We start from the raw sequence: 47221 nt of genomic DNA on the forward strand, positions 1-47221 counted from the left end.
TCAATTTTTTGTGAAATATCAAAAGAGATCTGTGCCGCCTTTTCATCCGTCACATTATCAGCATCTACCATCACGCGCAACTCACGACCGGCCTGGATAGCATAGCACTGGTTCACACCTTCAAACGAAACAGCAGTTTCTTCCAACTCCTTCAAACGCTTGATATACGATTCCATGATCTCGCGACGTGCTCCTGGTCTTGAACCAGAAATAGCGTCACAGGCCTGGATAAGCGGAGAAACCATTGCGGTCATCTCTACCTCATCGTGGTGAGCACCAATGGCATTACATACATCCGGATGCTCTTTATACTTCTTGGCAAGCTCCATACCGATAATGGCGTGTGGCAATTCCGGCTCATCCGGCGTTACTTTACCAATATCGTGTAACAGACCCGCACGTTTCGCGTGCTTCACGTTCAGGCCAAGCTCCGCTGCCATAGTGGCGCAAAGGTTAGCCACTTCACGTGAGTGCTGCAGCAGGTTCTGACCATACGATGAACGGAAACGCATGCGCCCCACCATCTTGATCAGTTCAGGATGAAGGCCATGGATACCAAGATCAATTGCAGTACGCTCACCGATCTCCACGATCTCCTCTTCAATGTTTTTACGGGTCTTGGAAACAACCTCCTCAATACGGGCAGGGTGAATACGGCCATCGGCTACCAGGCGGTGCAACGACAGACGCGCAATCTCACGGCGAACCGGGTCGAAACCAGAGATAATGATCGCTTCCGGTGTGTCATCCACGATGATCTCCACTCCTGTGGCTGCCTCTAAAGCACGGATGTTACGTCCTTCACGGCCAATGATCTTACCTTTGATGTCATCACTTTCGATGTTGAACACCGACACGCAATTCTCAATAGCGTGTTCAGCGGCAGTGCGCTGAATGGTTTCGATAACGATCTTCTTGGCTTCTTTGGTAGCGGTAAGCTTCGCCTGGGCAATGATGTCTTTGATGTGCGAAGAAGCCTGTGTGGTAGCTTCGTTCTTCAGCGCCTCCACCATCTGTTCGCGGGCTTCAGATGCGGTAAGGCCGGCGATTTGCTCCAGCTGCCTTACTACTTCATCGTGCTGATGCTCTACCTCTTCCTTGCGCTTCTTCAGGTGCTCCAGTTGTGTATCCAGGTGCTCCTTTTCTTTGTGCAGCTCGTTCTCTTTGCGCTTTACCTCTTCCATCTGCTTGGAGACGTGCTGCTCGCGCTGCTTCACCTTGTTCTCGTTCTGGATGATGATGTTCTTTTTCTTGTTCATCTCCTCCTCGAACTCCGACTTAAGCTTCAGGTATTTTTCCTTAGCCTCCAGGATACGATCCTTCATGATGCTCTCGCCATTGATCTCGGCTTCACGAATGATGTTCTTGGCTCTCTGCCGCGCGTCTTTCTCCTGTTGCTTGTACACCTTTTGCAACAGTGATCGCCCGATGTATACGCCCACTCCAAGCGCAACAACGGCCGTTAATAAGTAATAAAGGATATCGGGCATAACTATAGTTTAAAGGTTAATAAAAACGTATAGCAGCACCTGCAAAGGAACAGTATAAGGCTGAATGCCTGAAACGAAGTATAAGTGGCAGGCCAGAATAACCCTGGCTGCCTGAGCTTATTTATTTGTCGATGAGAGAAGGTCGTCCAGAACGTTGAGTTGTTGACCAACTTTAGAGATATGAGCAGCTTTCTCATCCTCCAGTTTCAACTTCTCTACCATGGTCTCAAAAGCAACCATAGCCAACAGGTCCTGTTTATCCTGAATACTGAACTGGTCCTTATAAAAACGAAGGCGCTCGTTCAGTAACTTTCCGACAACCCGAAGTCTTTCCTCTTCCTCCTCTTTTACCCGCATCGGATACTCGCGTTCCGCGATGCGAATCTTTATTGATAATTCACCCATCCGTTGCGTTAATTATTGTCTTGCTTATCAACCTGACTACAGTTAAAGGTCTTTAACATCCTTTCCATCTGCAGCTTAGTCCTGAAGATAAGCAATACACTTATCGATTTCTCTAATGTATTCGTTTAGCTTGAGCTTTAACTCTGTCGAATTTGCAGCGTTTCCTGCTATCGTATCTACAATTTTAACAATATTCTCCTGATTTTGAAAATTTTTTATTTGCTGCTCCTTTTCTCCCACTAAGCCCTGCAGGTGTTTTATTTCTTCCTGGGCCTGGGCCAGCTTCTGCTGCACCTCTGTGTAGCGGGAAATCAGCTTGCGCAGCTTTTCTTCAATATGCTGGAGTTGTTGTAGTTGCTTTTCCTTTGGCATAACACTATTTGCGGATAAATGCTCCCAACTGCTTCTCAAATTGCTGCATCAGGCGATTCATCACACTATCGATCACCTTATCGGTTAATGTTTGCTGTTTGTCCAGCAACGTAAAGCTAAGGGCATAGGCTTTCTTGCCTGCCTCTATTTTATCTCCTTCGTACACGTCAAATACGTTTACATCCTGCAGCAGCTTTCGCTCTACTCTGAATGCCACTTGTTTTACCTGGTCGAAAGTAACGCTCTTATCCAGCACCAACGACAGGTCGCGGCGCACCTCCGGGAACTTCGGAAGCTCTTCAGCAATCAATCTGTCTTTATACTTCTTGAGCAGGTAATCCCAGTTCAGTTCGGCATACCACACCTGCTCTTTCACCTCCATAAACTTGGTTAAGCCGGCATCCAACACACCTAGCTTTGCTATCTCTGTTCCGTTCTTCACATAAGAGATACCCTGACGCATATAGCTGCTCTGCTCCAGTGGCTGCACTTCAAAATCGCCGGCGTTCAGCTTGCGAAGCACATTCTGTACCACTCCCGCCAGATCATGGAAGCTTGTCTTCATACTTGGCTGCTTCCAGCTCTCGGCGGTCACATTACCAGCCATGTATAGCGAAAGCTTGCGGCTTTCTTTAAGTTCTCCCTCCTGCTGTTCGTATACTTTTCCCAGTTCAAACAACTTCAGGTCGCGCTGACGGCGGTTGATGTTGCGGCGCAGCACCTCCAAACCAGAGAATACCATGCTTTTTCGCATTACATCCAGGTCTTCGGAGTTATAGTTTATGACCTGCACCAGCCCGGCCATCTCTGCCTCGCCTGCCGGCTTATAGTAGTTAGAGTTGGTGATAGAGTTGGTGATGATCTCATGGAAGCCGTTGGCTGCGATGTAGTTCATGATCACATCCGTCACATCTTCGGCGTATGGGTTCGGGAATTTGGCCAGGAAAGTAGTCGCCAGGTTCTCATCCATCTCAATGTTATTGAAGCCATAAATGCGCAGGATCTCCTCCACCACATCGGCCTCTCGGGTAACATCTACTTTAAATGGAGGCACCGACAGCGTCAGGTGCGTATCTGTTTCTCCGGTAACCTCTATTCCTAAATCTGAAAGTATGGACTTGATACGTTGCGTACCTATATGCTTCCCAATCAATATATGCGCACGCTCTATACTCAGCGTAATTTCTTTACTCCCGATCGGGTTGGGATATTCATCCACAATCTCAGAAGACACCTCTCCGCCAGCAACCTCCTGCACCAGTAGCGCAGCACGCTTCAAAGCTGTGATAACCATATTAGGGTCAGTGCCACGCTCAAAGCGGAATGAAGCATCCGTTTTTAAGCCATGTGCCATACCTGTCTTGCGTACCCAATCCGAAGAGAAATAGGCACTCTCAATGAAGATACTTGTGGTTTCATCTGTCACACCAGACGCTTCGCCGCCAAAAACACCACCAATTGCCATGGGGCCTTCTGTGTCGCAGATCATCAGGTCAGTAGCTTTCAGCTTTCGCTCCACACCGTCCAGCGTTTTGAAAGTAGTGCCCTCATCAACTGTCTTTACAATGATCTTGTCGCCTTTGATCTTATCGGCATCAAAAGCATGAAGTGGCTGCCCAAGTTCGTGCAGCACGTAATTAGTAACATCCACTACGTTGTTTATCGGCGATAAACCAACAGCACGCAGACGTTTCTGCATCCATTCCGGTGATGGACCAACCTGCAGACCTGTGATAGTCACCCCGGCATAACGTGGACATGCCTCCGTATTCTCCACCTCTACTGCAATTGGCTTCTTTGTATTATCGACTTTGAAATCATCAACAGCAGGAAGTATAGCTGGTGTATTGATCAGAGCCTGCAGATCGCGGGCTACGCCGTAATGCGAGGCGGCATCGGCACGGTTTGGCGTCAGGCCGATCTCAAAAACTTTATCAGAACCCAGGCCGAAGAACTCAGCGGCAGACGTGCCGTTCGGCAGGTCGGTATCCAGCACCATAATACCGGCATGCGACTGGCCAATACCGATCTCATCCTCGGCACAGATCATGCCTTCTGATACCGCACCACGGATCTTCGACTTCTTGATCTTGAAAGAATCACCGCCAGTTGGGTGCAGCGTACTATTTACGGTAGCCACTACCACACGCTGGCCAGCTGCTACGTTTGGCGCACCACACACGATCTGGCTTGGCTCACCGGCACCGATATCTACTGTGGTTATATTCAGGCGATCCGCATCCGGATGACGTTCACAGGTAAGCACCTCTCCCAGCACAATACCTTCCAGGCCACCCTTCACCATCTCAAAATTGTGAATTGCCTCTACTTCCAGGCCTGCACCTGTTAATAAAGTACCTACTTCGTCTGCGGTTTTATCTGTATGTATAAGTTGTTTCAGCCAGTCGAATGAAATCAGCATAGTGTTATTCTGTCTCTTTTAAAGTATTGCTTCTACTGCAGAAGCCAATATTCACCAAAATTAAACATAATTCCGCTTAGTGGCACAAGTGCCGGGGAAGTTACTTCTCGTAAGTTTTCTCTCCTGCCGGTATGGCTATTCCTAAACGATTGTCCTTTGGAGGCACAGGGCAGGCATAATCAGGGTTATATGCACAGAAAGGGCTGTAAGCACGGTTAAAATCCAGCATTACCGTCTTGTCGCCCTCCTCGAAAGGCACATCCAGGTAACGGCCACCACCATACGTTTCAAAACCATTCGTTTTGTCTGTAAAGGGCACGAAGAGCTGATCTTTCTTCTCACCGCTCAGCTTTTTATAGAGTGTCAGGCGCTGTGGCTGCCCTTCCATTTCGAAAGCAGCAATACCATAACGCAAATAAGGCTCATAACTTCCACTGGTGAGTGGCATCAGCAAAGTATCCTGCTTCTGCAACTCCTCTACCTGCGCCTTTACCCGATACTCCAGATTTGGCTCGTAGTATACCAGATTCTTGAAGCTCCGGCGTTCTTCATCGATAAAAGGCGAATTAGTCCTGCTCCTAAACGACAGGTCCTTATCTTCACGCTCCTTTAGCAGGGGCTGTATATAATTTTCATCATTGAAGAATGCGTCTTTAAAAAAGTAGAATAGCACCAGCACTACGCCAGCAAGTATGATCAGTCTCAGCGGTCTCTGCATAAAACTCAATTTCTGTTGTTTCTGCAAAGGTCGTAATTTTTGAGCACGAAAGTATAATTGCATGCTCCTTCAAATTTTGTTTGATTTAGAGCAGCAGTTTTATACTTTGGATAATACAACTATAGCCTTACTTAATGGACTTTACCCAACTTAGCTCATACATTTCACCATACTGCCCTTGATCTCCAAGCCAGTTGTTGAGGCTATTTTACCTAAAAGGCGCCAATTACTGACAGATAGATTGGCAAACCAAAAGTGATGTTAAATGGAAAGGTGACAGCCAGCGCCATTGGTAAAAAGATACCTGGATTGGCCTGCGGCACAGCAATCTTCATGGCGGCAGGCACAGCAATATAGGAGGCACTCGCAGCTAGCACAGCAAACATAAGCCTGTTTCCTGGTTCAGGTGTTACCAGGCCACTTAGCAACGCTATGGCGCAACCATTCATAAGTGGCACTACCACTGCAAAAATAGAGGTAAACCAGCCACTCTTAAAGAAGTCTCCCAGCTTTCTTCCGCTTACAATGCCCATATCGAGTAGGAAGATAGCGAGAAAGCCTTTAAACAAATCTGTAGTAAAAGGTTCGATTCCCTGTGCTTGCTTCTCACTGGCCATCAGACCTATGGCCAGGCTACCCAAAATGAGCAATACACTGCCATTAGTAAACGAATGATGCACAATGTTCCGGATATTGGGCGAATGCTCCTTCCTCTCGCAGAATAAACTTATTAAAATCACTCCAACAATTATAGCCGGAGCCTCCATAAAAGCCATCACAGCCACCATGTGCCCGCTAAATGACAATTGCTGAAATTCCAGAAAGGAAACCGCGGTAACAAAGGTAACGGCACTCACAGAGCCATAAGCAGCGGCTACAGCGCCAGCATTTTCAACACTTAGTTTTCTTTTTAATAAAAAGAAAGTATAAAAAGGGATGCCGCAGGAGATAAGCATTCCAAAAAGGACAGCCCAGACAATTTCTATACTATAAACGCTATGCGCCAGTTCCTGTCCACCTTTGAATCCAATAGAAAACAGCAGGTAAAGAGATATGAATTTTGAAGAGGTTGGAGGAATCTCCAGATCACTTTTAAGCTGAACCGCTAGAACACCTAGTATAAAGAAAAGAAGGGCAGGGCTAGTCAGGTTGTCAAGTAGTAAGTCTAAATTCATAAAGTCAACTCCCTTACTAGAGTTTCCACTTCCACTACCTCCCCTGCTGCTTTAGAAGTGATTAAACCGCTGATACTAATTTTCTGCAGCACTACCTCCTGCAGAAAATAATTAATGGAAAGTAACTCCTCTATTTGTCGCCGGACATTAACTTCTGCTAACTGCTTTACCTGATCAGTTATAGAAGGTTTTTCCATTACTTTGCTATAGTTTTCTATTAGAAGGTCTATGAGAATCTGCTCAGCATGTGTGTTATAGCCTTTTTGCTTCGCCAGCACATTATACATAAAGCGGCAGGAGGTGTCGTTCACAACAACTATCTCTTCTATCCTCTCTCTTTCAACAACATCTATCAACTCCTCTGTATAAGACTTATCCTGAAACTGGAAAACCCCTGCCAGTGCAGTTAGAAAGTAGCAATTGCCGTGGTACTTCCTTTTCAGGAAATGCTCTACGTTGGATGCAGGACATATTAAAAACAATCTATTTTTCATCTTTATGGATTACACAATTGACAATAGGTAGGATCTTCCTCTGTTTTGTTATGCGGGTACATAGTCTCAACAGTATGAGAGCATTTTGCACAAGTATAGATTTCGCTAAGCACAGAATGACTTGGAAAGCCACACGCACCACACGGGAGCCCTGGTTTAACACTCGTGACTCCAAAACCAGGAGTTTCACACACCGGACAGCAGGATTTTATCTTGCTTAGCAGCTTTTCTGTTAGTTGCTTGATGACGGACATGCGGGTGGGGTTATACATTGCCCGCATGTCCGTTTCTACATACACACTTTTCCGGTGTTGCAGTAGTGAGTTGAAAGCAGCAAGTAACTGCGCTGTTGAAGTAATACCTTTCGTGATGTTGGTAGCAGAGTTTTTCGATGCCTTGAGCACAAGTGCGTGTGAGGGGAAGTTCGCATTTTCAGCGAAGCGTAGCAGTTCTTCCTCTGTTTTTACCACCTCACCTGCAAAATTTGTCTCAAGGCTCATCTCCCGAGCTGTTATTTCCAGGTTGTTTTTTTTATCAACCAACACCAGAAATTCTTCATCAACAGGCATAAAACCTAGTACAGGGTGCGGTCCGAAAGAGCCCTCGCTGGCAACAGCCAGATCGCAACCATGCAACTCCAGAGCCATTTCACACTTTTTGCGGGCTGTCGTTAAGGGGTCTGCTTCTCGTTCCACCTCACCTGTAAAGGTACCCAGCACATCCGTATCAAATTGATCTGCTACAACACAGCTCACACCCAAGGCCTTTTCTAAAACAGGCGCAATAACCTGCTCTTTTTGGTGCTTAGTGGCAATTAGTAGCTTTCTACCTCTAAACATATTTCTTTTGGCAGCCCCTCAGTCTCAAAAGAGATCTTTATCTGCGACTCTATTACCAGGTTTTCTTCATTGATTTTTGCCTCCTCTATAAGGCATAGTAACTGTTCCCTAGCTTCCTTCAGCTCTTTTATTCTTCTACCTGACACGGAGTCTGGCCTGCTGAAGTGGATCTGAGAGCTAAGGTTTTTCAGGTTGTGGAAATTGATCTTTTTGTTGATCATCTCAAGCAGAATCTCTGCTGCTTCGGAAGGGGTAAAAATTCCCTCGATTAGTTTTAAAGTTTTCATGATGGCTTATTTTTGAATGGAAGTATTGTTGTTAGCAATTAAACGGAACATGTTAAGGCAAGCACCTATGGCCAAGGCCTTGTACATTTCACTGAACTGAACCTCTGAAGTTTCAAAAGCCAGCAGCAGGCCACTTATCGCAGCAATACCACTTACTGCGAGCTGCATGTTGAGCATGGAAGGCAATACTTTTTTACCTTTCGCAAGTGCAGTGAGTTTAAAGAGCTTCTCCTTATTGGCCTTGCCCAAGCGAGAAGGCAATTTTACGATCGAAGGCATATAGGTTTTCTGTTTTAATGGTGTCTATATTTAATTGAATGGCTTTAGAAAGAATTTCCACGATGTGCTGTTTTGTGATAGCCTTTCCATCCACGTGCATAAAGCGGCAGCGCCAGTGATCGGTGCAGAAAGTCTCTGCAAATCCCTCAGGCCATACTTTGATGCCTCGGTTTGTGACCATGTTCAGCTTCACTTCTGGTGCGTCTAACTGCTGCAACTGCTTGGCAAGCACCTCAGGGTCTGTTCCGCTCCAGTGCACAAATACATCTACTCCAAGAAGCTCTTTATGAATGGCGGGCTTGCGCGTATACTTTGGCAGGTTAAGCTTTATTCCTTTAGCATAAGCAACGGGCTGTAGCGTTTCCGGCTTTTGCCCCAAGTTCTTTATAAGGGCAAGAGCGAACTCGTGCGTACCTACTTTCTGCTTACTAACTCCCTCCTGGTAGATGTCCGGCGTATGGATTCCCTCTTCTATGGTCTTGAGCCAGGCATTCTGAATTTTCTCTGCTATGCTATTCTGACCTATGTGGTTAAGCATCATGCAAGCGGCCTGCAGTAAACCGGACGGATTGGCAACATTTAAACCGGCAATGCGGGGAGCAGAACCATGGATGGCCTCAAACATGGCACACGTTTCTCCTATGTTAGCAGAACCTGCCAACCCTACTGAACCAGTGATCTGCGCAGCCACATCAGATAATATGTCGCCGTACAGGTTAGGCATCACAATCACATCAAACTTCTCGGGTGTGTCGGCCAGCATGGCCGCACCTATGTCTACAATCCAATGCTCCTTCTCAATTTCCGGGTATTCAAGCGCTATTTCGTCAAATACCCTATGAAAAAGCCCATCGGTCTGCTTCATGATATTATCCTTGGTAAAGCAGCTCACTTTTTTGCGGCCATACTGGCGCGCATACTCAAATGCATAGCGCACAATTTTTTCGCACCCGGGCCTGCTAATCAGTTTCAGGCATTGCACTACCTCGTCCGTCTGCTGGTGTTCGATGCCGGCATACAAGTCTTCCTCATTCTCCCGGATGATCACTACATCCATCACAGGATGCTTTGTATTGACAAAAGGGGACAAACTAACACAGGGACGCACATTTGCATACAGCCCCAGTGCTTTTCGCATGGTTACGTTCAGGCTTTTGTACCCGCCGCCTTGTGGTGTCGTGATAGGTGCTTTTAACAAGATCTTGCTTTGCCGGATTATTTCCCAAGCCTCTTTGGTGATGCCTGAAGGCTGCCCGGCCAGATAAACACTCTCCCCTACTTCAATCTCTTCTATATCTAGCCTTGCACCTGCGGCATGTAGCACACACAAGGTGGCATCCATTATCTCAGGTCCTATACCGTCGCCTTTAGCAACTGCTATCCTGGTGCGCGGAGGTGTATCCACACCCGCCTTATCAAGTTGACTTTCAGTTAATGTTATCATATTGCTCACAGTTTTTTTATTATTCTACTGCAAACATCTATATTTTGATTTATAAATAATACTTTATATTTTTAATGAAAAGCATAAATAAAATTTATGAATTATACATTACATCAGTTACAGGTGTTTTTGAAGATCACCCAGGTAAAGAGTATAACAAAGGCTGCATAGGAACTGCACCTCACACAGCCTGCTATATCTATACAGCTAAAAAACCTGCAGGAACAGTTTGAAGTCCCGCTCACAGAGGTCATTGGCAGGAAAATCTATATCACAGACTTTGGGAAAGAAATTGCTGCAGCAGCAGAAAAAATTCTGAACGAAGTACACGCCATCAACTATAAAACTTTAGCTCATAAGGGGCTGCTAACCGGTAAGCTCAGGCTATCAGTCGTATCGACAGGGAAGTATGTAATGCCTTATTTCCTATCGAGTTTTCTGAAGCAACATGAAGGAGTGGAGTTGGTAATGGACGTAACCAACAAATCTAAAGTGCTGGAGTGCCTGGAAAATAATGAGACCGACTTTGCTTTAGTTTCAATTCTGCCCGAGCACATAAAAGTGAGCAACGTGGAACTGATGCAAAACAAACTATATTTAGTGGGCAGCGAAGTACAGACAGAGAAGGTAAAGAAATATAAGTTAGAGATATTTAAGATGTTGCCCCTGATCTACCGGGAGGCCGGCTCTGGCACGCGCTTAACCATGGAGAGGTTTATTGCCAGCAACAAAATAACTGTAGGAAAGAAGTTAGAGCTAACATCTAACGAAGCAGTTAAACAAGCTCTGTTAGCAGGATTAGGTTACTCCATCATGCCTTTGATCGGAATTAAAAACGAGCTAAACCAGCAAAGCTTAAAAATTATACCTGTAGATGGCTTGCCTCTAAAAACAACATGGAACCTTATCTGGCTACAAAACAAAAATTTCTCACCGGTAGCTAAGGCGTACCTTTCTCACATTGAAAAAGAAAAAGATAACATCATCCAGAAGCACTTCGACTGGATCGATAAGTACACAGACTAGCAGCAATAGGCACTGGTATACAAGTTAAACTTTTCTGGCTTCTGTTACCAGCATGGGTCACCTCATAACTGTATATCCGTAAGGTTAGTAAGGCCAAACCTTAAGCTATGTCACAACCAAATAAGCAATACGAAGACCTGATCGCACAACTGGATCATTTGTATGAAGAGGCAACAGCGCTTGAGAAAAAATTTTCTAATGCTATTACTAAGGTTGCTCCGGAGTTCAGGAAAAGCGCTACCAACTTACTGCATTACCTGGCGCTCCGACATCATGATATCCGGGAACTGCAGGAAGAGCTTTCGCAGTTGGGCCTGTCATCTTTGGGCCGGGCAGAAGGGCATGTTCTAGCTAGCTTACAGGCTGTTCGCAATCAGCTTTGCCAGTTAGCTTCCTGTACAGTAGTACCTAAGCGCTTAGCTGTATCTTTTACTGAAAACAAAAAGTTACTTGCAGAGCATACAGAAGCTTTACTTGGGCCAAGGCCAAAAGATCGTTCTACCCGGATCATGGTCACAATACCCGGAGAGGCCGCAGATAGCTATGAGCTTATACTCCGCCTGCTGAAAGCAGGCATGAACTGTGCACGCATTAACTGTGCACATGATACTAAGCGGGAGTGGTTAAAAATGGTACAGCATGTTAAGGCAGCACGAAAAGAGACTGGCCTTGATTGTAAAATATTAATGGACCTAATGGGTCCTAAGTTAAGAACAGGACCTCTCAAAGAGGGACCAAAACTGGCAGTGCTCCGCCCGGTTCAGAATGATCTGGGGCAGACAACTGAAGCCTCCAGAATATGGCTGGCACCACCTGGCACACAAGCTCCCAAAGGCACTGATGCCTCTTTGCCAGTTAGCCTGGAGTGGCTTGTTCAACTCCAGGAAGGGGACAAAATACATTTTACAGATACACGGGGACGTAAACGTTCTCTTTCAGTTATTCGGAAAGAGAAGAAAGGTGTTTTAGCACATCTTTTTAAAACTTCCTATATCACCACAGGCACAGAGCTACAAGTAAGGAACAGTTCAGTAGCTGATCGAAAAATAAGGGTTGGTAACCTCCCTGCAATATTTTCTCCCATCGTACTAAAAAAAGACAACCTATTGGTGCTTACCAAAGATCAGATACCAGGTGAGCCTGCTCATTATGATGCCATGGGTCATGTAATACAGCCTGCACATATTGCCTGTACCCTGCCAGAAGTGTTCTCACAGGTAAAAGAGGGACAATCCATCCTTTTTAACGATGGCAAAATAGAAGGAAAGATTCAGGAGGTTGATGCTGATCAACTTTTAATTAAAATCACTTCTGCCAGCGATACAGGAAGTAAACTTCGGGCCGACCAGGGAATAAATCTACCTGAAAGCCGCATACATGTGCAGGGCCTGACCGAGAAGGATAAACACGACCTGAAGTTTGTTACCAAGTATGCCGATATCGTAAATCTATCCTTTGTAAACCAGGTAGAGAACGTTGAGGCGCTGTACCAGGAACTACAAAATCTGAAGGCAAAAAAGAAGCTGGGAATTATGTTGAAGATAGAGACGCAGGAAGGCTTCCGCAATCTTCCCCACCTGCTTTTGGCTACCATGAAAAACAATCCTGCCGGCATTATGATAGCACGTGGCGACCTGGCAGTGGAGTGTGGTTGGCAACGCCTGGCAGAGGTGCAGGAAGAAATATTGTGGTTATGTGAGGCAGCACATATGCCAGTAGTCTGGGCAACACAGGTACTGGAGACCCTCGCCAAGAAAGGGCGGCCTTCCAGGGCCGAAATCACGGATGCGGCCATGGCTCAGCGGGCAGACTGTGTCATGCTAAACAAAGGTCCTCATGTGGTGCAGGCAATAGAATTGTTACACGACATCCTGGTGCGCATGCAGGAACACCAGAATAAGAAGACTTCTATGTTGAGAAGCCTTCACGTATCTGACCTGGAAGCGTTAAATGCTTAGCATACTACTTAGCATTTGATACACAATTTGCTGCACTTCCCTTACTTATATCTACCATTCACTTGAATTCCAGAATATAACTTAACATCAGATATATTAATTTCATATATTACCCTTGCAAAATACAAACCCAGGCATTACCCATCTACTCTTTAGTAAAAGGGGCCGGACTTTGTTCAATTAAACAATAGTTTGATGAAACCAAGAACGATAGATAAGCAGCTTTACAAATTAGCTGCCCTTCTGGTAGTAGTAGGAGCTGTAGAATGGACACTAAACTTTTCTGATAGTCACCTAGGTCTGCACCTCATTTTAGCCGGCCATTTAATAGGCATTACAGCCATCTTTATATACATGAAATACGTTAACGACTTGGAGCGGAATAATCAAACAGCAAAAGAGAAATCCACGAAGTTCCATAACCGTTAACTTAATACACTCCATGAAAGCATGCTTCACCCTCCTACTGCTCCTGGTAGCAGGTAGCAACATTATTGCAAATGCACAGGTACTACCCGAACATCCTAATGCCAAACCTGCACCTATACAGAAAGATCTACATGTTGTAAAACCCTACGTAACCATCAATGCACAGGAGACAGCGATGGGAGCATTTATTGTAGAACCTGATCAGATTGCCTCAGTTGAGGTGATAAAGGAGCAGGATGCAGTAAAACAGTTTGGAGACAAAGCCAGAGAAGGTGCTGTTATCATTAGGCTGAGGGAAAGTGTTTCGCTGGTACGGGTGCAGGAAGTATATGATTTCTTTCAGGTATCTCCGGATCACCAACAGCTAAAGCTCACTATCAATGATCAATTAGTATCAGACAAGGAGAAGCTCCTGGCAGACTTACAGCAGATCGAAAAGCTTGAACTCAAAAAGCAGGATGTAACCGCTGTAAAAAGAAACAGTTTTGATGAAGAAGCTCCATACCTTAATATTGTAACAGTTAAACAATAATGATGGACGGCAGAAAGCGATCTGACATAAAACCTGGCCTGCACGTGAACATTGTCCTGAAAGAAGATCAGCGAACCGGTGATCTTACAGAAGGTTATGTACAGGATATACTTACAAAATCCCCAACACATCCGCATGGCATCAAAGTACGCCTTGAAACCGGTGAGGTTGGCAGGGTAAAAGAGATTCTAGAAGAAGATTAACATCCCTTTACAGCAATCCTTCATCAGCAAAGCTGTAATAGTCATTGTCCGTGAAGATAATATGATCCAGCACCGGCAAATCGAGAAATTGTCCGGCTTCTTTCATTTTTTTGGTAAGCGAGATATCCGCGGCACTGGGTTTAATGTTTCCGCTTGGATGGTTGTGCACCAAAATAATGGAGCTGGCTAACTGCTCCAGCGCTTTTTTGAAGATAATCTTAGGATCTGCCACTGTTCCTGCCACCCCTCCCGAACTGATGCTTTCTTTTTTCATGACCACATTGGCTCGGTTTAACAGTATAACCCAGAACTCCTCGTGCGGCAAATCCAGCAGTTGAGGTTTAATATAATTATAAATATCAGTAGAGCAGGTAATCCGTGTCTTTGCCCCTGCGACAGTTTCTTTACGGCGCCGGCCAAGCTCCAGGGCGCTTACAATCGTAATTGCTTTAGCCTCCCCTATTCCTTTATGCTTCATCAGGTCTTTTACCGAAAGCTTTGCCAGCTCATTCAGGTCGTTTCCTACAGCGGCAAGTATCAGCTTAGCCACATCCACAGCAGTTAGCTTTTGTGTTCCAGAGCCAATTAAAATCGCGATTAGTTCAGCATCGCTCAGAGCAGCTTTACCTTTTAACAAGAGTTTCTCTCTTGGGCGATCTTCTTCGGCCCAGGTTTTAATGTTCAGGGGCTGCTGGTATGGCGCAATGGCAGTAGCTTCTACGTCTTTCACTTACGGTATAGATTTTGATAAAGAATAAGATGCTAATGCAATTAATTTCCTTGCCGATTAGTTCAGCAGTAACAGCTAATTATTATAATATTTTAATTTAACTCTTTAAGTATCTGCTTAGGCATTCTTTTAGTGCCAGATAAGTTGTTCAATATATGATGCAGCGCATTCTTTCTTTTGGTATCGTAATCATGATCCTGTTCTTTATAGACCTATATGTATTTCAGGCAATCAGGATGGTTACACAAAATCTTACTCCTCTCTCACAGCGGGTTCTTTACTTTCTGTATTGGGCAATTTTTGCCATAACGGCAGGCACCTTTGTGGTAGCATCTGTCAACAGAGGTACTCCACCAAGTGCTTTCTACACCTACATGATCAGCACCTTGTTTGTTATTTTCGCATCTAAACTGGTAGTGGTTGTTTTCCTGATGCTCGATGATGTGGTTCGTCTGGGGAAGTATGCCTTTAACAGCGTTAGCAAAGAAGTGCCGTTCGATCCTTCCAGAAACCAGTTCTTAAGCCAGATGGGCCTGCTGGTGGCAGCAATACCATTCACCGCATTTATTTATGGCATGGTTAAGGGTGCCTATGATTACCGGGTAAAGCGTGTTACCCTGCGCTTCCCTAACCTACCCAAAGCCTTTGAGGGTTATAAGATGCTGCAGATTTCTGATCTGCATACAGGCAGCTTTAATTCCACTGATCCTTTAAAAGAAGCAGTGGCTCTAATAAATAAGCAGGAAGCTGACCTTGTTTTCTTCACCGGTGACCTGGTTAACAATCTGGCTTCGGAGGTACAACCACACATCCCGACACTAAAGCAGATCAAAGCCAAAACAGCTGTTTACTCCGTGTTGGGTAATCATGACTATGCTGACTATGTACGTGAGTGGCCAACACCAACTGCCAAGCGGGAAAACCTGCAGCGCCTTAAGGATAGCCATGCTGAAATGGGGTGGCAGCTTCTTATGAATGAGAACCGGATCATAGAAAAAGATGGTGAAAAAATTGCCGTGCTTGGCGTGGAGAACTGGGGCAACAGGGCTGGCTTTCCTAAATATGGCCGTTTAGAAGAAGCTTATAAAGGTGCCGAAGGCGCACCGTTTAAGGTGCTTCTCTCACATGATCCTTCCCACTGGGATGGCGAAATCAACCAAAAGTACCAGGACATTGACTTAACCTTATCCGGCCATACGCATGGAATGCAGTTTGGCGTAAATATCCCAGGCTTGAAATGGAGCCCCGTGCAGTATGTGTATAAGCAGTGGTCAGGTTTGTACAAAAAGGGGCAACAGCATCTGTATGTTAATACAGGCCTTGGCTTCTTAGGATATCCAGGACGTGTTGGCTTCTTGCCAGAGATAACAGTTTTTGAGCTAAAACAAGCTTAGAGCTCTTTCTCTTAAATTACAAAAAGCCGGTTTAATACCGGCTTTTCTTTTTCTGTCAGGGCAGTAAAATATATAGGACTTCTATCCACAGAGTCTGGGGCAGGACTAGCTTTATGTCAAACTATAACAACCAAGCAGCCGTAAAAACAAGAGAATTTAGCTTAAAGCCCGGCAAAGATGGGCTAAGCTGTAAACTCAAATTAACCCAAGCTATGAAAAAAATACTATATCCGATATTTGCACTAAGTACTGTATTGTTTTTAACCACATCCTGTGCCGAAGACACAGGAACCTCTACTGAGGTAGAATATGCCAATGAAGATGAAAGCGTAAATCCAAATCACATCAGAGGATACGGCGACCGTGAACCAGGAGGAGCACCTCCATCCAGTCCGGAGGCTGACCAGATGTATGGCTTTGAAGTAGACCGCTATTCAGGGGAATTTGTCTCAGACTTGGGTCTTGATGAGGATCTGGCAACTGAAATGGTAAAGATTTACTATGACCGTAGCAGGCAGTTAAGCGAACTGGAACAGCGTTACCAGTACACCGATACCGCTCGCATGGGCGGCCAGACCGATGAGGCTGCTACCAATACTCAACCACTTACTGAGAGCCAAATGAGAGAAGAACAAGAGCGTATTGACAGAGAAACCGATCAAAGGGTAAAAGAAAAGCTTTCTCCGGAGCAGTATAAGGAGTATGAGAAAAACAGGAGCAAGTACCACCGCATGAACAGAACAAACGAGTAGATAAAACTCACAATGAAGCCAAACGCTTGTAGCACCCTCCACTACAGGCGTTTGGCTTTTTAGCCTTTCATGTTTTCCTTTTGTATCTTGGCAAAATATTAAGTTAAGGGTTGGCATAATTTTTGGCCATCTCAGGCGTAATAATCTAAACTTGCTAAGAAGGCGGGTCATCCATACAGCACATGCTCCGAACACTACTGCTACTCTTACTTCCAATCCTGCTACTTTGTGCCTTGCCGGCCCATGCACAGAAAACAATCAGGATTAGTGGCACTGTTCTGCAGCCAGACAAGACTACCCCCATACCAGGAGCCAGTATCGTTAAAATCAATTCACAGAGAGGTGTTATCTCCGACGAGGAAGGAAAGTTCCTGATTGATGTGGCACAGGAGGATACGCTATTGATCAGAGCCATTGGCTTTAAACCACTTCTTTACCTTCCCAAACAACTTCCTGTTTCTGAGATACGCGTGAATATCGTGTTGCAGGAGGATAGTGTAATGCTTGGAGAAGTAGAAGTTACCAGCCGTCCATCACCGGAAATGATACAGCGCGCATTGCGCAATATGAAACGGGAGCAGACAAGCCAGGTAAAAAAACCAGGCTATATCCCCGGGCTTGAGCCACCTCCTCCTGCTGCACCGGCTCCGGCAACAATAATGAGTCCGGCAACTTTATTGTATGATATGCTTTCCAGAGAGGGTAAGGAAAAAAAGAAGCTACAGGAGCTCTTGCTACTCCAGGAAATAGAACGCATCAGAAAAGAAAAGGAGGAGTATAACAAATTCTTCAAAGACAATACAGGCTATAAATAAAGGCAGCTAAACTATAGCTGCCTGCGTAGGTTATTATAAGATTAAAGCACCTGCGCCTATGAAGATCGGATATCCCTGTGTGAACGAAACGCTTGACTGTAGCTCCTCCCGAACGTTCCGGCTTGCCTCTTATTCTGAAGAACGCCTTATTGAGACCGTGGAACAGAACCTAGCCTGCCTTCGCCAGATACTTAAGTACAATGTAGAAAACGGCTTGCTCTTTTTCCGTCTCACCTCTGATTTGGTGCCTTTTGCCTCCCATGAAGTAAATCAATACAACTGGCAGGAACACTTTAGAATGACCTTCCGCAGGTTGGGTGCTTACATAAAGAACAATAACATGCGTATCTCTATGCACCCCGACCAATTTGTAGTGCTTAATTCGCCCAACCCGCAAACAGTAAAAAACAGTGTTGCAGAATTGGTTTACCAGGGAAGTGTGCTGGACCTGATGGAACTAGACACCACCGCTAAGCTACAGATACATGGCGGCGGTGCCTATGGGGACAAACCCTCTGCCATACAGCGCTTCGCGGAGGTATACCAAACTATGGTGCCCGACGCAGTAAAGGCACGGCTTTGTGTGGAGAATGATGACCGTACATACACATTGCAGGATTGCCTGCACCTGCATGAACTGACGGGTATGCCTGTTATTTTTGATAATCTGCACCACGAGTGCATAAATAACGGGGAGCCGATGCGGGAGGCCGTACAAATGGCTGCCGCTACCTGGCAAACAGAAAAAGATGGTATTCTGATGATGGACTACAGCTCACAGGCTATAGGAGAGCGCAAAGGCAAACACACAAAAAGTATACAGGAGCAACTCTTCCACGACTTTCTAGCCGAAACCGAAGGCTTGAATATGGACATAATGCTGGAAATAAAAGACAAAGAAGAAAGTGCGCTCAAGGCACTAAAACTTGCTCAGACTATGGGTCGCGCTTAAAATATCCCTACAAGTAAATGGTAAGCCCATTCTGCTAATTCCCACAGCGCCCAAAGTAACAATATAAAGATCACGATTATACCTATCAGAACACCAATAGCTATATTTTTACCGCTTCCCTGGTACTTTCCCTCTTCATAGTATGACCGAAGCATGCGTACGTTACGCTCATTGGCTTTAAAGAAGAAGTCGAAGATATTACCTAAGATTGGAATACTACCAATAAGCGTGTCTAATGCGATATTCAGCAGCATCAGCACAACTAATTTACTGCTTGCACCATGTCTTGCCATTGCCATAACAATGGTGGCAGATACTGCAAAGGAAGCCAGGTCGCCTGCAACGGGCAAAAACCCAAGTATGGGGTCTAAGCCAAAACGAAAGTTGGTTCCGGGCACCTTAAACTGATTATCCATCAGACGTGCCATATGATCAACCCATTTAAGCTGTTCGGTTCGGGGAGACCGGGTGTAACGGTTGTAATTTTCTGCCATATGCGCTTATACGCATAGAGGCGACTAAAGGTACCTTATGCTCCTTTAGTCGCCTCTATAAGAAAATGTAAATGTGTTTCTTAGTTCTTTCTCCTTTTCCTGAAGGCTTTATCCCTCTGCTTTCGTTGCTTTCCTAAGCTCTTAGAGCTATTCCATTTTTTGTTCTTGCTTTCCTGGCGCCCGTTGTTAAAGCGCATGCTTCTGCGGTCATCATCCAGCACTATCGCTTTCTTACTTCTGGCAAGGGGTGAACATGAAGCGATCATGATGCCAATAAGCAGGGTAAGTAATCCTTGTTTAAAAATTCGCATAATTGTTAGAAGTTGTTTTCAGTCTTAAGTTAGTATAAGACCTGGGTTTTAGATTTGGTTCCGTAAGATTCGAGTATACTATATAAATATATAATTGTTTAATATAATTTAACTTTACTATCTTCTCTCAACTAAGAAAAGATCAATTCTTGTATAAGTAAATTCATAACCAGAACTTTAAAGTACAAAAAAAGGCGCTGCAACAACTACTGTTACAGCGCCTTTTTTCTCCGGTTTTAGAAGGCTTACCCTTTCTTCTTGCCGTTCCCCTTCTTTTTCTGCTTGGTATGGCCAGGGTTTGTAGTGCGTGGATGGTGCGGGTTATTGGGATTTTTATACCACCCCTTGTGCAAGCCATTGTCCTTTTGGCCACTCGCCACACGCACCTGTTTGCCATCAACTACAATAACCCTTCCGGTACTGCCTGGCTTCGTTTTAGAGGAAGAACAAGAGGCAATTAAAAATACAGAGGCTAACAATACGAGCCCTTTACCTAGGTAATTCATTAATTCTTTTTAGTGTACGTCTCGCTTAACGCCAGCAGAGAACCTATAGTATGGAGCGGTTACTTTTTTACCTAAAATAAATACTCTCTACTTCCACAGCAGAAAATTACCTGCCAAAGTCATCCTGCACCCTTACGATGTCTTCCTCATCAGAAGGCTTAGCCGCATCTGTGTGCTGCCATATCTCAGCCAGAACACTCCACTCATCCAATCCTACCAACCTGTGTCTTTCTCCCTGTTGCAGTGTAATAAGTGTTCCCGGCTCAAGCTCCTGCAGTTCGCCCTCCTCATCTGTAGCACTGGTAACTATACCAACTCTGCCTCTCAGCACCTTCCAGATCTCTGCACGCCGGTGGTGGTACTGCCACGAAAGCCTCTTACCTGGTGCTACTAATAAGAACTTCGGGCTGAGCTTACCGGAAATCTTAAGTTCCTCAACTGGTATGCCTTCAAAATACTTTCCTGCAAACTCTTTTGCCTGACTCTCATCAATCACAAAAAATCCACCCCAGGGCCGGGCGTCATCCTGCTTAATAATTTTGAAATTATTATTTTTAAGCTCCTGCTCTACTTCCTGAAACAGGGCTTGTTTCTCCTTTTCAACAATCATATAAAAAACGAAATAAAAGGCCTAAGTAAGGTTATTGGTGATTTAAAGTAAAGAGATACTACGATTAAAATTTTTAGTTATCGGATCACCAGGAAATTTCAAATTGGTTACCTACACAAGGAGCCCTCGAAACTTTACAAGAAATAAAACTGCTAGACAAAAGAAGTACTAAACAAAAAAGGGCCTCTGCGTAACGCAAAAGCCCTTTTATAATAAAATGTGGAGATGCAGGGATTCGAACCCTGGTCCAGACAAGGAAACCGTCGTGCCTTCTACATGCTTAGACGCTAGTTGAATTGTCGGGAGCTTGCGGGCCTAGGTCAAGCCTATGCGCACTCCTTAGATGCTTAAGTTTCGCCTGTGCATCACATCGCTACACAGACTAGTGAAACGGATCGAAGCCTCGTATGTACAAGCAGTTTCACGAAACCTGCACGAGACTATGGCTTTTTACTTAATACCTAGATTAAGCAGCCATGGCGTAGTTATATTCGCCAGTTATTGTTCGAACGAATTTTTAACAGGTGTACGTTCATCACCCGACATGCTTACACGCAATCTGCACAAGCTGTCAATTCCGGTCATCCCCAATAAATAAAGAACGAATTCTAACTATTTATACTTCAACAAGTATGCCACAAATATAATCATTTTTCTGTCATACTGCTACTAGTTGCTCTATTATAAACAGGGCCTTTCGCCATTAGGTTTCATTTGAAACTGCGAAAATCAGCTATTCCTGCACAACTCCAAAGCGCTTATTTTTAAAGTCGATCTCAACCACATTACTTAAGAAGTAGGCATTACCTGTTAAACCGAGAACACCCTCCTCTTTATAAAAAATTATCGAAATCGCTGTTGTTCAGCAGCGAATAAATTTGGGGTCGAGGAAGCTTAGCACTGCCTAAATATACATCGACTTTTGAAGGCGCACTATACATGTATACCTTCTGCCCCCAAGAGTTAATTTCCATTGAATCTTTTTTAGGAGCGTCAACATACTTGTACCAACTGACGGTGCCAACGGATAAAGGAAACAGACTTGCACCCGTATCGAACATCACGTGATGTGTTTCTCCACTTATAGTCAAGGGCACTTTAATGCGATTATCTGCCCCTACTCTTGCCTCGACAAAAGATACTTTGGCAGCTGTGGGTTCAGGCAAGGAGTCTAACAAAGCAAGACGCTGGTTAGGGTAGTCTATAATCAGGTGTTTGTCTTTTGCCAGTCCGGCTCCCACTGTCCCTATATGCTTTGTTGTTTCCGTAGCAACGGAGTCCATAGGTATTTCCTTTCCATAGTTTTTATATAGGGTCACCTGATGATTCTGAAATATTACCTCATCAAGCTTAAAACTAACTCCCTGCATCACAGGGTTCTTTGTGTTGTTTAGAAACACGGTAACAGAAGTATCCAGCTTCGACAGCACGGCAGGGTAAAGCCTGAAGTAATTTCTAAGGTTTTGCTCATAAAGTATAACTGCCCCTGTGGCACCTAAATCAAACTGTCATCAAACGCATGCGGTATGCCTTCGAGTTGTATTGGCACATTAATTGCCAATTTGTCAAAATGCTTTCCGCTTACCTCGCCACTGGCCCAACTGAAGGATATCCAATCGGCGTTTTCCTTGGCTGATTCGGTTATTTTGCCGCTACCTGCACATGCTGTGGCTATTAAAGCCACCAGATATAGAAACAGTCGATTTAGTGCCATTGCTGTTAAACCTAAGCGTAATATAAGTGAGAAACTTCTACAGCTGATCATCAGCTATTTTAGAGTAGTCGAGGTAGCTTCGGCTAGGGCTAATTATTAAACCAGACTCGGTTCATAGCTAAGCTTAAGACTACCTTAACTATTTTGAATATTGGCTTTATACTATTCGGTTGTAAAGCCGGTTTTTGACAATCTTTAGCTATTGGAACGCAGTTACTGCCTACTTTAAGCTGATTCCGACTTTCTCCGCACCCTTCATCGGAGAGGGTGCTTGATAAAAGTCAATAATGGAGTTGGTATGTTTGTACCTGTCCATTTTATACTTGCGCTGGAATACCTCCGGCACCTTCGCTCCTACCGGCACCAGCATCAGCGAACTCTTGCCGTCTACGGTTTCTCTCTGGAAAGCAACACCCTCCCGGTTATCAAACTTTACATCAAAGTAGTACAGGTACGGGTACACCCAGTTTGTATACATTGCCTTGCTTGTACCAGATAGACTTCTAATCTCAAGTTTATCATAATTATCGGCAATAGCTTTCTGGAGCTCAACTGCATTCAGAGGCACATTGTTCAACACTGGCATCACGTCAAACTGCCCGTCTAGCATCACCCATTTTTTCAGATCTGGTAAATATACTTCTAACAGCACGTGGCCAGCTCCAAATTCGATTGTTTCCACTTCCTTCATCTTCAAGCCCATAGTGCGGGCCGGCAAGCCTATCGCGTTTAAGGCAGCTGTTGTCACGATGCCGTACTCCACACAGCGGAACTGCTGGCCTTCTTTGGCCTCAGCGAGTATGGTCAGTGCGTCCGGCTGGCTTGGCTCGTTCATTCCATTATGCTTCCACTGCTTGTGCACCCAATTTACCATGCTCAGCGCCTTCTCTGTGTCGTTAGCAGCACCTGCCACAACGGCATCTAAATTATACTGAGAGCGCAGCGTTTGCAGGTAAGTGTTATCCTGGTTCTCCTCATACAGCAGTGTGTAAGCAGCTACGGTTTGATTTTCATTAAACTTTAAGGCATCAAAGCCAAATCCCTTCAGTTCAGTCAGTGCATAAGCGGTATCGTTCAGGTTCACATAGAACTGGTAAGATTTCCTTGCCTTTACATTAAAGCTGATAGAATCCCGATCAGTGTAAAAGGTTACTTTTTCCCTTGACTTGTGCACCGGCACTTGCAGCACATCCGGTGAAACCTCGGGCATGATATGCCAGGTTCCTTTTGTGAACTCCTTCCCAATTTTATAATCGGCTACCTTGGCTGTTGCCTTTATAACCGGCAAGCCTTTGTAAGACTTTTGTGAAAAGGCTGGCGCTATGAGCACCAATAATGAGAACAGAAATGACAATGATTTTTTCATGGTTTTGTTTTGTACTAATGGTTCGGGAATATTCTAGTTCAATGTAGCTTATGCTATTCAGTTCGTAGCGAGGTAACCGGAGTAGCCACAGCCGTTTTTACTGCATGGAAACTCAGGGTAACCATAGCGATGATAACTGTAGACACAAAGGCAGCAGCAAAGATCCACCAGGTTAGCTCAGTTCGGTCTGCATAGTTTTCCAGCCAGCTGCTCATAAAGTACCACCCGAGCGGAAGTGCTATTATGTTGGCGATAAAAACAAGCTTCAGGAAATCTTTGGACAAGAGGTACACGATACTTGCTACCGATGCTCCCAGCACCTTGCGTACCCCAATCTCCTTAGTGCGCTGTTCTGCTGTAAACAATGCCAGGCCAAACAGACCAAGACAGGAGATGAAAATTGCGATACCTGCAAAATAGGTTGTCAGTTTACCCATGACCGCCTCACTCTTATACATCATCTCGAAGTCCTGATCAAGGAAATGATACTCGAACGGGTAAGTAGGATTGTGCCTTTTTACGATTTGCTCCATAGCAGCTAACACATCTTTGCTTTTGCCAGGCGCGATGCGGGCATAAATCCAGCTCTGGTTCTGAGGCTGCAGGCGCATAATGAGTGGCTGCTGTGGCATATGGATGGAGGTAGTACGAAAGTTCTCTACCACACCGATTATGTGACCTTTCTCACCCATTTGTAGCCACTCCCCTACCGGCTGCTGCATCTGCATAAGGCGAGCTGCCTCTTTGTTTACAATGAACGCGGCTGTATCAGTACCAAAGTTTCTTGAGAATGTACGCCCCTCCTTCAGCTTTATGTCCATTGTTTCAAGAAAGTCATAGTCCACATTCAGGATGCTAAACAAGATGCTTGCCTCAGGATCTTTTCCCTTCCAATCCACTCCTCCGGTAGAATTGCCCACCATTAATGGATTTTGGTTTGAAGCCGTCACGGACATGACACCCGGTGTACTTTGCAGCTCCCGTTTAACTATATCATAACGTGACTGCAATTCTCCCTCCAACGGCAGGTATACTAGGTTTTCACGATCCATACCTATATTTTGGGTTCGGATATACTGCAGCTGCAGGTAAACAACCAATGTGCTGACAATAAGCAGCGCAGATAGAATGAACTGAAAAACCACCAGACCTTTACGAAAAACTGATACGCGCTTGCTCAGTTTTGCAGTACCTTTCAGCACCACCGATGGATCAAAAGACGACAGGAAGAAAGCAGGATAACTACCCGATAAGACACCTGTCACGATTGCTACGCCTAGAAGCAACAGAAGCAGCGATGGGTCAGTGAAGTCCAGCGATACTAATTTCCCTGTCAGGTCATTGAAGCTAGGGAGCAACATGCCAGTCAGGTTAAGAGAAACGAACAGAGCCAGAAAAGACACCAGCACCGACTCTACCATGAATTGACTCACCAAAGCAGATTTGTTTGCTCCAATGGCTTTACGCACCCCAACTTCTTTGGCACGCTTCGCTGAGCGTGCAGTAGCCAGGTTCATAAAATTGATGCAGGCAATTACCAGTATAAATATGGCTACTATCGAAAGCAGGCGCACTGTCTCGATTCTTCCGCCACCAACCTTGCCATTGCGGAAGTCACCGTAGAGGTACATATCTGACACTGACTGCACAAAAAGATCGATATTAGAGTCTTGGTTATGCTGCTTTACGATTGGTTTTATTTTCTCATTAAAGGCAACAATGTCAGTTCCTGGTTGCAGTTGCACGAAAGTACGAATGCCATTATTGCCCCACTCCTTCAGCCAACCACCATCCGGACTATTAATCCAATCCTCAAGAGGTAGCACATAGTCAAACTGAATAGTTGAGTTTTTAGGAGCATCTTTCGCAACACCTGTTACTGTATAGCTCTTATTGTTATCAATCTTAAAAACCTTCCCCATCGCCTCTTCTGGTGAGCCGAAGAATTGATTGGCTATTTTTTCGGATATCACAACAGTGTTAGGCTGTGCCAAAACTTCTTTTTGGTTACCGTACAGCAGCGGAAAAGAGAATATTTCGAAGAAACCTGCATCAGTGTAGCGGCCATCTACTTTGATCGATTTATCACCATATGCAAAGAGCTTTGGCATGCTCCAGGCAGTGGTTCGTACTGCCTCCTTCACCTCAGGCAGTTCCTGCTCCAGTGCCTCAGCCAGTGGCCCCGGATTGGCATCCGTTGTAAGATCATCGGCACCTGGATAGCTCTGTATTTCCATAACACGATATAGATTATCTATATCTGAGTGGAAACGGTTAACACTTAACTCATCCTTCACCCAAAGCAAAATCAGAATGCTACAGGTCATACCCAATGCCAGACCAGATATATTAATGAGTGAGAACACTTTGTGCCGCATCAGATTGCGGTAGGCCATTTTGAGGTAGTTCTTATACATAGTTTTATGCGTTGTAATGTGGCTCTATATTTTTCTGAATCTTTTCGTCTTCACACCTCACTCTATGAAATTAAAATGCCATAATTATAATAAACTTAAAATCAATAACTTACCACAAAAATAGAAATTTAAAGTGTACGCTTCCGATACACATACACGCGTTACACCTGTGCGCTTCCGGTACAGGATACAATGCAATCAGGATTGACAGGAGTAGATCATTGGCAGGAGTATTTTAATTCCAGAGATAGGCATGCCTGACTGAATATTTGTATTCGTAAGGTTTACATCCTGTTCATCTTTTCATCCCGTAAATCCTGATTCTGACAATTTCAGATAGAATAGTTATATTCGATTTCTCAAAAAGAATTTGCTTACCTATGGCCACTGTAAAAAATGCCCGTGTATTGGTGGTAGATGACGAGACGGACGTATTGTTCGCTCTGAAGATGCTGCTCAAAACAGAGGTGAAAGAAGTAGTTACCGAAAAGAATCCGGAGAACCTGCTCGGTCTGCTGGAGCGGCAGAAGTTCGACGTAATTTTTCTGGACATGAACTTCAAAAGTGCTCTGAACACCGGCAACGAAGGCCTTTATTGGCTGCGTCAGATTCTGGACAAGGATAAGGATACCTCGGTTATTTTGATCACGGCTTATGGCGATGTGGAGCTTGCTGTGCGATCTTTAAAAGAGGGTGCCACAGATTTTATTGTGAAACCCTGGCATAACGACAAGCTACTGGAAACGCTACACCAGACACTTGAAAAACGGCAGGAAAAGATAAAAGGAGGTGCTACTGCAGCCACTAAAAAAAATACCAGCACCAGCATTCTTGGTCAATCCGATGCTATAAAAGAGGTGCTGTATAAGATTGAAAAGATTGCTCCTACAGAAGCTAATGTGCTTATACTTGGTGAGAACGGCACCGGCAAAGAACTCGTGGCGCGTGCGCTGCATGAAAAGTCCTTCAGAGCAAACAAGCCCTTTGTGAGCGTAGATATGGGCGCCCTAACCGACTCCTTATTCGAAAGTGAGTTGTTCGGCTATAAGAAGGGGGCTTTTACTGATGCCCGCGAAGACCGCCCCGGCCGTTTTGAGGCTGCCAACGGTGGCACTTTGTTCCTGGATGAGATCGGGAATATTTCACCAGCCATGCAGGCCAAACTACTGACAGTACTGCAGAACCGCCAGGTAACGCCACTTGGCTCCAACACCCCTGTGCCAGTGGACATCCGACTGATCTCGGCCACCAACGAACCCATTTACGATCTTGCCGCCCGTAATCAGTTTCGTAAGGACTTAATCTATCGCATAAATACAGTAGAGATAACCCTGCCACCATTACGCCAGCGACACGGCGACGTGGAACTACTGGCGCGCTTTTTCACTGCCATTTATGCCGAGAAGAACCATAAGCCTGTTCCAGAGTTTGCTCCTGAAACACTACAAAAACTAAAGCAACATAGCTGGCCGGGAAATGTAAGAGAACTTCAGCATGCTGTAGAACGGGCTATCATATTGGCAGAAGGAAATGTACTGCAGCCTCAGGATTTCAGTTTCTCACCAGTAGAGATGGCACCAGCTACTTATGCTGCAGCTTACATTCCAGAAACACCTGTGCCGTTAAGTGAAATTGAGCGTGAGACAATAGTAAGAGCGCTGGAGAAAAACAAAGGCAACATCTCAAAAACTGCCAAAGAGTTAGGCCTTACACGCACTGCCCTTTACCGCCGCCTGAATAAGCATGATATTTAAACGCCTGGAGTTCGGGCTACTCGTCCGGTTCATACTTTTACTTGGAATGATGTTCCTGACAGTATTCTACCTGACGCAGTTTACCTGGCTGCAGGTAGGCTCTGGCATCCTTATTATGCTGGCACAGCTTTGGGAGCTGGGCTTGTACGTCACCCGCAGCAATAATGAGCTGGCCAGATTTCTGGAGGCCGTTAAGCAGCGTGATTTTTCGCAACGCTTCAATGAGCATACTACTAATAACTCTCTCCGGCAACTGCATCATGCTTTCAACCTTATCAACGATACCTATAAGCAACTTAGCATAGAGCAAGAGGCGCAGTTTCAGTACATGCAAACCATCCTGCAGATGATCGACACCGGCATCATGGCCGTGGACGAAGAGACTGGAGAAGTGGAATGGGTGAATGATGCTTTTAAAAGAACGTTACACCTGCCTTACCTCAAGAGCATCGACAGCTTGGAACCACGCTACCCTTTGCTGTATGAGGCATTACAAGTTGTAAAACCCGGTGAAAGCCGCCTCCTGAAACTCAGACTTCAGGAAGGGCAGACGCAGTTACTTTTGTCAGCTACGGCCTTCACGCTACAGCGACGCAACCTGCTCTTAATTGCCCTCAAAAATGTGAGCGCCACCGTAGATGCCACTGAAACGGAGGCCTGGCAAAAACTGCTGCGCGTTATGACACACGAGATCATGAACTCCGTAGCTCCCATTGCCTCACTGGCCGATACCCTTGGTCGCCACCTGCAAATGGAACGTGAAAAATATGAGCAGGAACCTACTGCAGCATTTGATCCCGAGCTGCTGCAGGACACAGAAGAAGGTATTTCCATCATTAAAAAGCGTAGTGAAGGACTACTCCGTTTTGCACACTTCTACCGTAACCTGAACAAATCGCAGGAGTTGCTGCTGACAACGGTTTATGTGCAGGAGCTTTTTAAAAGCATTAATGGCCTGATGCGTCCACAGTTGGAAGCACAGGGCGTAGAGCTGACTTGCCACGTAACACCTCCAAATCTCACCCTGAATGGCGACGTAAACCTGCTGGAGCAGGTACTCATCAACCTGATCCTGAATGCCAAACGTGCCGTATCGGGCCAACCGGACCCTCAGGTTATTCTAACCGCCGGTCATGAAAACGGAAGGACTATAATAGAAGTCCAGGACAATGGAACAGGTATACCCGAAGAGCTGCTGGAGAGCATCTTTATTCCCTTCTTCACCTCCCATAAAGATGGGTCAGGCATCGGGCTAAGCCTTGCAAAACATATCATGCTCCTGCATAAGGGTAGTATACAGGTAGAAAGCAAAGAAGGCGTGGGCACTGTGTTTAAACTGGTGTTTTAGAGACGCTTTAAAGTTCACCACAGCTTCTTTACTAACCATTACTTTTTACTCCCGTTCAAGGCAAGTATAAGGCTTTCTATAGCAACAACTTATACTTAACTCCTGACCAATGAGCGCATCAGGCCTGCAGCAGCAAGTAGTTAGTATTCTGGCAACTGCCGATGTCAAAATAAATGGCCCTGATCCCTGGGACCTGCAGATTCATGACAACAGGTTTTATAAACGCGTGCTTACCCAGGGAACCCTGGGGCTGGGTGAATCATACATGGATGGCTGGTGGGATTGCGAACGGATAGATGAGTTTGCCTTTAAAGTAATCCGGGCTGATCTGTACAAGCAGGCGAAGTTTGGCTGGAAAACAATTCTGCAGATGCTGGTGGCAAAACTGCTCAACATGCAGGCCAAAGGCAAAGCCGCACGAAACGCGCAGCGCCACTACGATATCGGCAACGACCTCTATCAACTGATGCTGGACAAGCGCCTGGTTTACAGCTGTGCTTACTGGAAAAATGCTGATAACCTGGATCAGGCACAGGAAAATAAGCTAGACCTGATCTGCCGGAAAATACGACTCCAGCCCGGCCAGCGCGTGCTGGACATTGGGTGTGGCTGGGGCAGCTTTGCTAAGTTTGCAGCCGAAAAATATGGTGCCGAAGTGGTAGGTGTAACCGTATCTAAAGAACAGGTAGAACTAGGTAGAGAATTGTGCAAGGGCTTACCGGTAGAGCTACGCCTGCAGGATTACCGTGACGTAAACGAACAGTTTGACCACATAGTGTCAGTTGGTATGGCAGAACATGTGGGATACAAGAACCACCGCACCTACCTTAAAACCGCAGCCCGGTGCCTGAAAGATAACGGACTCTTTTTGCTGCACACTATTGGCGTAAACTACTCCAGAACGTCCGCCGATCCTTTTACAGATACTTATATTTTCCCAAACTGCCTTATCCCCTCCATCAAACAATTAGGAGCTGCCATGGAAAACGTTTTTGTGATGGAAGACTGGCATAACTTCGGCCCCTATTATGACCCTACGCTCATGGCCTGGTTTCACAATTTTGACGCCAACTGGAACAAGATACAGGGGGAGTATGGTGATCGATTTTACCGCATGTGGAAATACTACCTCCTCTCCAGTGCCGGTTCTTTTCGCGCTCGGAACAATCAACTTTGGCAGATTGTACTCTCAAAAAAAGGAATTCTGGGAGGCTATGAATCTGTTAGGTAAGCAGAGAGTAGTAGTTTAAAGCATCAAACGTTGTAACTCATTAAACCTCACACTTTTTATCCCTTCATTTTCGTGGATAACTATCTGGAAAAGTACTGGATAAAAAGCACTCCCAAGTCAGGTGCAGATTGATTATCTTTGTAGTAATGGAAAATTTTGTAGTATCAGCGCGTAAATACCGTCCGACCACGTTCGACAGCGTGGTGGGGCAGCACCATATAACCAATACCCTTAAAAACGCCATTAGCAGCAAGCATCTGGCGCAGGCTTTTTTATTTTGCGGTCCACGTGGTGTGGGCAAAACCACCTGTGCCCGTATTTTGGCCAAAACCATCAACTGCCAGAACATCACACCCGAGGTAGAAGCCTGCAACGAGTGTGAGTCCTGCCGCAGCTTTAACAGCAACAGTTCCTTTAACATACATGAACTCGATGCGGCCTCTAACAACTCCGTAGAGGATATCCGAAACCTGGTAGAGCAGGTGCGCTATGCCCCACAAACAGGCAAGTACAAGATCTACATCATAGATGAGGTGCACATGCTTTCGAACCAGGCTTTCAATGCTTTCCTGAAGACGCTGGAAGAGCCACCTTCCTATGCCATTTTTATTCTGGCCACCACAGAACGCCACAAGATCATTCCTACTATCCTGTCACGTTGCCAGATCTTCGATTTCAACAGGATCAGGATTGAGGACATGGTGCGCCACCTGGGCAGCATCGCCACAAAAGAAAGCATAGATGCAGAGCCGGATGCCTTGCACCTGATCTCACAGAAAGCGGATGGAGCTTTGCGCGATGCCCTGTCTATTTTTGACCAGATGGTGACCTTTTCAGGAAGCAATGTAACCTATAAGGCTACTGTAGAGAACCTGCACATCCTGGACTATGATTACTACTTCCGTTTAACAGATTACCTGCTGGAGCAAAACCTGTCGGGCGCTCTACTTCTATTTGATGAGATCCTAAAGAATGGCTTTGACTCGCATAACTTTCTGATAGGGATTGGGGAACATTTCCGTAGCCTGCTGGTGTGCAAGGATCCGCAGACAGTGCAGTTGCTTGAGGTATCTGACAATATAAAGGCAAAGTATGCTGAGCAGTCTCAGAAGGCTTCTGTTTCATTCCTGCTTTCGGGTCTGAACGTAGTAAGCACCTGCGACACCAACTATAAGAGCAGCAAGAACCAGCGCCTGCATGTGGAACTGTGCCTGATGAAGATGGCGCACCTGAATGCGGCACTGAGCTTTGCCCAGGAAGGAGAAGTATCAAAAAAAGCTAAGGTAGCGGCCCCGGCGCCAGCCCCTACCGCATCAGCAGGTGCCACGCCAGCAGCAGCCATGCAACCACCGCATGCTCCTGATGCTGTGCCTTCAGAAAATATGCAACAGCCAACTCCTGGTTCTGTGCCATCGGAAAGGCTGCAGCAGCCGCATGAAAAGAACCAGGTGCCATCGGAGGGATTGCAGCAACCGCCTAAGCCGCAGCACGTAACACCGGATGCTCATATTAGTCCTCCAGAGGCAAAAGCTGCTCCGGAGCAACCCCGTTCAAAAGTGCAGTTGCCGCCGCCGAAGAAGCTAGGCAAGCTGCCTAGCCTGAAAGATCTGCAAAATCAGCAGACAGCCGTGGCTGATGTGGCCGTAGCCGAGGAGGAAGAAGACACTAACTATGGAGCCGTTGTTCCTGTGGATGAAGCCAGGCTGAAGACAGTGTGGCACTCTATCCTTCGTCGTAAGAAAGCGGAGAACATGATGGAGTTCACACTCCTGAACCGCCAGTACCACATCGGGCCGGAGAATGAAGTGATACTTCATTTAGAAAACCATGTGATGATGGATCAGTTCACAGCGTTGCGGCCGGACATCCTGCGTGAGCTGAAAAAGGAAACCGGTAACAGGACTATAAAACTCAGAGCAGAGGTAGTGGAAGTGCAGGATGAGGGGCGTAAACTTTATACTTCCCAGGACAAGTTCAACTATTTGGCAGAGAAATTCCCGGTGATCGTCGATTTAAAACAACGATTTGGTTTAGACACTGACTTTTAACATCCGTTATACGCTATCTTCGTATAGTCACATCATCATTAACAGCTAAAAATATGACTACCAGAAAAGGATTGTCTCTGTTTTTGGCTGCGTTAGCTTTTACATTCACGCAGTGTAAAAACGAAACCTACCAAACGCAGTCAACCACTGAAACAACGGCAACAGCTACGGCTGCTCCCGCCCAAAAAGAGTATAAGTATGAAACCGTGCCGGACGACCCGCTGAATGCACGTATTTATACTTTAGACAATGGCCTGAAAGTTTATCTTTCAGATTATGAAGAGGCTCCACGCATTCAGACATATATAGCCGTACGCGCAGGCAGCAAAAACGATCCTGCCGATGCCACTGGTCTGGCTCACTACCTGGAACACATGGTGTTTAAAGGCACTACAGAGTTAGGCACTGCTAACTGGCAGAAAGAAAAAGAGGAGCTTGATAAGATCGAGGCGCTATATGAAAAATACAGAAACACCTCGGATGAAGCCGAACGCAAAAAGATCTACGCCCAGATCGACTCTGTTTCTGGTGTAGCCGCGACGTATGCCATCGCCAATGAGTATGACAAGCTTCTTTCCTCTATAGGTGCCAAAGGCACTAACGCCTATACCTGGGTTGATCAGACGGTTTATGTGAACGATATCCCAACCAATCAGATGGAACGCTGGCTGGAACTGGAGGCAGATCGTTTTCAGGAAATGATACCCCGCCTGTTTCACACAGAGCTGGAGGCTGTTTATGAAGAAAAAAACCGCTCCCTGGATAGCGATGGCCGCAAGGTAGCTGAGGTGATTAACACGGAGCTTTTCCCAACGCACCAGTACGGCACTCAGTCAACAATTGGCACAATTGAGCACCTGAAGAACCCTTCCATTACAGCTATCAAAGACTACTTTAACAAGTACTATGTGCCAAACAACATGGCAATTGCTATGTCCGGAGACATTGATTTTGATCAAACAATTCGTCTGATTGACAAATACTGGGGAGGAATAAATAAAGGAGAGGTACCTGGCTTCACTGTAGCACAGGAAAAGCCTATTCAGCAGCCAATTGTAAAAACTGTGCTAGGCCCGGATGCGGAGAACGTATCTATTGCCTACCGAACACCGGGAATTAACACCCGTGATGCCCTGGTAGTACAAATGATCAGCAACCTGCTTTACAATGGATCTGCGGGTTTGATAGACCTGAACCTGAACCAGCAGCAGAAGGTGTTGCAATCTTATGCTTATGACACCCCGATGAAAGACTACGGCTCCTTCCGAATGACAGGGATGCCTCGCCAGGGACAGTCACTGGATCAGGTGCGTGACCTGTTACTGAAGCAGCTGGACATGATCAAGAAAGGTGAATTTGATGAAGAGCTGATACAGGCAGTAGTAAACAACGACAAGATCAGCACCATGAAAGCCTACGAAGACAACAGAAATCGTGCTGATGCCTTTGTTACCTCCTTCATCTATGAAATGCCGTGGCAGAAGTTTGTTAACCGCCGTGAAGAATTTGCCAGCATTACAAAGCAGGAAGTGATGGATGTGGCAAACAAATACTTCAACAATAACTATGTGCTGGTATACAAGCGCACAGGCAAAGACCCGAATGCACAGAAAGTAGAGAAACCAGCCATTACGCCTGTAGCCGTAAACCGTGACGCACAGTCAGACTACTATAAGGAGTTTATGGCAAAGGATGTACAGCCGCTGCAGCCTGTATTCCTGGATTACAAGAAAGATATCACCGAAGCGAAGCTGAAGCAGGACATTCCACTACTGTACACTAAGAACAAGGAAAACGGATTGTTCCAGCTGTACTACATCCTGGACATGGGTACCAACAACGATCAAAAGTTGGGCATAGCGGTGAACTACCTGAAGTACCTGGGCACCGATAAGTATACTGCCGAGGAATTGCAGAAAGAGTTCTTTAAGCTGGGTACCTCGTTTGATGTTTTCTCTTCCGGTGATCAGGTATATGTGAGCCTGACAGGTCTGGACGAGAACTTTGAGCAAGGCCTGAGCCTGTTTGAGAGCGTGCTGGCCAACGCCAAGCCAGATCAGCAGGCCCTGAACGACATGGTGGCCGGTATTTTGAAGGCTCGTGCCGATGCCAAGAAGAACAAAGGCGTTATCCTGCAGCAGGCCATGGTAAACTATGCCAAGTATGGATCTAAGAACCCGTTCAACACAGTACTGAGCGAGAAGGAACTGAAGGCCGTGAAGCCACAGGAGCTGGTGAACATCATTAAGAGCATCCCAACCTATGAGCACCGCGTGCTGTACTATGGTCCACGTGAAACAGACAATTTGATTGCTGCTCTGAATACCGGACACAACGTGCCAGCTAAACTAAAGCCGGTACCTGCCGAGAAAGTGTATACTGAGATCGATTTCAAAGAACCAACGGTTTACTGGGCTGACTACGACATGGTACAGGCAGAGATGCTGTTCCTGAGCAAGTCAGTGCCTTATAGCAAAGACATTATCCCGGTAGTGCGGCTATACAACGAGTACATGGGTGGCATTGTATTCCAGGACCTGCGTGAGTCGAAAGCGCTGGCTTACTCAACCTACTCCTTCTATGCACCGGCTTCGAAGAAAGACCGTGCTAATTACCTGATCTCCTACATTGGAGCACAGTCTGATAAACTGGCAGAGGCGATGGCCGGTATGCAAAACCTGCTTACGGATATGCCACTGGCAGATGCGAATTTCCAGAATGCACGCGCTGCCCTTCGAAACAGCATCTCCACAGAGCGTATCACCAAAGCTGGCATCCTGTTCGACTACGAACGTGCGAAGAAGCTTGGCCTGAACTACGATATCCGTCAGGATGTTTACCAGAGCGCCAACTCCATGACCTTTGATCAGCTGAAGGAGTTCCAGCAGAAGTATGTAAAGGCTCAGCCACAGGCTATACTTGTGATCGGCTCTAAAGACAAGCTTAACTTTAAGGAGCTTGAGAAGTATGGCAAAGTGAAGCAGCTGGATCTGAAGACGCTGTTTGGGTATTAGTGTAGGTTTGAGAGGCAAAATATTGCGCCTCTACGATTGCAAAAGCGGCAGCCAAAGTATGGCTGCCGCTTTTGTTTTATACTGTCATAGTGAGCAAAAACGCTCTTATCATGCCGCAAGTTTAGCGACAGCGCAACTTGTGGCTATCCATGGTGCCAGTTTGTAACTGGCATTGTCCAAGCTTATACTTTCGCTAGTTACAAACTGGCGCCATGCTCCACCACCAGTTACCGCTTCGCTCAAACTGGCGGTATGGTTAATTGAGCAACATGATTTCCACCATTCCTTTTCCTCCAGCATAGTCTGTGGCGCTGCTATAAGGATAGTCCTGCGGTTCCCGCACAAAACCAGCTTCTACAGGGTTACTATGAATATAATTTAGCTTCTGCTCCATCAGGAAATTTGTGTTTAGCTCGATAGGCTGGTTGTGCTGCTGCCAGAACTGGAAAGTTTGGTTATTACTATTTAGCTTACCTGCACGCTCAAACATCCAAAGCATCCATTCTTTGCGACTTTCCTGTGGGTTATCAAAAATGGCTTTTACAATAGTTTTGGAAGTATGCTTTTTTAGATCCCGGATAATATGGGATTGGTTAGCCGTTTCTGAGCCAATGATCAGATGTACGTGATTCGACATAATGCACCAGGCATATACTTCCAACCCTTTATTCTTGACACAATAATTCAGGCTGTCAACTATAATATCTTTGTAGGCAGGTCTGGCAAAAACATCTATCCAGTTGATGGTTGCAAAAGAGATGAAATGCAACTTGCTCTGGTCGTTAATTTTATAGTTTCGGCTCATGCCACTACTATACGAAAATACCGCCAGTTTGAGCGAAGCGGTAACTGGTGGTGGAGCATGGCGCCAGTTTGTAACTGGCGAAAGTATAGTTCTGGAATACGCCAGTTACAAACTGGCCTCATGTACAGCCACAAGTTGCGCTATCGCTAAACTTGCGGCATGGGGGGAAGAATCTATGTTTATAGTTTTAACCAAAAGAACTACCATAAAAGAAGTTTACTTATCTTTATAATAACATAAAGTTTAATGAACATGGCCTATAGATTTGAAATCGATAAAACAGCTATCACAATTTTTCATTGGCTGGAAGGAAAAGAACCTAAGGACTCGCACAAATATTTTGTTTCCTTAATAACCCTTGCATATACTAGAAAAGAAAACTTAGTATCAGAGAGTATAGCTCATCTCTCAGAAAAGTCATGGGTAACGACTCAAATGCTTTATGAGTTGGCTGAAATCACACAGCGCTTGTACCCTTTAAACAATATTGATTGGACACAAACATTTGTCCCAATTGAAGAAGAATATTTTTCAAATAGCTCTGAAGGTGCAGAGCTTGAAGCACACATTTATAATAATCTTAAGAAGTTTGGGGTAATTAAAAATTAACCGACTATGAAAAGAATATACTTAGTACAGGTACTCTTTATCCTATTCTTCATCATCCCTAATGTTACAGTAGGGCAAACTAAGCTTGATTATGTAAAAAGTAAGTTAATGTTAACTTTCCCTAAAGTTAATGTTACTACACTAGACAATTTTGTAACACAAAAGAGTAAGCTAAAAAATGCTATAATTTATCATAAATTCAAAGAGTTCACTGTAAAAGAAGGTAATGAAAATAATGGAGTAATTACCTTAGAAGGACTAGCTACATATAATATTGAAGTGATGCACTATAATCCTGCAATGCTAAACAAGACAGCGCCTAGTACATTTAATTACAAAGCTACTTTAAAGCAAGTGTTAGATGATTATGAAGTTGAATCTATTGAACTACTAGTGTACGGCAGTAAAATCAAAATTTATTAATTAAATAGATAATACCTGTTGAAGCGCAGAAAGGCCACCCGATCGCTCAGGCAGCCTTCTCATTTATACTTTATACTTCAGCTTAGAAGTTATTCAGCGCAGCATTCAATGTTTCGCTTGGACGCATCGCTTTGCTGGTTTTCTCTTCGTCCGGGTGGTAGTAACCGCCGATGTCAACTGGCTTGCCTTGTGCGGTGATCTGCTCGTCCACGATCTTCTGCTCGTTGTCCGTCAGCTCTTGGGCCAGTTTAGTGAATTTGTCTTTCAGCTCCTGATTCTTCGTCTGCTCGGCCAGTGCTTGTGCCCAGTACATCGCCAGGTAGAAGTGGCTGCCACGGTTATCAATGCCACCTACTTTACGAGCCGGCGACTTGTCTTTCTCCAGGAACTCAGCGTTAGCCTTGTTCAGGGCTTCTGCCAACACCTCAGCCTTCTCGTTCTTGGTTTTGTAAGCCAAGTCTTCCAGTGATACGGCCAATGCCAGGAACTCACCCAATGAATCCCAACGCAGGTAGTTTTCCTCTACAAACTGCTCTACGTGCTTCGGTGCAGATCCACCGGCACCTGTCTCGAACAGGCCACCACCATCCAACAACGGAACGATAGAAAGCATTTTAGCACTTGTGCCTAGTTCAAGAATAGGGAACAGGTCTGTCAGGTAATCGCGCAGTACGTTACCCGTTACCGAGATAGTGTCTTTACCAGCTTTGGCACGCTCGCAAGTATAACGCATCGCTTCAACCGGAGACATAATCTTGATCTCAAGGCCGTTGGTGTCGTGGTCCTGCAGGTACTTCTCTACTTTCTTAATAAGGTTAATATCGTGAGCACGCTGCGGGTCCAGCCAGAAAATAGCAGGTGTGCTGGTGATGCGGGCTCTTGTAACGGCCAGCTTCACCCAGTCCTGAATAGCTACATCTTTTGTCTGGCAGGCTCTGAAGATATCGCCCTGCTCCACCTTCTGCTCCATCAGTGCATTTCCGTTGGCATCTACGATACGCACTGTACCGGCCTCAGCCATTTCGAACGTTTTGTCGTGCGAGCCATACTCTTCCGCCTTCTGCGCCATCAGGCCGATGTTCGGAACAGTACCCATGGTAGTTGGGTCGAAAGCGCCATTCTCTTTATTGAACTTGATCACTTCCTGGTAGATACCGGCATAAGAGCGATCCGGAATGATAGCTACTGTGTCCTGCAGTTTACCATCTGCCCCCCACATCTTTCCCGAAGAACGGATTGCAGCCGGCATAGACGCATCAATGATCACATCGCTTGGCACGTGCAGGTTGGTAATGCCTTTGTCAGAGTTAACCATCGCCAGCTCAGGGCGCTTCTCCATCTCCGCTTTCAGATCAGCCTCGATCTCGGCACGCTTCTCCTCTGGCAGATTCTGGATTTTATTGTAAATATCACCTAAACCGTTATTCGGATCAGCGCCAATTTCTTTGAATGTAGCACCATGCTTAGCGAAAGTATCTTTGAAGAACACCTTTACTGCATGGCCGAACATGATAGGATCAGACACCTTCATCATGGTAGCTTTCAGGTGGAGCGATAGCAAAATATTATCTTCCTTCGCCTCGGCAATCGCTTTTTCAAAGAATGCGTTCAGCTCCGCAACATGCATCACCGAAGAGTCCATCACTTCGCCCTCTTTCAGCGCGATCTTCTCCTTCAGTACTTTTGTGTTGCCGGTGGCATCTACAAACTCAATGCGCACATCCGTAGCCTTGTCAGCTACAAATGATTTCTCGCTGCCGTAGAAGTCTCCTTCCGTCATATGAGCCACGCGGGTTTTAGAATCCGAACTCCACTCACCCATCGAGTGCGGGTGCTTTTTGGCATATTGCTTCACAGCATCAGCTACACGACGGTCAGAATTACCTTCACGCAGCACAGGGTTCACAGCGCTACCCAGAATCTTCGCATAACGCGCTTTGATTTCTTTCTCTTCTTCGGTCTTCGGCTCAGAAGGATAGTTTGGAATGTTATATCCCTGTGATTGTAGTTCTTTAATAGCCGCATTAAGCTGCGGAACAGAAGCACTGATGTTAGGAAGCTTGATGATGTTCGCCTCTGGTGTTTTAGCAAGCTCTCCCAGGTAAGCAAGGTCATCAGACTGTTTCTGCTCTTCCGTCAGGTTTTCCGGGAAAGTAGCTATAATTCTACCTGCAAGGGAGATATCCCTTGTTTCTACTTCGATGCCGGCAGCTTTGGTAAAAGTCTCAACAATCGGCAGAAAAGAGCGTGTCGCTAAGGCAGGCGCTTCATCGGTTATAGTATAAACAATAGTTGCTGTTTTTTTCGTCATTCTATTCTTTCAGTTTAAAGTGGTACTACTTCCTGCCAGGGAAGTGAATGCTAGTTAAAGAACAAATATAAGAGTCTTTTTTGAGAAAGGTTCTGTAGTAAACCGCCTTTCATGGCTGACACCTTACCTTGCAGTGGCTAACGGATGTGCTTCATTAAAAGAGAAGTTACAGATTGAAAGCAAGGATATTTTCAACGTTCATTCTCTCTTAGTAACAAGCCTGTTAGTCTTACTTACCACAATAATGTACTTTGTCTAACCAGGCACGCCTTACACAATAAAGTATAAGTCAAAGCACAACCCTGCCACCCCTGCTGCGTCTAGTATAAGCTTACAGTTTATCTTGCTTATGCTACGCCCTCTTACCGCATTAAACAGCCTTATCTGTGTTGTCCTACTCTTGTTTAGTACTGCCGCCTCTGCTGCTCCACTTAAAGTGATGGCTTTAGGGAACTCAATCACCCAGTCTAACCAGGACCATTACAGCTACAGGTACAACCTCTGGAAGAAGCTGTTAGACGCAGGCGTGGAGATAGATTATGTGGGATCTCATAGTGTTCAGAAAAACGGAAACCCTGACTGGCCACTGTACAAGGGGCAGGCTTTTGACAGTGATAACGAAGGCCATTGGGGCTGGAGCACTGATCAGATATTGAATGGCAACTCTGAAGAAACCGGCAAAGGGAGGCTGAGCGATTGGTTGACAGGATATACTCCAGATATAGTTCTGTTACACCTGGGCACGAACGACATGTTCCGTGATCAATCTTTAGACGAAACTGTAAATGAGCTAAAAGAAGTAGTTCAGCTGATCAGAGCGGACAATCCGCAGGTGAAAATTTTCTTCGCCAAGCTTATTCCTGCCTATGATCAGAAGGTAGGTCCACAGGCTGCAAACAATATTCGTCTCCTGAACGAAAGAATCCCAGCATTAGCCCAGGAACTCAATACAGCCGCATCACCGGTTATACTTGTAGACCAATACACTGGCTTTAACCCAACCACCGGCGCAGATACTTTTGATGGTATACACCCGAACGCCTCCGGAGAGGAGAAAATGGCGCAGAAATGGTTCGAGGCAATTATGAAGGTAGTACAGGTTACTCCTGTTGTGTACGCAGCCTTTGAGGCCACTGTCACAGCAGATAAAGATGTGCAGCTAAACTGGGAAACAACTGAAGAGAATAATAATGATTATTTTGAGGTGGAGAGAGCTTTAGATAACAACATTTTCACGGTTATCGGAAAAATTGATGGGTCTGGTAGTTCAAAAGAAAAGGTTACGTATAACTATAAAGACACAACGGCACCCTACGGTATATTAAAGTACAGATTAAAACAAGTAAGTCTTGATGGTAGCAACAGTTACTCTGAGACCGTTCAGGTTGAGAAAGAACAGGTTTTACATAGTGGCACGGCAAGAGAAGCCAGTGCAGACCTGTTACAGGTTTATCCTACCATTAGCAGGGATAAAACGATTACGGTGCAGCTACAGGATCAACAGCCTTTTTCTAAGGTATGGATAGCCATCGTCACCGCCAACGGTCAGCTGGTGAAACAGATTGTAAAGCAGTGCAGTGCAGAGGGTACTGTTACTGAGAAAATACGCATGCCTGACTCAAAAGCCGGATTATACCTGATGCAGGTAAAAGGCAGCGGGGAAAGCATGCGGCGCAGGTTTATTCTGGCGCAGTAAGTTTGATTTCACTATAGAGGCTTGTCCTGCTCCTGTAGCAGCTGAATCACTTCCTCATCAGTAGTCTGGCTAAACTCCTCGTAAAATTGTCCCACTGCCTGAAAGAATGGCGGCACTAACAAGCAAATTACTTCATCTACCAAAGATTTAAAGTGATCTATGGCTGAGAAAGGTGCCACAGGTACCGCTATAACAATTTTCCTGGGCTGCTCCTTCTTTACCAGCGCTACAGTAGCTTCTAACGTTTTACCGGTGGCAATACCATCATCCACAATAATCACCACCTTGTCCCTAAGCGGCACATGCTTACGGTCACCCATAAAGAGCTTGTACTTTTGCGCCAGGCTCTCACGTATGCGTGCTACCTCCTCCTCTATGTACTCCTGTGGCACATCAATCCGATCATCCACTATTACACTATCCTTACTAACAGAGCCAATTGCGAACTCCTGGTTAAGAGGATGCCCGATCTTTTTTGATAATGTAACCTCCAGTGGCATGCCCAGCTTTTTAGCTATAGGCGCCGCCACCGGCACTCCTCCACGTGGAATAGCAAGCACAACACCCGACTGACCTCTGTACTTGTCCAGCCGATCAGCCAGCATGATAGCAGCCTCTCTTCTATTCTGAATCTTTTCCATGTAACTAGTTTAAAACATTTTTCACCCATTCTAAACGCTACACCAGTTAGGGTCTGTTCTGATGCAAGGGGTGCTGCTTACCAGGCTCCAGGTATTTGCGAAACCAGTCTGTGGCCAACTGCGCTGCCATCTCTAAAGCACCAGGCTCTTCGAAAAGATGCGTTGCATCCGGCACTATTTCCATATCTTTTATACATACCAGCCGATCATGGGCCTGCAGGTTCATACCCACCACGGGTTCATCTTTGCCACCAACAATAAGCAGGGTAGGTGAAAGCACATCCGGCAGCACATTATCCGCCAGGTCAGGCCGCCCGCCCCGGCTTACTACAGCTTTTACCATGTCTCCTAAGGCTGCTGCTGCTCCCAGAGCCGATGCTGCGCCTGTGCTTGCTCCGAAGTACCCAATGTTGAGCTTGTTAACACGAGGATCCTGCAATACCCAGTGAGTGGTTTCTATTAAACGCTGCGTAAGGAGCGGAATATCAAAGCGTTTCTCCCTGTCCTGATCCTCTTCCGGGGTAAGCAGGTCGAACAATAGTGTGGCAAAGCCAGAACGCTGCAGATGCTCAGCCACAAAGCGGTTTCTTGTGCTCAGGCGGCTGCTGCCACTGCCATGTGAAAAAATAACAAGGCCTTTCGCCCCTTCCACAACGGCCAGGTCTCCCATCAGATTTACTTGTTTAAGGTCGATGCGTACAGTGTCGTTAAAAGTATAGTTTTTCATAGCTTTTAGGTCGTAGGGCTGATGTGTTTGTACACCAGCCTGTTTTATGTATAGGTCTATATCAAGTTACGACCTGGTGTCTTCAAAGTTCAGCAGGTACATACCCATACCTGTTGGTGTTCGTACAGGTAATAAAAAGCTATATCTTCTATGTGGAAATTATCTATACTATTAACTCTGTTTTTATTTCTAAATTCCTGCACTTCAGAAACGTCCAATCCTGAATCATCTGACGGCCCTGTAGATTCCCGAGCCAAATCAACACAACCTGTGGCCAACGGCAGTCAGGAACAAAAAGCCTCGAATAACGCTGACACTACAGATTTCAGAATTGCTTTCAACCGTTTCTTTCAGGCTCTTCAAGCCGGTGATACCTCCACTCTGAACGAGTTCATACATCCACAGTATGGTGTGTGGTTTATAGAGCAGCCGGGAGCAGTGCCTAAAATGACGCTTGTCGGCAACATCCAGAGCTTTAAGCGGGAGTACCAGAACAGGTCATTCCTTTCTGTGGCAGAGGAAATGAAGAAATGTAATTTACAGAAGGAGCCCTTCCCGAAGTTTTCCTGTGATGACCTGAACTATGATGCAGGAAAAACTGGCTACAGCAAGGACGGTTGCTTTGTCTGGAAGCCGGAAAAGTTCGTAAAAAGCGGATACTGGAACTACGCTGACCTATCTTTGCAGCAAGTAAAGCGCGTACAAACAACGTTGCCACTTGTAAAGAAATCTGTTCTGCATACCAACACCTCGTTCGAGTTTCATTTTGGTTACATTGATGACCACTGGCGCTTACTTTTCGCCAAACTAATTTACCCCTGCAGTGCATAACAGGATTCTAAAAAGGGTTACATATATGATTGCAAAAATCTGAATGCGTGGCTCTTTATTAAACGTAAAGAAATAGCATGCATGGGAGAGCGCAGGCACTTTTAAAAAATCAAACCGGATCACTGAAACAGTCGCTAACACATTATTTAACCTAAATGGCCTACTACAGAAGACACGATGCCCCTCCCACCGATCCCAGGCTGTTGCAGGAGTTAACGGAGTTACAAAAGAAGATGCAGGACCGCATCATTATTCAAAAACCTGATTTTGAGCTGAAACTAATTGCTGGCTGCGACTCCTCTTTTATTGGCGAGGATACCATTTTGTCTGCTTTTATACTTTTGAAGTATCCAGAGCTAGAGGTTGTGGAGAAAGTATGGCACCATGGTCAGGTAGAATTATCGTATGTCCCGGGTTTCCTATCTTTTAGAGAAGCACCCAACTTACTGGAAGCCTACCAGAAGCTAGAGCAAAAGCCTGACCTAATTATGGTAGATGGCCATGGTATATCACACCCACGCCGCCTCGGCATCGCCACTCATCTGGGCCTGCACCTAGAGAAGCCTACCATGGGTGTAGCCAAGAAGGTTCTGGTAGGAAAATACACGGAACCTGCGCCCACCAAGGGCTCCATCTCGCCGCTGGAATACAAAGGAGAAGTGATTGCCAACGTGCTCCGAACAAAAGACAACGTGAAGCCTGTGTTTGTCTCGCCGGGGCATCTGATGGATTTGGACTCAGCAACGGAGATAGCTTTAAACTGCGCTACCAAATACAAGTTGCCTGAGCCGACACGATTAGCAGACCATTATGCAGCAGTTTTTAAGAAGGATATTTGATACAGACAAAAAGTCCGGAACTGCTCAATTCACCACACAAAAACATGACATAATTACATAAAAATCATCAAAAGGTACCATTGGTGTATCCTTTGCTGTATAGCTCGTAGAACTAAAACTAAGGGAAAACAAGCAAAGACATGAACTTTAACAACTATACCATCAAAGCTCAGGAGGCCATCCAGAAGGCCACCGAAATAGCAGGTGGCAACCAGCAGCAGGCTATCGAAACCGGGCATATATTAAAAGCTATTCTGGAAACCGACGAAAACGTTACCAATTTCCTGCTGCAGAAGCTGAACATCAACGGCAACATCCTGCACAGTAAATTGGATGAAATTGTAGCGGCTTACCCGAAAGTGAGCGGTGGCAGTCCGTATTTGGCTAACGATGCAGCGACAGCCTTGCAAAAAGCCACTTCTTACCTGAAGGAATTCGGGGATGAGTATGTGGCCATTGAGCATATGCTGTTGGGCCTGCTGGCTGGTCGCGATAAAGTAGCCGGCCTGATGAAGGATGTTGGCTTCAATGAAAAGGATCTCAAAAAAGCAATCAAAGAGTTACGCGGTGGTGCCAAAGTAACTGATCAAAACGCAGAGGCAAAGTATAACTCGCTGAAGCGCTACGCTAAGAACCTAAACGAAATGGCCCGTGCCGGTAAAATAGACCCGGTAATTGGCCGTGACGAGGAGATCCGACGCGTGCTGCAGATCCTGAGCCGCCGTACGAAAAACAACCCGGTGCTGCTGGGTGAGCCTGGTGTAGGTAAAACTGCCATTGTGGAAGGTTTGGCTCAGCGCATGGTGAGCGGCGATGTGCCGGAGAACCTGAAAAACAAAACACTGATGAGCCTGGACATGGGTCTGCTTGTGGCAGGCGCCAAGTATAAAGGAGAGTTTGAGGAGCGCCTGAAGGCCGTAATTAAAGAGGTGACTGATGCGGAAGGTGAGATCATCCTCTTCATCGACGAGATTCATACCTTGATCGGTGCCGGTGCGGGTGGCGAGAGCGCCATGGACGCAGCCAACCTGCTGAAGCCAGCTTTGGCCCGAGGAGAACTGCATGCTATCGGTGCAACGACGCTGAAGGAGTATCAGAAATATATCGAAAAGGACAAAGCTCTGGAGCGTCGTTTCCAGGCGGTAATGGTAGATGAGCCAAACGTGCCGGATGCTATTTCCATACTTCGCGGTATCAAGGATAAGTATGAGGTACACCACGGGGTACGCATAAAGGACGATGCGATCATTGCCGCGGTAGAGCTTTCAAACCGCTACATTTCGGATCGTTTCCTGCCAGACAAAGCCATTGACCTGATGGACGAGGCGGCTGCGAAACTGCGCATCGAGATTGACTCTTTGCCGGTGGAGCTGGATGAATTACAGCGCCGCATCATGCAGCTGGAGATTGAGCGTGAGGCAATCCGCCGTGAGAATGACAAGGACAAAGAAGCCATCCTATCCAAGGAGATTGCCGATTTAAGCGGTAAGCGCGATGACCTGAAAGCCAAGTGGCAGAACGAAAAGCAGATCATTGAGGGCATTCAGAAAGAGAAAGAGAATATCGAAAACTATAAACTGGAGGCTGAGCAAGCGGAACGTTCCGGTGACTACGGTCGAGTAGCTGAGCTTCGTTACGGTAAGATTCAGGAGGCTGAGGCCCACCTGAAGCAGCTGCAGGAGCAGGTACATGAGATGCAGGGTGAGAACCCAATGCTGAAGGAAGAAGTGAATTCGGAAGACATCGCAGAAATCGTAGCTAAATGGACAGGTATACCTGTGAGCAAGATGCTGCAGAGTGACCGCGAAAAACTGCTGCACCTGGAGCAAGAGCTGGGCAAACGTGTGGCTGGTCAGGAAGAGGCAATTGAGGCCATTTCTGACGCTGTGCGCCGAAGCCGTGCCGGTATGCAGGACCCGAAACGCCCGATTGGCTCATTCATATTTTTAGGTACAACCGGTGTGGGTAAAACTGAGCTGGCAAAAGCACTGGCCGACTACCTGTTCAACGATGAGAACGCCATGGTGCGCATCGATATGAGTGAATACCAGGAACGCCATGCCGTGAGCCGTATGGTGGGAGCGCCTCCGGGATATGTAGGTTACGATGAAGGTGGCCAGCTGACGGAGGCTGTACGCCGCAAGCCATACTCAGTAGTGCTTTTGGATGAGATCGAGAAGGCGCACCCGGACGTGTTCAACATACTTTTGCAGGTGCTCGACGATGGCCGTCTGACCGATAGTAAAGGACGTGTGGTTAACTTCAAGAACACCATCATCATCATGACCTCAAACATTGGTTCGCACATCATTCAGTCTAACTTCGAGAATATGGATGAGTTTAACCACGATGAGGTGATTGAGCGTACGAAAGATGAGGTGTTTGAACTACTGAAGAAATCGGTAAGGCCAGAGTTCCTGAACCGTATTGACGAACTGGTAATGTTCCGCCCACTAAGCAGACAGGATATCCGCAAGATCGTGAACATTCAGTTCCGCCACATCCAGCAACGTCTGGAGGAAGCCGGCATACAGTTAGTGGCTACCGACGAGGTACTGGATTACCTGGGCGAACAGGGCTTCGACCCGCAGTTTGGTGCCCGTCCGCTGAAGCGCGTGATCCAGCGCCAGGTGCTGAACGAGTTATCGAAGGAGATATTGTCCGGTAAGATCAACAAAGATTCTGTGGTAGAGGCGGTACTAGACAACGGTAAGATTCGTTTCAATAACATTGACGTCGAGATTCCGACGGAGAAGTAAAAGAAGATTAAGTTTAGAGTTTAGTTGAGTAAACGGCCGCCCCAGTGGGGC

At 45.9% G+C, this 47221-nt stretch carries 44 protein-coding genes, 1 other RNA gene and 1 pseudogene; 21 read left to right on the forward strand and 25 right to left on the reverse strand.

The window, feature by feature from the left end; genetic code table 11:
* The 11 genes from rny to ACFSRY_RS12095 all read right to left on the reverse strand — a co-directional run.
* Positions 1-1490, reverse strand: a 1490-nt coding sequence (gene rny, locus ACFSRY_RS12045; RefSeq protein WP_377507534.1) for a ribonuclease Y, incomplete at its 3' end; no start/stop codon positions are given.
* A gap of 117 nt (positions 1491-1607) precedes the next feature.
* Complete coding sequence (locus ACFSRY_RS12050) at positions 1608-1895, reverse strand: cell division protein ZapA (RefSeq protein WP_377507537.1); 288 nt, start codon at positions 1893-1895, stop codon at positions 1608-1610.
* Between the two features lie 75 nt (positions 1896-1970).
* Positions 1971-2267, reverse strand: coding sequence for a hypothetical protein (locus tag ACFSRY_RS12055; protein WP_377507540.1), 297 nt, complete (start codon positions 2265-2267; stop codon positions 1971-1973).
* A 4-nt stretch (positions 2268-2271) separates the two neighbouring features.
* Complete coding sequence (gene pheT / locus ACFSRY_RS12060; RefSeq protein ID WP_377507543.1) at positions 2272-4689, reverse strand: phenylalanine--tRNA ligase subunit beta; 2418 nt, start codon at positions 4687-4689, stop codon at positions 2272-2274.
* A gap of 100 nt (positions 4690-4789) precedes the next feature.
* Positions 4790-5407, reverse strand: coding sequence for a DUF1684 domain-containing protein (locus ACFSRY_RS12065; RefSeq protein ID WP_377507546.1), 618 nt, complete (start codon positions 5405-5407; stop codon positions 4790-4792).
* Positions 5408-5619: 212 nt separating this feature from the next.
* Positions 5620-6582 carry a sodium-dependent bicarbonate transport family permease gene (locus ACFSRY_RS12070; RefSeq protein ID WP_377507549.1) on the reverse strand — a complete coding sequence of 321 codons (963 nt, stop codon included), beginning with the start codon at positions 6580-6582 and terminating at the stop codon, positions 5620-5622.
* The gene (locus ACFSRY_RS12075) at positions 6579-7076 is read right to left on the reverse strand and encodes a carbonic anhydrase (RefSeq protein WP_377507552.1); all 498 of its coding nucleotides are present in this window, start codon (positions 7074-7076) and stop codon (positions 6579-6581) included. The genes ACFSRY_RS12070 and ACFSRY_RS12075 overlap by 4 nt, the downstream gene beginning before the upstream one ends.
* 2 nt (positions 7077-7078) lie before the next feature.
* Entirely contained in the window at positions 7079-7915 is an 837-nt protein-coding gene (locus ACFSRY_RS12080) for a DUF6671 family protein (RefSeq protein WP_377507555.1), read from the reverse strand.
* Positions 7891-8202 carry a hypothetical protein gene (locus ACFSRY_RS12085; protein WP_377507558.1) on the reverse strand — a complete coding sequence of 104 codons (312 nt, stop codon included), beginning with the start codon at positions 8200-8202 and terminating at the stop codon, positions 7891-7893. Before ACFSRY_RS12085 ends, ACFSRY_RS12080 begins: the two co-directional genes overlap by 25 nt.
* A 6-nt stretch (positions 8203-8208) precedes the next feature.
* Entirely contained in the window at positions 8209-8481 is a 273-nt protein-coding gene (locus ACFSRY_RS12090; RefSeq protein ID WP_377507561.1) for a hypothetical protein, read from the reverse strand.
* Positions 8435-9925 carry an NADP-dependent isocitrate dehydrogenase gene (locus tag ACFSRY_RS12095; protein ID WP_377507564.1) on the reverse strand — a complete coding sequence of 497 codons (1491 nt, stop codon included), beginning with the start codon at positions 9923-9925 and terminating at the stop codon, positions 8435-8437. The genes ACFSRY_RS12090 and ACFSRY_RS12095 overlap by 47 nt, the downstream gene beginning before the upstream one ends.
* A 96-nt stretch (positions 9926-10021) precedes the next feature.
* On the opposite strand from ACFSRY_RS12095, the pseudogene ACFSRY_RS12100 reads away from it, so the two are divergent.
* From ACFSRY_RS12100 to ACFSRY_RS12120, 5 genes and pseudogenes are all read left to right on the forward strand, one after another.
* Positions 10022-10951 (forward strand): annotated as a pseudogene (locus ACFSRY_RS12100) (LysR family transcriptional regulator).
* Between the two features lie 107 nt (positions 10952-11058).
* Positions 11059-12909: a pyruvate kinase gene (locus tag ACFSRY_RS12105; RefSeq protein ID WP_377507567.1), complete on the forward strand. Its 1851-nt coding sequence runs from the start codon at positions 11059-11061 to the stop codon at positions 12907-12909.
* Between the two features lie 195 nt (positions 12910-13104).
* Positions 13105-13338 carry a hypothetical protein gene (locus ACFSRY_RS12110; RefSeq protein WP_377507570.1) on the forward strand — a complete coding sequence of 78 codons (234 nt, stop codon included), beginning with the start codon at positions 13105-13107 and terminating at the stop codon, positions 13336-13338.
* Between the two features lie 13 nt (positions 13339-13351).
* The gene (locus ACFSRY_RS12115) at positions 13352-13870 is read left to right on the forward strand and encodes a hypothetical protein (protein WP_377507573.1); all 519 of its coding nucleotides are present in this window, start codon (positions 13352-13354) and stop codon (positions 13868-13870) included.
* 2 nt (positions 13871-13872) lie between these two features.
* A complete protein-coding gene (locus tag ACFSRY_RS12120) occupies positions 13873-14073 on the forward strand; it encodes a YwbE family protein (RefSeq protein ID WP_377507978.1) in 201 nt (66 codons plus the stop codon).
* 7 nt (positions 14074-14080) lie between these two features.
* Here the strand turns inward: ACFSRY_RS12120 and radC are convergent, their stop codons facing one another.
* Positions 14081-14803, reverse strand: a complete 723-nt coding sequence (gene radC, locus ACFSRY_RS12125; protein ID WP_377507576.1) for a RadC family protein — start codon at positions 14801-14803, stop codon at positions 14081-14083.
* A 155-nt stretch (positions 14804-14958) separates the two neighbouring features.
* Here radC and ACFSRY_RS12130 point away from each other — a divergent pair, with 155 nt between their 5' ends.
* The 4 genes from ACFSRY_RS12130 to uvsE all read left to right on the forward strand — a co-directional run bounded on the left by ACFSRY_RS12130 (position 14959) and on the right by uvsE (position 18716).
* Positions 14959-16197, forward strand: a complete 1239-nt coding sequence (locus ACFSRY_RS12130) for a metallophosphoesterase (RefSeq protein ID WP_377507579.1) — start codon at positions 14959-14961, stop codon at positions 16195-16197.
* 212 nt (positions 16198-16409) lie between these two features.
* Positions 16410-16949: a hypothetical protein gene (locus ACFSRY_RS12135; protein WP_377507582.1), complete on the forward strand. Its 540-nt coding sequence runs from the start codon at positions 16410-16412 to the stop codon at positions 16947-16949.
* Between the two features lie 182 nt (positions 16950-17131).
* On the forward strand, positions 17132-17764 hold the full coding sequence (locus tag ACFSRY_RS12140; protein WP_377507586.1) for a carboxypeptidase-like regulatory domain-containing protein: 633 nt from the start codon (positions 17132-17134) through the stop codon (positions 17762-17764).
* 58 nt (positions 17765-17822) lie between these two features.
* A complete protein-coding gene (gene uvsE / locus ACFSRY_RS12145; protein WP_377507589.1) occupies positions 17823-18716 on the forward strand; it encodes a UV DNA damage repair endonuclease UvsE in 894 nt (297 codons plus the stop codon).
* Here the strand turns inward: uvsE and ACFSRY_RS12150 are convergent.
* The 9 genes from ACFSRY_RS12150 to ACFSRY_RS12190 all read right to left on the reverse strand — a co-directional run bounded on the left by ACFSRY_RS12150 (position 18713) and on the right by ACFSRY_RS12190 (position 26134).
* A complete protein-coding gene (locus tag ACFSRY_RS12150; protein ID WP_377507592.1) occupies positions 18713-19210 on the reverse strand; it encodes a DUF4112 domain-containing protein in 498 nt (165 codons plus the stop codon). The genes uvsE and ACFSRY_RS12150 overlap by 4 nt on opposite strands.
* 80 nt (positions 19211-19290) lie before the next feature.
* Positions 19291-19521, reverse strand: a complete 231-nt coding sequence (locus ACFSRY_RS12155; RefSeq protein ID WP_377507595.1) for a hypothetical protein — start codon at positions 19519-19521, stop codon at positions 19291-19293.
* 245 nt (positions 19522-19766) lie between these two features.
* Positions 19767-20027 carry a hypothetical protein gene (locus tag ACFSRY_RS12160; RefSeq protein ID WP_377507598.1) on the reverse strand — a complete coding sequence of 87 codons (261 nt, stop codon included), beginning with the start codon at positions 20025-20027 and terminating at the stop codon, positions 19767-19769.
* A gap of 106 nt (positions 20028-20133) precedes the next feature.
* Complete coding sequence (locus tag ACFSRY_RS12165) at positions 20134-20637, reverse strand: phosphoheptose isomerase (RefSeq protein WP_377507601.1); 504 nt, start codon at positions 20635-20637, stop codon at positions 20134-20136.
* A 217-nt stretch (positions 20638-20854) separates the two neighbouring features.
* Positions 20855-21226, reverse strand: a transfer-messenger RNA (tmRNA) gene (gene ssrA / locus ACFSRY_RS12170).
* A 244-nt stretch (positions 21227-21470) separates the two neighbouring features.
* On the reverse strand, positions 21471-22067 hold the full coding sequence (locus ACFSRY_RS12175; protein WP_377507604.1) for a hypothetical protein: 597 nt from the start codon (positions 22065-22067) through the stop codon (positions 21471-21473).
* Positions 22068-22132: 65 nt separating this feature from the next.
* Positions 22133-22351: a hypothetical protein gene (locus ACFSRY_RS12180; RefSeq protein WP_377507607.1), complete on the reverse strand. Its 219-nt coding sequence runs from the start codon at positions 22349-22351 to the stop codon at positions 22133-22135.
* Positions 22352-22571: 220 nt separating this feature from the next.
* Positions 22572-23717, reverse strand: coding sequence for a transglutaminase-like domain-containing protein (locus ACFSRY_RS12185; protein WP_377507610.1), 1146 nt, complete (start codon positions 23715-23717; stop codon positions 22572-22574).
* A 53-nt stretch (positions 23718-23770) separates the two neighbouring features.
* A complete protein-coding gene (locus ACFSRY_RS12190; protein ID WP_377507613.1) occupies positions 23771-26134 on the reverse strand; it encodes an ABC transporter permease in 2364 nt (787 codons plus the stop codon).
* A 380-nt stretch (positions 26135-26514) separates the two neighbouring features.
* Between ACFSRY_RS12190 and ACFSRY_RS12195 the strand changes: the two genes are divergently transcribed.
* The 5 genes from ACFSRY_RS12195 (at position 26515) to ACFSRY_RS12215 (ending at position 35529) form a co-directional block, all read left to right on the forward strand.
* Positions 26515-27888: a sigma-54-dependent transcriptional regulator gene (locus ACFSRY_RS12195; protein ID WP_377507617.1), complete on the forward strand. Its 1374-nt coding sequence runs from the start codon at positions 26515-26517 to the stop codon at positions 27886-27888.
* Complete coding sequence (locus ACFSRY_RS12200) at positions 27878-29236, forward strand: sensor histidine kinase (protein ID WP_377507620.1); 1359 nt, start codon at positions 27878-27880, stop codon at positions 29234-29236. Before ACFSRY_RS12195 ends, ACFSRY_RS12200 begins: the two co-directional genes overlap by 11 nt.
* A gap of 109 nt (positions 29237-29345) precedes the next feature.
* Complete coding sequence (gene cfa, locus ACFSRY_RS12205) at positions 29346-30467, forward strand: cyclopropane fatty acyl phospholipid synthase (RefSeq protein ID WP_377507623.1); 1122 nt, start codon at positions 29346-29348, stop codon at positions 30465-30467.
* 146 nt (positions 30468-30613) lie between these two features.
* Positions 30614-32515: a DNA polymerase III subunit gamma/tau gene (locus ACFSRY_RS12210; RefSeq protein WP_377507626.1), complete on the forward strand. Its 1902-nt coding sequence runs from the start codon at positions 30614-30616 to the stop codon at positions 32513-32515.
* 53 nt (positions 32516-32568) lie between these two features.
* A complete protein-coding gene (locus ACFSRY_RS12215) occupies positions 32569-35529 on the forward strand; it encodes a M16 family metallopeptidase (protein ID WP_377507629.1) in 2961 nt (986 codons plus the stop codon).
* A 256-nt stretch (positions 35530-35785) separates the two neighbouring features.
* Here ACFSRY_RS12215 and ACFSRY_RS12220 read toward each other — a convergent pair whose 3' ends face one another.
* Positions 35786-36334, reverse strand: coding sequence for an REP-associated tyrosine transposase (locus ACFSRY_RS12220; protein ID WP_377507633.1), 549 nt, complete (start codon positions 36332-36334; stop codon positions 35786-35788).
* Between ACFSRY_RS12220 and ACFSRY_RS12225 the strand changes: the two genes are divergently transcribed.
* From ACFSRY_RS12225 to ACFSRY_RS12235, 3 genes are read left to right on the forward strand one after another with little or no spacing between them, the layout of a single operon-like run.
* Positions 36333-36566 carry a hypothetical protein gene (locus ACFSRY_RS12225; protein WP_377507636.1) on the forward strand — a complete coding sequence of 78 codons (234 nt, stop codon included), beginning with the start codon at positions 36333-36335 and terminating at the stop codon, positions 36564-36566. The genes ACFSRY_RS12220 and ACFSRY_RS12225 overlap by 2 nt on opposite strands.
* Positions 36567-36586: 20 nt before the next feature.
* Positions 36587-36943, forward strand: a complete 357-nt coding sequence (locus ACFSRY_RS12230; RefSeq protein WP_377507639.1) for a hypothetical protein — start codon at positions 36587-36589, stop codon at positions 36941-36943.
* Positions 36944-36949: 6 nt separating this feature from the next.
* Positions 36950-37366, forward strand: coding sequence for a hypothetical protein (locus ACFSRY_RS12235; RefSeq protein WP_377507642.1), 417 nt, complete (start codon positions 36950-36952; stop codon positions 37364-37366).
* An 82-nt stretch (positions 37367-37448) separates the two neighbouring features.
* Here ACFSRY_RS12235 and ACFSRY_RS12240 read toward each other — a convergent pair whose 3' ends face one another.
* Positions 37449-39677, reverse strand: a complete 2229-nt coding sequence (locus ACFSRY_RS12240; RefSeq protein WP_377507645.1) for an NADP-dependent isocitrate dehydrogenase — start codon at positions 39675-39677, stop codon at positions 37449-37451.
* Positions 39678-40116: 439 nt separating this feature from the next.
* On the opposite strand from ACFSRY_RS12240, the gene ACFSRY_RS12245 reads away from it, so the two are divergent.
* On the forward strand, positions 40117-41373 hold the full coding sequence (locus tag ACFSRY_RS12245) for a GDSL-type esterase/lipase family protein (protein ID WP_377507649.1): 1257 nt from the start codon (positions 40117-40119) through the stop codon (positions 41371-41373).
* An 11-nt stretch (positions 41374-41384) separates the two neighbouring features.
* Here ACFSRY_RS12245 and ACFSRY_RS12250 read toward each other — a convergent pair whose 3' ends face one another.
* Together ACFSRY_RS12250 and ACFSRY_RS12255 are read right to left on the reverse strand one after the other, a co-directional pair.
* A complete protein-coding gene (locus ACFSRY_RS12250; protein ID WP_377507652.1) occupies positions 41385-42014 on the reverse strand; it encodes a phosphoribosyltransferase in 630 nt (209 codons plus the stop codon).
* A gap of 46 nt (positions 42015-42060) precedes the next feature.
* Positions 42061-42741, reverse strand: a complete 681-nt coding sequence (locus ACFSRY_RS12255) for a dienelactone hydrolase family protein (RefSeq protein ID WP_377507655.1) — start codon at positions 42739-42741, stop codon at positions 42061-42063.
* A gap of 150 nt (positions 42742-42891) precedes the next feature.
* On the opposite strand from ACFSRY_RS12255, the gene ACFSRY_RS12260 reads away from it, so the two are divergent.
* The 3 genes from ACFSRY_RS12260 (at position 42892) to clpB (ending at position 47170) form a co-directional block, all read left to right on the forward strand.
* Complete coding sequence (locus tag ACFSRY_RS12260) at positions 42892-43572, forward strand: hypothetical protein (protein WP_377507658.1); 681 nt, start codon at positions 42892-42894, stop codon at positions 43570-43572.
* A gap of 155 nt (positions 43573-43727) precedes the next feature.
* On the forward strand, positions 43728-44411 hold the full coding sequence (gene nfi, locus ACFSRY_RS12265) for a deoxyribonuclease V (protein ID WP_377507661.1): 684 nt from the start codon (positions 43728-43730) through the stop codon (positions 44409-44411).
* Between the two features lie 140 nt (positions 44412-44551).
* Entirely contained in the window at positions 44552-47170 is a 2619-nt protein-coding gene (clpB, locus tag ACFSRY_RS12270; protein ID WP_377507665.1) for an ATP-dependent chaperone ClpB, read from the forward strand.
* Positions 47171-47221 lie beyond the last annotated feature (51 nt).

The sequence above is a fragment of the Pontibacter locisalis genome (assembly GCF_042684605.1).
In the GTDB taxonomy this organism is placed as follows: Bacteria; Bacteroidota; Bacteroidia; order Cytophagales; family Hymenobacteraceae; genus Pontibacter; species Pontibacter locisalis.

Bases quoted from the DNA above. Each gene is read 5' to 3' on its own strand.
- ACFSRY_RS12260 (WP_377507658.1), top strand. From the start codon at position 42,892: ATGTGGAAATTATCTATACTATTAACTCTGTTTTTATTTCTAAATTCC.
- ACFSRY_RS12220 (WP_377507633.1), bottom strand. From the start codon at position 36,334: ATGAGCCGAAACTATAAAATTAACGACCAGAGCAAGTTGCATTTCATC.
- ACFSRY_RS12165 (WP_377507601.1), bottom strand. From the start codon at position 20,637: ATGATTGTTGAAAAGGAGAAACAAGCCCTGTTTCAGGAAGTAGAGCAG.
- ACFSRY_RS12085 (WP_377507558.1), bottom strand. From the start codon at position 8,202: ATGAAAACTTTAAAACTAATCGAGGGAATTTTTACCCCTTCCGAAGCA.
- ACFSRY_RS12245 (WP_377507649.1), top strand. From the start codon at position 40,117: ATGGCTTTAGGGAACTCAATCACCCAGTCTAACCAGGACCATTACAGC.
- ACFSRY_RS12075 (WP_377507552.1), bottom strand. From the start codon at position 7,076: ATGAAAAATAGATTGTTTTTAATATGTCCTGCATCCAACGTAGAGCAT.
- ACFSRY_RS12080 (WP_377507555.1), bottom strand. From the start codon at position 7,915: ATGTTTAGAGGTAGAAAGCTACTAATTGCCACTAAGCACCAAAAAGAG.
- ACFSRY_RS12070 (WP_377507549.1), bottom strand. From the start codon at position 6,582: ATGAATTTAGACTTACTACTTGACAACCTGACTAGCCCTGCCCTTCTT.
- ACFSRY_RS12235 (WP_377507642.1), top strand. From the start codon at position 36,950: ATGAAAAGAATATACTTAGTACAGGTACTCTTTATCCTATTCTTCATC.
- ACFSRY_RS12185 (WP_377507610.1), bottom strand. From the start codon at position 23,717: ATGAAAAAATCATTGTCATTTCTGTTCTCATTATTGGTGCTCATAGCG.
- ACFSRY_RS12095 (WP_377507564.1), bottom strand. From the start codon at position 9,925: ATGATAACATTAACTGAAAGTCAACTTGATAAGGCGGGTGTGGATACA.
- ACFSRY_RS12150 (WP_377507592.1), bottom strand. From the start codon at position 19,210: ATGGCAGAAAATTACAACCGTTACACCCGGTCTCCCCGAACCGAACAG.
- ACFSRY_RS12155 (WP_377507595.1), bottom strand. From the start codon at position 19,521: ATGCGAATTTTTAAACAAGGATTACTTACCCTGCTTATTGGCATCATG.
- ACFSRY_RS12110 (WP_377507570.1), top strand. From the start codon at position 13,105: ATGAAACCAAGAACGATAGATAAGCAGCTTTACAAATTAGCTGCCCTT.
- ACFSRY_RS12120 (WP_377507978.1), top strand. From the start codon at position 13,873: ATGGACGGCAGAAAGCGATCTGACATAAAACCTGGCCTGCACGTGAAC.
- ACFSRY_RS12250 (WP_377507652.1), bottom strand. From the start codon at position 42,014: ATGGAAAAGATTCAGAATAGAAGAGAGGCTGCTATCATGCTGGCTGAT.
- ACFSRY_RS12135 (WP_377507582.1), top strand. From the start codon at position 16,410: ATGAAAAAAATACTATATCCGATATTTGCACTAAGTACTGTATTGTTT.
- ACFSRY_RS12180 (WP_377507607.1), bottom strand. From the start codon at position 22,351: ATGGCACTAAATCGACTGTTTCTATATCTGGTGGCTTTAATAGCCACA.
- ACFSRY_RS12050 (WP_377507537.1), bottom strand. From the start codon at position 1,895: ATGGGTGAATTATCAATAAAGATTCGCATCGCGGAACGCGAGTATCCG.
- ACFSRY_RS12240 (WP_377507645.1), bottom strand. From the start codon at position 39,677: ATGACGAAAAAAACAGCAACTATTGTTTATACTATAACCGATGAAGCG.
- ACFSRY_RS12115 (WP_377507573.1), top strand. From the start codon at position 13,352: ATGAAAGCATGCTTCACCCTCCTACTGCTCCTGGTAGCAGGTAGCAAC.
- ACFSRY_RS12090 (WP_377507561.1), bottom strand. From the start codon at position 8,481: ATGCCTTCGATCGTAAAATTGCCTTCTCGCTTGGGCAAGGCCAATAAG.
- ACFSRY_RS12225 (WP_377507636.1), top strand. From the start codon at position 36,333: ATGCCACTACTATACGAAAATACCGCCAGTTTGAGCGAAGCGGTAACT.
- ACFSRY_RS12105 (WP_377507567.1), top strand. From the start codon at position 11,059: ATGTCACAACCAAATAAGCAATACGAAGACCTGATCGCACAACTGGAT.
- ACFSRY_RS12130 (WP_377507579.1), top strand. From the start codon at position 14,959: ATGATGCAGCGCATTCTTTCTTTTGGTATCGTAATCATGATCCTGTTC.
- ACFSRY_RS12210 (WP_377507626.1), top strand. From the start codon at position 30,614: ATGGAAAATTTTGTAGTATCAGCGCGTAAATACCGTCCGACCACGTTC.
- clpB (WP_377507665.1), top strand. From the start codon at position 44,552: ATGAACTTTAACAACTATACCATCAAAGCTCAGGAGGCCATCCAGAAG.
- ACFSRY_RS12140 (WP_377507586.1), top strand. From the start codon at position 17,132: ATGCTCCGAACACTACTGCTACTCTTACTTCCAATCCTGCTACTTTGT.
- uvsE (WP_377507589.1), top strand. From the start codon at position 17,823: ATGAAGATCGGATATCCCTGTGTGAACGAAACGCTTGACTGTAGCTCC.
- ACFSRY_RS12230 (WP_377507639.1), top strand. From the start codon at position 36,587: ATGGCCTATAGATTTGAAATCGATAAAACAGCTATCACAATTTTTCAT.
- ACFSRY_RS12055 (WP_377507540.1), bottom strand. From the start codon at position 2,267: ATGCCAAAGGAAAAGCAACTACAACAACTCCAGCATATTGAAGAAAAG.
- pheT (WP_377507543.1), bottom strand. From the start codon at position 4,689: ATGCTGATTTCATTCGACTGGCTGAAACAACTTATACATACAGATAAA.
- ACFSRY_RS12195 (WP_377507617.1), top strand. From the start codon at position 26,515: ATGGCCACTGTAAAAAATGCCCGTGTATTGGTGGTAGATGACGAGACG.
- ACFSRY_RS12255 (WP_377507655.1), bottom strand. From the start codon at position 42,741: ATGAAAAACTATACTTTTAACGACACTGTACGCATCGACCTTAAACAA.
- ACFSRY_RS12190 (WP_377507613.1), bottom strand. From the start codon at position 26,134: ATGTATAAGAACTACCTCAAAATGGCCTACCGCAATCTGATGCGGCAC.
- ACFSRY_RS12215 (WP_377507629.1), top strand. From the start codon at position 32,569: ATGACTACCAGAAAAGGATTGTCTCTGTTTTTGGCTGCGTTAGCTTTT.
- ACFSRY_RS12160 (WP_377507598.1), bottom strand. From the start codon at position 20,027: ATGAATTACCTAGGTAAAGGGCTCGTATTGTTAGCCTCTGTATTTTTA.
- ACFSRY_RS12065 (WP_377507546.1), bottom strand. From the start codon at position 5,407: ATGCAGAGACCGCTGAGACTGATCATACTTGCTGGCGTAGTGCTGGTG.
- cfa (WP_377507623.1), top strand. From the start codon at position 29,346: ATGAGCGCATCAGGCCTGCAGCAGCAAGTAGTTAGTATTCTGGCAACT.
- nfi (WP_377507661.1), top strand. From the start codon at position 43,728: ATGGCCTACTACAGAAGACACGATGCCCCTCCCACCGATCCCAGGCTG.
- ACFSRY_RS12200 (WP_377507620.1), top strand. From the start codon at position 27,878: ATGATATTTAAACGCCTGGAGTTCGGGCTACTCGTCCGGTTCATACTT.